The 56,362-nt window shown below is 69.5% G+C and carries 50 protein-coding genes (2 of these 50 cut by a window edge); 17 read left to right on the top strand and 33 right to left on the bottom strand.

The features are described from left to right. A protein-coding gene (locus BUB57_RS05625) for a RelA/SpoT family protein (RefSeq protein WP_073063430.1) crosses the window boundary here: on the top strand, positions 1-170 show its end. The gene continues 1,951 nt to the left of window position 1, outside the view; 170 of the gene's 2,121 nt are visible here — the last part of the coding sequence; the start codon falls outside the window, past its left edge; its stop codon occupies positions 168-170. A 121-nt stretch (positions 171-291) separates the two neighbouring features. Beyond that, complete coding sequence (locus BUB57_RS05620; RefSeq protein WP_073063714.1) at positions 292-927, top strand: DUF2062 domain-containing protein; 636 nt, start codon at positions 292-294, stop codon at positions 925-927. Here BUB57_RS05620 and BUB57_RS05615 read toward each other — a convergent pair. The 3 genes from BUB57_RS05615 to gltX form a co-directional block, all read right to left on the bottom strand. Beyond that, positions 924-2,234: an NAD(P)/FAD-dependent oxidoreductase gene (locus BUB57_RS05615; protein ID WP_073063427.1), complete on the bottom strand. Its 1,311-nt coding sequence runs from the start codon at positions 2,232-2,234 to the stop codon at positions 924-926. The two genes, BUB57_RS05620 and BUB57_RS05615, sit on opposite strands and share 4 nt — an antisense overlap. 293 nt (positions 2,235-2,527) lie before the next feature. Beyond that, complete coding sequence (locus tag BUB57_RS05610) at positions 2,528-3,820, bottom strand: citrate synthase (protein WP_073063424.1); 1,293 nt, start codon at positions 3,818-3,820, stop codon at positions 2,528-2,530. A 50-nt stretch (positions 3,821-3,870) separates the two neighbouring features. Then, positions 3,871-5,262 (bottom strand): glutamate--tRNA ligase, encoded by a 1,392-nt coding sequence (gene gltX / locus BUB57_RS05605; RefSeq protein ID WP_073063421.1) that lies wholly within the window; start codon positions 5,260-5,262, stop codon positions 3,871-3,873. Positions 5,263-5,381: 119 nt separating this feature from the next. Here gltX and BUB57_RS05600 point away from each other — a divergent pair, with 119 nt between their 5' ends. Continuing rightward, the gene (locus BUB57_RS05600) at positions 5,382-7,649 is read left to right on the top strand and encodes a ComEC/Rec2 family competence protein (RefSeq protein WP_234951989.1); all 2,268 of its coding nucleotides are present in this window, start codon (positions 5,382-5,384) and stop codon (positions 7,647-7,649) included. 424 nt (positions 7,650-8,073) lie between these two features. Here the strand turns inward: BUB57_RS05600 and BUB57_RS05595 are convergent, their stop codons facing one another. Genes BUB57_RS05595 through exbB form a run of 3 tightly spaced genes read right to left on the bottom strand, consistent with a single transcriptional unit; the run spans position 8,074 to position 10,173 of the window. After that, positions 8,074-8,946: a TonB C-terminal domain-containing protein gene (locus tag BUB57_RS05595; RefSeq protein ID WP_073063416.1), complete on the bottom strand. Its 873-nt coding sequence runs from the start codon at positions 8,944-8,946 to the stop codon at positions 8,074-8,076. Further along, positions 8,943-9,365 carry a TonB system transport protein ExbD gene (exbD, locus tag BUB57_RS05590; RefSeq protein WP_073063412.1) on the bottom strand — a complete coding sequence of 141 codons (423 nt, stop codon included), beginning with the start codon at positions 9,363-9,365 and terminating at the stop codon, positions 8,943-8,945. The genes BUB57_RS05595 and exbD overlap by 4 nt, the downstream gene beginning before the upstream one ends. 1 nt (position 9,366) lies before the next feature. Then, the gene (gene exbB / locus BUB57_RS05585) at positions 9,367-10,173 is read right to left on the bottom strand and encodes a tonB-system energizer ExbB (RefSeq protein WP_073063408.1); all 807 of its coding nucleotides are present in this window, start codon (positions 10,171-10,173) and stop codon (positions 9,367-9,369) included. Positions 10,174-10,546: 373 nt separating this feature from the next. Between exbB and BUB57_RS05580 the strand changes: the two genes are divergently transcribed. The 4 genes from BUB57_RS05580 (at position 10,547) to BUB57_RS05565 (ending at position 14,226) form a co-directional block, all read left to right on the top strand. Then, complete coding sequence (locus BUB57_RS05580; protein ID WP_073063405.1) at positions 10,547-11,443, top strand: siderophore ABC transporter substrate-binding protein; 897 nt, start codon at positions 10,547-10,549, stop codon at positions 11,441-11,443. Then, positions 11,440-12,405 carry an ABC transporter permease gene (locus BUB57_RS05575; protein ID WP_073063401.1) on the top strand — a complete coding sequence of 322 codons (966 nt, stop codon included), beginning with the start codon at positions 11,440-11,442 and terminating at the stop codon, positions 12,403-12,405. Before BUB57_RS05580 ends, BUB57_RS05575 begins: the two co-directional genes overlap by 4 nt. A gap of 139 nt (positions 12,406-12,544) precedes the next feature. Continuing rightward, positions 12,545-13,432 carry an iron chelate uptake ABC transporter family permease subunit gene (locus tag BUB57_RS05570; RefSeq protein ID WP_073063708.1) on the top strand — a complete coding sequence of 296 codons (888 nt, stop codon included), beginning with the start codon at positions 12,545-12,547 and terminating at the stop codon, positions 13,430-13,432. Next, entirely contained in the window at positions 13,429-14,226 is a 798-nt protein-coding gene (locus BUB57_RS05565; RefSeq protein WP_073063398.1) for an iron ABC transporter ATP-binding protein, read from the top strand. Before BUB57_RS05570 ends, BUB57_RS05565 begins: the two co-directional genes overlap by 4 nt. Before the next feature lie 33 nt (positions 14,227-14,259). Here the strand turns inward: BUB57_RS05565 and BUB57_RS05560 are convergent, their stop codons facing one another. From BUB57_RS05560 to BUB57_RS05550, 3 genes are read right to left on the bottom strand one after another with little or no spacing between them, the layout of a single operon-like run. Continuing rightward, positions 14,260-15,792, bottom strand: coding sequence for a UxaA family hydrolase (locus BUB57_RS05560; RefSeq protein WP_073063395.1), 1,533 nt, complete (start codon positions 15,790-15,792; stop codon positions 14,260-14,262). Continuing rightward, positions 15,789-16,889, bottom strand: coding sequence for a mannitol dehydrogenase family protein (locus BUB57_RS05555; RefSeq protein ID WP_073063392.1), 1,101 nt, complete (start codon positions 16,887-16,889; stop codon positions 15,789-15,791). Before BUB57_RS05555 ends, BUB57_RS05560 begins: the two co-directional genes overlap by 4 nt. Beyond that, complete coding sequence (locus BUB57_RS05550; protein WP_234951988.1) at positions 16,882-17,868, bottom strand: zinc-binding alcohol dehydrogenase family protein; 987 nt, start codon at positions 17,866-17,868, stop codon at positions 16,882-16,884. The genes BUB57_RS05555 and BUB57_RS05550 overlap by 8 nt, the downstream gene beginning before the upstream one ends. A gap of 87 nt (positions 17,869-17,955) precedes the next feature. Here BUB57_RS05550 and BUB57_RS05545 point away from each other — a divergent pair, with 87 nt between their 5' ends. Both BUB57_RS05545 and BUB57_RS05540 read left to right on the top strand, forming a co-directional pair. Continuing rightward, positions 17,956-18,885: a GntR family transcriptional regulator gene (locus BUB57_RS05545; RefSeq protein ID WP_073063388.1), complete on the top strand. Its 930-nt coding sequence runs from the start codon at positions 17,956-17,958 to the stop codon at positions 18,883-18,885. Between the two features lie 27 nt (positions 18,886-18,912). Then, positions 18,913-19,821, top strand: coding sequence for a sugar kinase (locus BUB57_RS05540; RefSeq protein WP_073063385.1), 909 nt, complete (start codon positions 18,913-18,915; stop codon positions 19,819-19,821). A 57-nt stretch (positions 19,822-19,878) separates the two neighbouring features. Here BUB57_RS05540 and BUB57_RS05535 read toward each other — a convergent pair whose 3' ends face one another. The 6 genes from BUB57_RS05535 to BUB57_RS05510 are packed head-to-tail and all read right to left on the bottom strand — an operon-like array spanning position 19,879 to position 25,618. Next, complete coding sequence (locus tag BUB57_RS05535) at positions 19,879-21,150, bottom strand: TRAP transporter large permease (protein WP_073063382.1); 1,272 nt, start codon at positions 21,148-21,150, stop codon at positions 19,879-19,881. After that, a complete protein-coding gene (locus BUB57_RS05530; RefSeq protein ID WP_073063378.1) occupies positions 21,147-21,638 on the bottom strand; it encodes a TRAP transporter small permease in 492 nt (163 codons plus the stop codon). The genes BUB57_RS05535 and BUB57_RS05530 overlap by 4 nt, the downstream gene beginning before the upstream one ends. Before the next feature lie 57 nt (positions 21,639-21,695). Next, complete coding sequence (locus BUB57_RS05525; RefSeq protein ID WP_084731978.1) at positions 21,696-22,676, bottom strand: C4-dicarboxylate TRAP transporter substrate-binding protein; 981 nt, start codon at positions 22,674-22,676, stop codon at positions 21,696-21,698. A gap of 26 nt (positions 22,677-22,702) precedes the next feature. Next, positions 22,703-23,980 carry an L-fuconate dehydratase gene (locus BUB57_RS05520; protein WP_073063370.1) on the bottom strand — a complete coding sequence of 426 codons (1,278 nt, stop codon included), beginning with the start codon at positions 23,978-23,980 and terminating at the stop codon, positions 22,703-22,705. Next, positions 23,977-24,819, bottom strand: coding sequence for an ureidoglycolate lyase (locus BUB57_RS05515; protein ID WP_073063367.1), 843 nt, complete (start codon positions 24,817-24,819; stop codon positions 23,977-23,979). Before BUB57_RS05515 ends, BUB57_RS05520 begins: the two co-directional genes overlap by 4 nt. 52 nt (positions 24,820-24,871) lie before the next feature. Next, positions 24,872-25,618, bottom strand: a complete 747-nt coding sequence (locus BUB57_RS05510; protein WP_073063364.1) for an SDR family oxidoreductase — start codon at positions 25,616-25,618, stop codon at positions 24,872-24,874. Between the two features lie 147 nt (positions 25,619-25,765). On the opposite strand from BUB57_RS05510, the gene BUB57_RS05505 reads away from it, so the two are divergent. After that, entirely contained in the window at positions 25,766-26,560 is a 795-nt protein-coding gene (locus tag BUB57_RS05505) for an IclR family transcriptional regulator (RefSeq protein WP_234951987.1), read from the top strand. 97 nt (positions 26,561-26,657) lie between these two features. Here BUB57_RS05505 and BUB57_RS05500 read toward each other — a convergent pair whose 3' ends face one another. The 12 genes from BUB57_RS05500 to torT all read right to left on the bottom strand — a co-directional run bounded on the left by BUB57_RS05500 (position 26,658) and on the right by torT (position 41,611). Continuing rightward, entirely contained in the window at positions 26,658-27,707 is a 1,050-nt protein-coding gene (locus tag BUB57_RS05500; protein WP_084731976.1) for a hypothetical protein, read from the bottom strand. A gap of 21 nt (positions 27,708-27,728) precedes the next feature. Beyond that, positions 27,729-28,841 (bottom strand): glycosyltransferase, encoded by a 1,113-nt coding sequence (locus tag BUB57_RS05495; protein WP_073063361.1) that lies wholly within the window; start codon positions 28,839-28,841, stop codon positions 27,729-27,731. Beyond that, positions 28,838-29,977 carry a glycosyltransferase family 2 protein gene (locus tag BUB57_RS05490; RefSeq protein WP_073063359.1) on the bottom strand — a complete coding sequence of 380 codons (1,140 nt, stop codon included), beginning with the start codon at positions 29,975-29,977 and terminating at the stop codon, positions 28,838-28,840. The genes BUB57_RS05495 and BUB57_RS05490 overlap by 4 nt, the downstream gene beginning before the upstream one ends. Further along, positions 29,974-31,194 (bottom strand): glycosyltransferase, encoded by a 1,221-nt coding sequence (locus BUB57_RS05485; protein ID WP_073063355.1) that lies wholly within the window; start codon positions 31,192-31,194, stop codon positions 29,974-29,976. Before BUB57_RS05485 ends, BUB57_RS05490 begins: the two co-directional genes overlap by 4 nt. Further along, complete coding sequence (locus tag BUB57_RS05480) at positions 31,191-32,585, bottom strand: O-antigen ligase family protein (RefSeq protein ID WP_073063352.1); 1,395 nt, start codon at positions 32,583-32,585, stop codon at positions 31,191-31,193. Before BUB57_RS05480 ends, BUB57_RS05485 begins: the two co-directional genes overlap by 4 nt. After that, positions 32,582-32,986 carry a polysaccharide deacetylase family protein gene (locus BUB57_RS05475; protein ID WP_073063347.1) on the bottom strand — a complete coding sequence of 135 codons (405 nt, stop codon included), beginning with the start codon at positions 32,984-32,986 and terminating at the stop codon, positions 32,582-32,584. Before BUB57_RS05475 ends, BUB57_RS05480 begins: the two co-directional genes overlap by 4 nt. After that, positions 32,983-34,608: a GumC domain-containing protein gene (locus BUB57_RS05470; protein WP_073063343.1), complete on the bottom strand. Its 1,626-nt coding sequence runs from the start codon at positions 34,606-34,608 to the stop codon at positions 32,983-32,985. Before BUB57_RS05470 ends, BUB57_RS05475 begins: the two co-directional genes overlap by 4 nt. 10 nt (positions 34,609-34,618) lie before the next feature. Beyond that, on the bottom strand, positions 34,619-36,007 hold the full coding sequence (locus tag BUB57_RS05465) for a hypothetical protein (RefSeq protein WP_073063340.1): 1,389 nt from the start codon (positions 36,005-36,007) through the stop codon (positions 34,619-34,621). Next, positions 36,004-37,233, bottom strand: coding sequence for a polysaccharide biosynthesis/export family protein (locus BUB57_RS05460; protein ID WP_073063704.1), 1,230 nt, complete (start codon positions 37,231-37,233; stop codon positions 36,004-36,006). The genes BUB57_RS05465 and BUB57_RS05460 overlap by 4 nt, the downstream gene beginning before the upstream one ends. Before the next feature lie 142 nt (positions 37,234-37,375). Beyond that, positions 37,376-38,869, bottom strand: coding sequence for a lipid II flippase MurJ (locus BUB57_RS05455; RefSeq protein ID WP_073063337.1), 1,494 nt, complete (start codon positions 38,867-38,869; stop codon positions 37,376-37,378). 129 nt (positions 38,870-38,998) lie between these two features. Beyond that, on the bottom strand, positions 38,999-40,195 hold the full coding sequence (locus tag BUB57_RS05450; RefSeq protein WP_073063334.1) for a sugar transferase: 1,197 nt from the start codon (positions 40,193-40,195) through the stop codon (positions 38,999-39,001). A 453-nt stretch (positions 40,196-40,648) separates the two neighbouring features. Next, positions 40,649-41,611, bottom strand: a complete 963-nt coding sequence (torT, locus tag BUB57_RS05445; protein ID WP_073063331.1) for a TMAO reductase system periplasmic protein TorT — start codon at positions 41,609-41,611, stop codon at positions 40,649-40,651. Here torT and BUB57_RS05440 point away from each other — a divergent pair. Beyond that, positions 41,610-44,408, top strand: coding sequence for an ATP-binding protein (locus BUB57_RS05440; protein WP_073063327.1), 2,799 nt, complete (start codon positions 41,610-41,612; stop codon positions 44,406-44,408). The genes torT and BUB57_RS05440 overlap by 2 nt on opposite strands. Here the strand turns inward: BUB57_RS05440 and BUB57_RS05435 are convergent. After that, complete coding sequence (locus BUB57_RS05435) at positions 44,360-45,082, bottom strand: response regulator (protein WP_073063325.1); 723 nt, start codon at positions 45,080-45,082, stop codon at positions 44,360-44,362. The two genes, BUB57_RS05440 and BUB57_RS05435, sit on opposite strands and share 49 nt — an antisense overlap. Positions 45,083-45,196: 114 nt before the next feature. Here BUB57_RS05435 and BUB57_RS05430 point away from each other — a divergent pair, with 114 nt between their 5' ends. Continuing rightward, positions 45,197-47,884: a molybdopterin-dependent oxidoreductase gene (locus BUB57_RS05430; RefSeq protein ID WP_073063322.1), complete on the top strand. Its 2,688-nt coding sequence runs from the start codon at positions 45,197-45,199 to the stop codon at positions 47,882-47,884. 181 nt (positions 47,885-48,065) lie between these two features. After that, positions 48,066-49,112, top strand: coding sequence for a GTP 3',8-cyclase MoaA (moaA, locus tag BUB57_RS05425; RefSeq protein ID WP_073063319.1), 1,047 nt, complete (start codon positions 48,066-48,068; stop codon positions 49,110-49,112). A gap of 216 nt (positions 49,113-49,328) precedes the next feature. On the opposite strand, the gene dctP is transcribed toward moaA, so the two are convergent. From dctP to BUB57_RS05400, 5 genes are all read right to left on the bottom strand, one after another. Continuing rightward, entirely contained in the window at positions 49,329-50,414 is a 1,086-nt protein-coding gene (dctP, locus tag BUB57_RS05420; RefSeq protein ID WP_073063316.1) for a TRAP transporter substrate-binding protein DctP, read from the bottom strand. A gap of 46 nt (positions 50,415-50,460) precedes the next feature. Continuing rightward, complete coding sequence (locus BUB57_RS05415; RefSeq protein WP_200796415.1) at positions 50,461-51,786, bottom strand: TRAP transporter large permease; 1,326 nt, start codon at positions 51,784-51,786, stop codon at positions 50,461-50,463. Next, positions 51,776-52,297, bottom strand: a complete 522-nt coding sequence (locus tag BUB57_RS05410) for a TRAP transporter small permease subunit (RefSeq protein ID WP_073063308.1) — start codon at positions 52,295-52,297, stop codon at positions 51,776-51,778. Before BUB57_RS05410 ends, BUB57_RS05415 begins: the two co-directional genes overlap by 11 nt. A 100-nt stretch (positions 52,298-52,397) precedes the next feature. Then, complete coding sequence (locus BUB57_RS05405; protein WP_073063305.1) at positions 52,398-53,168, bottom strand: enoyl-CoA hydratase-related protein; 771 nt, start codon at positions 53,166-53,168, stop codon at positions 52,398-52,400. Next, complete coding sequence (locus BUB57_RS05400; RefSeq protein ID WP_073063303.1) at positions 53,161-54,846, bottom strand: AMP-binding protein; 1,686 nt, start codon at positions 54,844-54,846, stop codon at positions 53,161-53,163. The genes BUB57_RS05405 and BUB57_RS05400 overlap by 8 nt, the downstream gene beginning before the upstream one ends. Positions 54,847-55,259: 413 nt before the next feature. Here BUB57_RS05400 and BUB57_RS17355 point away from each other — a divergent pair, with 413 nt between their 5' ends. From BUB57_RS17355 to BUB57_RS05395, 4 genes are all read left to right on the top strand, one after another. Next, positions 55,260-55,382: a TetR-type transcription factor C-terminal domain-containing protein gene (locus BUB57_RS17355; protein WP_407670320.1), complete on the top strand. Its 123-nt coding sequence runs from the start codon at positions 55,260-55,262 to the stop codon at positions 55,380-55,382. Positions 55,383-55,394: 12 nt separating this feature from the next. Then, positions 55,395-55,562, top strand: coding sequence for a hypothetical protein (locus tag BUB57_RS16745; RefSeq protein WP_159435559.1), 168 nt, complete (start codon positions 55,395-55,397; stop codon positions 55,560-55,562). 414 nt (positions 55,563-55,976) lie between these two features. Continuing rightward, on the top strand, positions 55,977-56,162 hold the full coding sequence (locus tag BUB57_RS16495) for a hypothetical protein (protein ID WP_143159624.1): 186 nt from the start codon (positions 55,977-55,979) through the stop codon (positions 56,160-56,162). Continuing rightward, positions 56,155-56,362: the 5' end (the start) of a hypothetical protein gene (locus BUB57_RS05395; protein ID WP_073063300.1), read on the top strand. Its footprint extends 359 nt past the window's final position; only the first 208 of its 567 coding nucleotides appear in the window; the start codon lies at positions 56,155-56,157; the stop codon falls past the right edge of the window. The genes BUB57_RS16495 and BUB57_RS05395 overlap by 8 nt, the downstream gene beginning before the upstream one ends.

The following is a 56,362-nucleotide window of genomic DNA, read 5'->3' as shown; positions in this document are numbered from 1 at the left end:
CCAATATCTCGGACCTCGAGTTCCTGGACCGCAAGCCCGATTTCTACCGGCTGCGCATCGACGTGGAACTGCGCGACCGCGAACATCTGCACGCGCTGCTGACCGCCTTGGACGCAGAGCCGGACGTGGCGCAGGTGGCGCGCATCCGCGACCCCTCGGCGCGGTTCTAGGCCGGGGCGGGGCAAGGCATCCTGCGCAGGTGGCGCGGGCCGATTTTCCCGGCTTTCCGGGTTGCAGCCGCGGGGTGCGGCTGGTTCATTGATCCGGGATTTTCCGAAAGGGGCGGGCCGGGTGTTCAAGCGCAAGCCACGCAGCTATTCGCAGCTCGCCAGCGATATCGTCTATCCGCGGGGCGGCTGGTCGCGGGCGGTGCGCTATATCGTGCACCGGGTCCGCCGCCTGCCCGACGAGCCCAGCCGGATCGGCCGCGGGGTGGCGGCGGGGGTGTTCATCAGCTTCACCCCGCTGTTCGGCGCGCATCTGCTGGGCGGGCTGGCGCTGGCCTGGCTGATGCGCGGCAATCTGATCGCCGCGGTGCTGGGCTCTCTGATCGGCAATCCGGTCACCATCCCCTTCATCGCTGTGATGTCGGTGGGGCTGGGGCGCTGGATGCTGGGGGTGCCGGGCAGCATGTCGCCCGGGGTGATCATGGCCGCCTTTACCGCCGCAAGCGGGCAGCTGTGGCATAATTTCATGTCGATCTTCGACGGGCGGGTGGCCGAGTGGGACCGGCTGCTGGCGTTCTTCAACGGCATCTTCCTGCCCTATCTGGTGGGCGGCCTCATCCCCGGGCTGATCGCGGCGACGGTGTTCCACTACCTGACCGTGCCGCTGGTGCGCACCTACCACCGCCGCAAGCTGCAGCGTATCGCCCGCCGCCACGCCTCTGCCCGCCCCGGGAGCGAGGACAGCGGCGAGGGCCGCTAGACCCCCAGCCGGTCGCGCAGCGAATACCAGCCCATGCCGGCGACCAGCAGCGGCCAGCGCAGCGCCGCGCCGCCGGGAAAGGCGGGCAGGGGCAGGGCGGCCATGGTCTCGAACCCCTCGGACTGGCCGATCACCGCCTGCGCCATCAGCTTGCCCGAAAGATTGGCCAGCGCCACCCCGTGCCCGGAAAACCCGCTGGCCGACAGGCAGTTCGGGGCGGGGCGCGCGAAATACGGCATCCGGTTCATGGTGATCGCCAGCGTGCCGCCCCAGCCATGGGTGATGCGCACCCCCTTCAGCTGCGGATAGACCTGTTCCAGCGGCCGGCGCACCTTGGCGGCGATGTCGCGCGGAAAGCGATAGCCGAGGCTCTCGCCGCCGCCGAACACCAGCCGCCGGTCCTCGCTCAGCCGCCAGTAGTTCACCACGAAGCGGGTGTCGTGGACGGCGATGTTTTCCCCCAGGATGTCGTCGGCGCGCGCGCCCAGCGGCTCGGTCGCGACCACGAAATTGTTGATCGGCATGACGCGGGCGGCGACGCCCATGTCCAGATGCCCCAGATAGCCGTTCGCGGCCAGGATGACGTGATCGCAGATCACCCGCCCGGCGCCGGTCTGAACGATCGTGGCCTCGCCCGCGCGCCGCGCGTGGCTTATGGCGTGGACATGGGCGCCCTCGTGGATGCGCACCCCCGCCGCTGCGGCTAGCCGCGCCAGCCCCAGCGCCAGCGCCAGCGGGTCCAGGTGGCCGGCGCCGCGGTCGAGATCGCCCCCCGCATACAGCGGCGATTTCACCAGCGCCCGCAGCCCGGCCGCATCCAGCGGCTCGATCAGCGCATAGCCGTAGTCGCGGGCCAGACGCTCGGCGTTTTCATGGGCATGGCGGACCTCGCGGGGATTGCGGGCGGCGTGGGCGATGCCGGGATGGACCGTCACCCCGCCCTCGGCCGCCAAGGCACGGGTCAGGGCCTTGGCCTCCTCGGCCATGTCCCACAGCCGCCGCGCCGCCGTGCGCCCGGCCATCCGTTCCAGCTCGTCAACCTCGAGCCGCTGCCCCGAGCCCATCTGCCCGCCATTGCGCCCCGAGGCGCCAAAGCCCACCCGCTGCGCCTCGAGCAGCACGACCGAGCGTCCCGCCCGCGCCAGCGTCAGCGCCGCGCTGAGCCCGGTGTAGCCCGCGCCCACCACCGCCACATCAGCCCGCGCATCCCCCCGCAGCGGCGGAAACGGCGGCAGCGCCGGGTTCTGCTCGGCGTACAGGCTGGGCGGATATTCCCCGCGGCGGTCATTGGCGAAAAGCAGGTTCATGCGCGCCCCCATATTCGACCCGCTTTACCACCCGCAACCCGGATAACGGAATGGCCGAGGGCCTCTGTCTTCATCAGTGAAATATCCCGGGGCTTCCGAGCGCCCGGAATAGCAGGCGGATCAGAAAGCAGCCCCCGAGGCTGTTTTCCCGCCGGATGGTCCGGTGGACTGATTTCAGCGAGGAAGGCCACGGCAGGGGCCCGGGGCAGCGCCCCGGTCCGACCGCGCAACCCGGCGCGCCAAAAGAAAAAGGGGACCGACCCGGCCCCCTTTCCCCAACAATTCCAGCAGCCTCAGCGCTTGGCCACATCCAGGTAATCGCGCCGGTCCGAGCCGATATACAGCTGCCGCGGGCGGCCGATCTTGCTGTCCGGGTCGCCCAGCATTTCCTTCCACTGCGAAATCCAGCCGACGGTGCGCGACAGCGCAAAGATCGGAGTGAACATCGAGGTCGGGAAGCCCATCGCCGACAGGATGATGCCCGAATAGAAATCGACGTTCGGGTAGAGCTTCTTCGAGACGAAATATTCGTCCTCGAGCGCGATCCGCTCCAGCTCCTTGGCGACCTGCAGGGTGGGGTTGTTCTCGATCCCGAGGATGTCCAGCACCTCGTCGGCCGATTCCTTCATGATCTTCGCGCGCGGGTCGAAGTTCTTGTAGACCCGGTGGCCGAAGCCCATCAGCCGGAACGGGTCGTCCTTGTCCTTGGCGCGCTTGATGTATTCGGGGATGCGGTCGACGGTGCCGATTTCCTGCAGCATCTCCAGCGCGGCTTGGTTGGCGCCGCCATGGGCGGGACCCCACAGGCAGGCGATGCCGGCCGCGATACAGGCAAAGGGGTTGGCCCCCGACGAGCCCGCCAGCCGCACCGTCGAGGTCGAGGCGTTCTGTTCGTGGTCCGCGTGCAGGGTGAAGATGCGGTCCATGGCGCGGGCCAGCGCCGGGTCGATGTGATAGGGCTCGGCCGGGACCGAGAAGCACATGTGCAGGAAGTTCGAGGCGTAATCGAGGTCGTTCTTCGGATAGACGAAGGGCTGGCCCAGCGAATATTTATACGCCATCGCCGCCAGCGTCGGCAGCTTGGCGATCAGCCGGATCGAGGCGACCTCGCGGTGGTGCGGGTCGTTGATGTCGAGGCTGTCGTGGTAGAAGGCCGACATCGCGCCGACCACGCCGACCAGCGTCGCCATCGGGTGGCTGTCGCGGCGGAATCCGCGGAAGAAGTAGTGCAGCTGCTCGTGCACCATGGTGTGGTGGGTGATCAGCCACTCGAACTTTTCCATCTGCTCGGCGCTCGGCAGCTCGCCGTTCAGCAGCAGGTAGCAGACTTCCAGATAATGGCTCTTCTCGGCCAGCTGCTCGATCGGGTAGCCGCGATACCACAGCTCGCCCACGTCGCCGTCGATATAGGTGATCGCGCTTTCGCAGGCCGCGGTCGAGGTGAAGCCGGGGTCGAAGGTGAAGACGTTGCCCTGCCCGTAAAGCTTGCGGATGTCGATACATTCCGCCCCGACGGTGGGGGTCAGGACCGGCAGCTCGAAATCCTTGTCGTTCAGCGAAATCCGGGCGGTTCTGGCTTCGGCCATCGCATATTCCTTTGCTCGAGGCCCATCCGGGCCGCTGCGTATGGGCGCTCTCACGCCGTGGCGTCTGCCAGGCGGGCGAGCGTTTCGTCGCGCCCGAGGGCCAGCATCATGTCGAATATGCTCGGGGTCGAGGTCCGCCCGGCGAGTGCCGCCCGCACCGGGGCCGCGATCTTGCCAAGGCCAAGTCCGTTCGACTCGGCTATCCGCTGTGCAATCGCCTCCAGGTCGTCTCGCGCCCAGATAACATTCTGCATCGCGGCGGTCAAATCCCCGAGTATACCTTTGGACACCGTATCCAGCGCCGCCGCGGCCTTGTCATCGGGCTGCACCGGGCGCTCGATCAGGGCAAAGCGGCCCTGTTCCAGCAGCTGCGGCAGGGTGCGGGATTTCTGCTTCAGCACCGCAAGCGCCGGGGTCAGCCGCGCCAGCTGCTGCGGGGTCAGCGGCGGCTGGCCCGTGGCGGCCAGGAACCCCGCCAGCTCGTCCAGCAGCGCCGCATCGCTCATGGCTGCGACATGATGCCCCGATACATGTTCGAGTTTCTTGAAGTCGAGCCGCGCCGGCGCCTTGCCGATTCCCGACAGGTCGAACCATGCGCGCGCCTGCGCGTCGTCGAACAGCTCGTCGTCGCCGTGGCTCCAGCCCAGCCGGGCCAGATAGTTGCGCATCGCTGCCGCCGGATAGCCCATGGCGGCATATTCATGCAGCCCGACCGCGCCGTGGCGCTTGGACAGTTTCTTGCCGTCGGCGCCGTGGATCAGCGGGATATGCGCGAACACCGGCAGCGCCCAGCCATTCGCCGCATAGACCTGCGCCTGGCGGGCGGCATTGGTCAGGTGGTCGTCGCCGCGGATGATATGGGTGATCCCCATGTCGTGGTCGTCCACAACCACCGCGTGCATATAGGTCGGAGTCCCGTCCGAACGCAGCAGCACCATGTCGTCCAGCTGGTCGTTGCGAAAGGTGACCTCGCCCTGCACCGCATCCTGGATCACCGTCACCCCCTCGCGCGGGGCCCGCAGCCGGATCGCATAGGGCGCGTCGGGCCTTGTCGCGGGGTCGGCGTCGCGCCAGGGGCTGACGAAGGGGCGGTTGGGATGTTCCGCGCGCCAGGCCTCGATCTCGGCCGGGGTGGTATAGCAGGGATAGGCGGTGCCGGCCGTCATCATCTGGCGCGCCACCTCGGCGTGGCGCTCGGCGCGGGCGAACTGGCTGACCGGCGCGCCGTCCCAGTCCAGCCCCAGCCAGCGCAGCCCCTGCAGGATCGCCTCGGTCGCCTCGGGGGTGGAGCGGGCGCGGTCGGTATCCTCGATCCGCAGCAGGAACTTGCCGCCGCGGCCGCGCGCGTAAAGCCAGTTGAACAGCGCCGTGCGCGCGCCGCCGATATGCAGATAGCCGGTGGGCGAGGGCGCGAAGCGCGTGACGACGGGGGGTGATTGCATGGTTGCGTCCTGCTTCGGTCGTTCGGGCGGCGGGTGGGCGACAGGCGTTAACCTTTTGCTAAGGACCGCCGGGTTAGGATCGGCGCAGGGATACGCGAGGATTCAGGGTAAGGACAAGCGTGACCGCAGCGGATGCAGCGAATGGCGGTATGGCGCCCCCGCGCGGGCGGGGGGTGCGGCTGCTGGCGGCGCTGACGGCGCCGGGGCGGGTGTCGGACCGCGCCGCCCGCTCGACGGCGGAACTGGCGCTGCGCGCGGGGCTGCTGATCCGCGTGCCGATCCTGGTGTCCTGCGGGATCGGGCTGTGGTTCAGCCTGCGGTTCGACCCGGGGCCGGGGCTATACGCCGCAGCCCTTGCGGCGATGCTGCTGGCGATATGGGCGGCTCGCCGGCTGCTGCTGCTGGCCGACGCCGGGCGCATTCCCTGGGACCGGGCCGAGGTCCTGCGGCTGGCGGCGCTGGCTGCGGCGCTGGCGCTGTCGGGGTTCCTTGCCGCCGGGCTGCGGCTGCACATGGTGGCGGCGCCGGTGATGGACTACCGCTATTACGGCCCGGTCGAGGGGCGGGTGGTGCAGATCGACCGCTCTGCCCGCGACCGGATGCGGGTGACGCTGGACCGGGTGGTGCTGCGCGACACCGCGACCGCGCCAGAGCGGACCCCGCGCCGGGTGCGGCTGTCGCTGCCCGAGGGGGCGGCGCTGCCCGCGACCTCGGCCCGGGTGATGCTGACCGCGCATCTCGGCCCGCCGCCGCCGCCGGCGGAACCCGGCGCCTTCGATTTCCGCCGCAACGCCTTCTTCGCCGGGCTCGGCGCGGTCGGCTATACCCGCACCCCGCTGCTGATCGTCGAGCCGCCGCCGCCGCGGCTGCTGGACGGCACCGCGATCCGGCTGCGGCTGTCGCAGGCCATGCAGGACCGGATCGGCGGGCAGGCGGGGGCGGTGGCCTCGGCGCTGGTCACCGGCGACCGCTCGGGCATCGCCGAGGCCACCAATCAGGTGATGCGCGATTCGAATCTCTATCACATCGTCTCGATCTCGGGGCTGCACATGACCATGCTGGCCGCCTTCGTCTATGCGGCGCTGCGGCTGGGGCTGGCGGCGGCGCAGGGGCTGGGGCCGGGCGTCCTCGGCGCGGCGCTCTCGGGCGCGCCGGTCCACAAGCTGGCGGCGCTGGCGGCGCTGGCGGCGGCGACGCTGTATCTGTGGGTTTCCGGCGGAGGGGTGCCGACGGAGCGCGCCTGGGTGATGGTGGCGGTGATGCTGGCGGCGGTGCTGCTGGACCGGCGCGCGATCTCGCTGCGCACGCTGGCGGTGGCGGCGCTGGCGATCCTGTATCTGGCCCCCGAGGCGCTGGTCACCCCCGGCTTCCAGATGAGCTTTGCCGCCACCGCCGCGCTGATCCTGCTGTTTCCCGCCTGGTCGCGCGGCGCGCAGCGCCTGCCCTGGGTGGTGCGGGGGGTGGCGCTGCTGGTGATTTCGTCGCTGATCGCGGGGCTGGCCACCGCGCCGCTGGCGGCGGCGCATTTCAACCGCTCGGCCCAATACGGGATCGTCGCCAACCTGCTGGTGGTGCCGGTGATGGGCAGCGTGGTGATGCCCGCGGGGGTGGTCGCGGCGCTGCTGGCGCCCCTGGGTCTGGCCGGGCCGGCGCTGTGGGTGATGGGGCTGGGCACGCGCTGGATGCTGTGGGTGGCTGAAGCTGTCGCGGGCTGGGGCGGCTCGGTCCTGGCGGCGCCGGCGCCGGACTGGCGGGTGCTGCCGCTGGCCGGGGCCGGGGCAGCGCTGTGGCTGTTTTCGCTGCAAGGCGGCGCGCTTGCGACGCGCTGGCTGGGGCGGCTGGCGGCGGTGCTGCTGCCCGGGGCGGCGGCGCTGCTGTGGGCTGCCAGCCCGCGCCCCGACATCCTGATTTCGCCCGACGCCGCGGCGGTGGGGATCCTCACCCCCGCCGGCCGCGCGCTCTCCAAGCCCGGTGCGGCCTTTGTCGCCGACAGCTGGCTGCGCGCCGACGGCGACACCGCCGCCGCGGCCGAAGCCGGCGCCCGCGAGGGCTGGAGCGGCCCGACCGGCGACCGCCGCGCCCGGCTGGGCGGGATCGCCGTGGCGCATCTGAGCGGCAAGGCCGCCGCCGCCCGGGCCGCGGCCGCCTGCGCCGAGGGCGGCGTCGTCATCCTTGCCGCAAGGGCGCCCCCCGAGGTCTCGGGCCCCTGCCTGCTGCTCGACCAGCCCGCCCTGGCCCGCAGCGGCGCCCGCGCCGGCTGGCTGCGCGACGGCACGCTGCACTGGCAGACCGACTCCGCCATGGTCGGAGAACGGCTCTGGTCCTCGCCCGCCGAGCGCCGGCGCTGGGGGCTGTCGGGGCGGGGGCAGTGGCGGGATCGGCGATGAGGAGGGCGAGAGCAGACTTATGGGACATAGAGGCGCGAAAACTGCGGCTGCCGGGCGCCGTCTGCCATGCGAAAAAACCCGCGCCTGTGGCTGGCGCGTCTGCGGTTGACAACAATGCAATGCTGCTGCTTCGGCTTGGTTGATGTGGAGGAGACTGTGCGAAGACTGAACTGTGTGAACTGCGGAAGGTTCCTCGCCGGATGTGATCCGTGCCGCAAGCGGGCGCGGCCTGCTGCGGGTGGGGCGAGCCTTGGGGCCGGCGCTGCTGTGCCGGGTTTGAGGAGCGGCGGGTGAGTTTGAGGTCCGGCGGCAGCCGAAGCCTGCTAGATCAAGGCTGCCAGCAGTATTCTTTGCCGTTACCCGTTACCCGTTACCCGCAGGCGCCCCCCCCCACACGGCTTCAGCCCGCCGCCGCTGCCGCCCTTCAGCGCGTGATGCGGAACGGGACCACCACGGATTTCGCCTGCCGGTCGGGCGGAGCGGGCATGCGGGGCAGGCGGCTGGCGTGGCGCATCAGCGCCGCGTCGACGCCGGGGTCGCCGCTGCCCTGGGCGAGCGAGGCCTGCACCCCGCCGCCGCCGTCGATGCGCACCAGCACGGTTGCGGCCAGCTGCCCGCGGGCGGTGACCCGGGCGCGGCTCATGTGCCGCGCGGTGGCCTGGCGCACCTTGTTTTCCCAGGACTGCACCGCTTGCCCCGAGACGCGCGCGGCCTGTCCGGCGCTGCCGGCCGCCGAGGGGGCGGGCTGCGTGCGGGCGGGGGCGGTCTGCGCCTGCCGGGGCTGTTCGCGGGGCTGTTCCTGGCGGCGCTCGCGCTGCGGTTCGGGTTTTTGCGGGGTCTCGCGCGGCTCGACGATGCGGCGCAGCGTCGGCGGGCGGGCGCGGGGGCGCACGGCGGCGATGGTCTCGATCGGCTCGACCACCGGCTCGACCACCGGCTCCGGCTCGGGTTCCGGCAGTGGTTCCGGTTCCGGCTCCGGTTCTGGCTGCGGCGGCTCGGGCTCAGGTTTCGGCTCGGGGGGCGGCGGTTCCGGCTCGGGCTCGGGTTCGGGCTCGGGGAACTCGGGCGGCTCCAGCTCGGCCAGCTGCGGCAGCGCCGGCAGGTTCTCGGCCAGCTCGGTCGGGGTTTCCGCGATGCCGGCCGCGGGTTCGGGCGACAGCAGCTCGACCACCGTGGCCTCGGGCGGCACCGGCACCGGCGCGGGGCGCCGCGCCAGCGTGGTGGCGCCGACCAGATGCGCGCCAAGCACCAGCACGGCGGCGGTGAACCACCAGCCCGGGCGGCCCGCGCGGGTCACGACGCCGGCACCGTTTCCAGGCCGACCAGCCCGATCCGGCCCCAGCCTGCGTCGCGGATGCGGTTCATCAGACCCATCAGCTCGCCATATTCGACGTTGCGGTCGGCGCGCAGGTAGATCCGCGCCTCGGGGTCGCCGCCGGTGGCGTTGTCCAGCGCCTCGGGCAGCGCCTCGACCCCGATCTCGCTGTTGGCCAGGGCGATGCTGCCGTCGGCCTGCAGGGTGACGTAGACCGGCTCGTCCGGGCGCGGCGCCGCCGCCGCGGTCGAGGCCGGCAAGTCCACGTTCACGTCCACCGTCGCCAGCGGCGCCGCCACCATGAAGATGATCAGCAGCACCAGCATCACGTCGATGAACGGGGTGACGTTGATTTCCGACAGCTCGTCGAGCTGCTCGCCGTCGTCGGGGCGCGAACCCATGTCAGAGCCTCCGCATGGCGTGGTCGAGCTCGCGGCTGACCAGCCGTTCGATCAATGCGCCGCTGTCGCGCAGCTGCGCGCGGTGGGATGCGATGGCCCGGGCGCACAGGTTGTAGACGATCACCGCCGGGATCGCCGCGACCAGCCCCAGCGCGGTGGCCAGCAGCGCCTCGGCGATGCCGGGGGCGACCACGGCCAGGTTGGTGGTCTGGGCGCGCGAGATGCCGACGAAGGCGTTCATGATGCCCCAGACCGTGCCGAACAGCCCGACAAAGGGCGCGGTCGCGCCGATGGTGGCCAGCAGCCCGGTGCCGTTGGCCAGCTGCCGCCCCGCCGCCGCCTCGATCCGGGCCAGGGTCGAGGCCACGCGTTCCTTGACCCCCTGCGCGGGCACGCCCGGCAGGTCGGGGCGGGCGGCGACCAGTTCGCGCCCCGCCGCGCGCAGCATCCGCGCCACCGGGTCGCGCCGCCCGCTCAGCCGCCCGGCCGCGGCGGCCAGCGCCCCGGCGGCGGCGATCCGCCCATGGCTGACGGTGGCGGCGCGCGCGGCGCCGGCGATCTCGATCAGCTTGAACAGCGCCACCGTCCAGGTCACCACCGAGGCCGCCGCCAGCCCGATCATCACCGCCTTGACCACGATATCGGCGGCCATGAACATCCCCCAGGGGGAAAGGTCGTGGGGCAGCGTGTCGGGCGGCAGCACGCCCGGGGCCTGCGCGAAGGCGGGCGAGGCCGCAACCACGGCGCAGGCGGCAAGGGCGGTGAGGCTGCGGTTCATCTTGGTCTCCGTGGCGCGTTTCTTGGACATTCTTTCCCCGGATCGGCTGGGAATCCGGCCGTCAGCCCCGGGCATGGTCGCGGGCCTTGCCGGGCGACGGTGAGGCCATCGGCAGGCCGCCGCGGGGCATGGAAGGATTCGGCATGATCTTCCCTTCGAAAAGGTCGCAGAACAGACACGCCGTGGCTGGCGGCCCGGTGTCCGATCGCTGCTGGTCGGGGCCGGGCCCTGCGATGCGGGGCGAAGGCGTCGTCGGCGGCTGGGTAGACGACCTTGTGATGCGGCGTCAATACCCGATTGTTTTGATCGCCATCTATGGACAGCTACCGCTTCCGCGGATAGCAGGGGGCAGATGCCAGCCCGACGCCAGCATGATAACCGATTTTTTCCGAAAGGACCTGACATGCGTGGATTCGTGCTCGCCCTTCTGATGTCGACGGCGCCGGTGGCGGCGATGGCGGCCGACATCACCATCCAGACCGCGCAGGGCGAGGCCCCCGTGCCGCAGGCACCCGAGCGGATCGCGGTGCTGGACCTGGGCGCGATCGACACGCTCAAGGCGCTGGGAATCACCCCGGCGGCGGTGCCGGACAATCTCTATCTGGATTATCTCAAGGATTTCGCGCCCGAGGCGGCGCGGGTCGGCACCGTGCTGGAACCCAATCTCGAGGCGCTGGCCGGGGCCGGTCCCGACCTGATCGTGGTCGCCAACCGCACCGCCCCGGCGCGGCAGACGGTGTCGCAGGTGGCGCCGGCCATCGACATGACCGTGGACGGCGGCAAGCTGGTCGAGCAGCTGAAAGAGCGGCTGAACGCCTATGCGCAGCTTTACGGCAAGGAGGCCGAGGCCGAGACCCTGATCGCCGCGCTGGACGAGAAACTGGCCGCGGTGGCCGAGGCCGGGCGCGACAAGGGCACGGCGCTGGTGGTGCTGACCAACGGGCCGAAGATGTCGGCCTATGGTCCCGGCTCGCGATTCGGCTGGCTGTATGATGTGACCGGGCTGCCGCCTGCGGTGGAAAAGCTGGACCCGACCGCGGGCCATGGCGACGCCATCAGCCATGAGTTCATCGCCCAGGCCAACCCCGACTGGCTGCTGGTGCTGGACCGCGGCGCGGCCATCGGCGCCGACACCCAGTCGGCCGAGGCCACGCTGTCGACCGAGCTGGTCAAGGGCACCAGGGCCTGGACCGACGACCATGTGGTCTATCTGCCGGCGGGTGACCTTTATCTGGCCGCCGGCGGCTATACCGCGATGATGAACCTGCTCGACAGCCTGCAGGAGGCGCTGGAGAAATGATCCTCGGCCGCCGCCCCGCCGCCGTGCTGGCGCTGTCGGCCCTGGTCGGGCTGATGGCGCTGAGCCTGGGGCTGGGCGCGGCCGAGATCGACCTGCGCAGCGCCCGTTCGGATGCGTGGACGGCGCTGGTGGTGATGGAATCGCGGCTGCCGCGGACGCTGGCGGTGGCGCTGTCGGGGGCGGCGCTGGCGGTGTCCGGCGCGCTGATCCAGGCGCTGGTGCGCAACCGCTTCGTCGGGCCCGACACCTCGGGCACCAGCGAGGGCGCGGCGCTGGGGCTGCTGGCGGTGACGCTGCTGGCGCCCGCCGCGCCGATCTGGGTCAAGATGCTGTGCGCAAGCGTGGCCGCCGTCGCCTCGACCGCGCTGTTCGTGGCGATCATCCGCCGCCTGCCGCGGCGCGAGGTGATGCTGGTCCCCATCGCCGGTCTGGTGCTGTCGGGGGTGCTGGGCTCGGTCGTGACCTGGATCGCCTGGCAGACCGACATGCTGCAATATATCGGCACCTGGCTGAGCGGCGAGTTTTCGGGCGTCACCGCCGGCCGCTATGAGCTGCTGTGGGTCGCGGGCGGGGCGGCGGCGCTGGCCTGGCTGGGCGCCGACCGTTTCGCCATCCTGTCGCTGGGCGACGAGATCGCCACCGGGCTGGGGCTGCGCGCCGCGGCGGTGATGCGGCTGGGGCTGGTGGTGGTGGCGGTGGTCTCGGCGCTGGTGGTCACCACGGTGGGGATGGTGCCCTTCGTCGGGCTGGTGGTGCCCAATATCGCGGCGCGGCTGGTCGGGGACGACCTGCGCGCCTCGCTGCCCATCGTGGCGGCGGGGGGCGCTGGGCTGCTGCTGGTCTGCGACATCATCGGGCGGGTGCTGATCGCGCCCTACGAGATTCCGGTCGGGATGATCCTGGGGATCCTCGGCGCCGCCATCTTCCTGGTGCTGCTCTATCGGAGCCCGGCGCATGGCTAGGCCGGGGATCCGGCCGCTGCCCGCCGGGGCGGCCGCGGGGGCGGCCACGGCCCCCGGGCCCGCGCGGCCATGGGGCCAGCTGCGGCCGGGGGTAGTCGCGCTGCTGGCGGCGGCCTTGGCGCTGTGTTCGCTGATCTGGATGTTCCAGGGCTTGGGCGGCGGCAACCGCAGCTTCATCCTGTGGCTGCGGGCGGTGAAACTGGCGGGGCTGATCACGGTCGGAGCCTCGGTCGCGGTGGCCACGGTGCTGTTCCAGACCGTCTCGGCCAACCGGGTGCTGACCCCCTCGATCATGGGGTTCGACGCGCTTTACGTGCTGTTGCAGACGCTGCTGGTCGCCAGCGCCGGGGTCACCGGCTTTGCCGCCATCGACCCGGCGGCGAAGTTCCTGGCCGAGGTCGCGGTGATGGTGCTGCTGGCCGGGCTGCTGTTCGGGGCGCTGCTGGGGCGCGGCGCCCGCGACATCCCGCGGATGATCCTGACCGGGGTGATCCTGGGGGTGATGTTCCGCTCGATCAGCGGCTTCATTGCCCGTATCCTGGACCCCAATTCCTATGCGGTGGTGCAAAGCGTCAGCTTCGCCAGCTTCGGCCGCATCGACGCCACGCTGCTGCTGCCGGGCGCCGCCATCGCGGCGGCGGCGATCGCGGCGGCGCTGGTGCTGGCCCCGCGGCTGGACGTGCTGGCGCTGGGGCGCACGGCGGCGGTGTCGCTGGGGCTGCGCTTTGACCGCATGGTGGTGATGTCGCTGGCGCTGGTGGCGGTGCTGGTGTCGGTCTCGACGGCGCTGGTCGGGCCGGTGGCGTTCTTCGGGCTGCTGGTCGCGGGCATGGCGCACGGTCTGGCGTCCAGCGACCGCCACGCGGTGCTGCTGCCCACCGCCGGGCTGATCGGGGCGCTGATCCTCGTCGCCGGCCAGACCCTGTTCGAGCGGGCGCTGGCCCAGCCCGCGACGCTTTCCGTCGTGGTCGAGTTCCTCGGCGGGCTGTTCTTCCTTTACCTGCTGCTCAGGGGGCGCATCAGATGATCCGCATCGAATCCGTCCAGCATCACATCGGCCCGGCGCCGATCCTGTCGGATATCTCGCTCGAGCTGCCCAAGGGCCGGCTGACGGCGCTGATCGGGCCGAACGGCGCCGGCAAGTCCACGCTGCTGCGGCTGGTGGCCCGGCTGGAGCGGTTGCAGGCAGGGCGCATCGCCGTCGACGGGCAGGACATCGCCCGCACCCCCACCGAGACGCTGGCCCGCAGCCTGGCGATCATGGGCCAGCACAACAACGTCGCCAGCCGCCTGCGGGTGTCCGAGCTGGTCGGCTTCGGCCGCTGGCCGCATCACCGCGGCCGCCCCCGCGCTGCCGACCACGCGGCGGTGGCCGCGGCGATCGAGGCGGTGGACCTGGGGCCGCTGGCGCATCGCTTTCTGGACGAGCTGTCGGGCGGGCAGGTGCAGCGCGCCTTCCTGGCGATGACCTTCGCGCAGGACACCCCCTGGGTGCTGCTGGACGAGCCGCTGAACAACCTCGACATGGCCCATGCCCGGGCGCTGATGGCGCGGCTGGCCGGGGTGGTGCGCGAGTCCGGGCGCAGCGTGGTCACCGTGGTCCACGAGGTGAACTATGCCGCCGCCTGGGCTGACCACATCGTCGCGATGAAGAACGGCCGCATCTTTGCGCAGGGCCCGGCCGAGCAGGTGCTGAACGAGGCGCTGCTGTCCGAGCTTTACGGCACCCCGATCGAGGTTTCCTCGCATGACGGACGGCCGCTGGTGCTGCACCACCATGCCCATAGCGAGGCCGAGCTGATGATCCGGGTGGCGTCCTGACCCCACCCGGCCGTTGCAACTGAAACGCTGCGGCTACAGCGTCGCGCCGATCTTCCACGGCACGAATTCGTGGTCGCCATAGCCGAACTCTTCGGACCGGCTTTTCCGGCCCGAGGCGGTGTCCAGCAGCAGCTCGTAGATGCGCTGGCCCATGTCCTCCAGGCTGACGCCCTCGTCCACCACCACGCCGCAGTTGATGTCCATGTCCTCGGGCATCCGCCGGAACAGCTCTCCGTTCGAGGCCAGCTTGATCGAGGGCGCGGGCTTGGCGCCGAAACACGACCCCCGCCCGGTGGTAAAGGCGATCAGGTTGGCGCCCGCCGCGACCTGGCCGGTGGCCGACACCGGGTCATAGCCGGGGCTGTCCATGTAGACGAGGCCGGGGGTGGTGATCCGCTCGGCATAGGCAAAGGCGCCCGCCACCGGCGCCTGCCCGGCCTTGGCCACCGCGCCCAGCGATTTTTCCAGGATCGTGGTCAGCCCGCCGCGCTTGTTCCCGGGCGAGGGGTTGTTGTCCAGCGAGGCGCCGTTGCGTTCGGCATAGTCGCACCACCAGTCGATCATCCCGCGGATCCTGGCCGCCGTCGACGCGTCCGAACGCGCGATCAGCAGATGCTCGGCCCCGAAGATTTCCGGGGTCTCGGACAGGATCGAGGTGCCGCCCGCCGCCACCAGCAGGTCCGAGGCCACTCCCAGCGCCGGGTTGGCGGTGATCCCGGAAAACCCGTCCGAGCCGCCGCATTGCATCCCCAGCACCAGCCCCGACACCGGCTGTTCGCTGCGCCGGTCGCGGTTGGCGGCCTCGCAGATCGGCTCCAGCAGCTCCAGCGCCCGGCGCACGGCGGAACCCGAGCCGCCGACCTCCTGGATGTTGAACACCCCGAAGCGTTCGCGGGTCCAGTCGTCGCGCTTGTAAAGCGTCAGCTGGTTGACCTCGCAGCCCAGCCCGACGATCAGCACGCCGCCGAAGTTCGGGTGGTCGCGATAGCCCTTGAGCACCCGCACCAGCGTGTCGAACCCCTCGCCCGAACCGGCCATGCCGCAGCCCTGGTCATGGACGATGGGGGCAAAGCCGTCGATGCCGGGAAACCGCGGCAGCAGCTCGCGTTCGGCCGCCCGTGCGATGGCGTGGCAGACGGTGGACGAGCAGTTGACCGAGGCCATGATGCCGATGAAGTTGCGGGTGCCGACGCGGCCGCTGTCGCGCGCATAGCCCATGAAGCTGCGCCGCAGGGGCGGTTCCCGCCGCTGCCCGGTCTGGACGGCGCGGTCGGAATGGCTGTCCGACATGGCGGCATTGTGGCTGTGGACATGCTCGCCCGGCGCGATCGGCGCGGTGGCCGCGGCCATGATCTGGCCGTATTTCACCACCGGCTGGCCCGCGGCGATGGCGGCGACGGCGAACTTGTGCCCCAGCGGGATGTCGGCGGCCAGCGTCACCCCCTGCACCTGCGACCCCGCGGCCAGCGGCTGCAGCGCCACCGCCACGTTGTCGGCCTGGTTCAGGTGGATGGCGGTGGGCCGTTCGGGGGCCGGGCTGTCCGGGGTGTGGCTGGCGTCTGTCATGCGCGTGCTCTTTCGACGATGGCGTGCAGTTGCGGGGTGGCCGGCCCGCCGGGGCCGATCCAGTCCAGAAAGGCGGCAATGCGGCGTTCGGCCTTTTGCGTGTGGTTCTGGGCGATATCCTCGATCCGGTGGTCCAGGAACGGGTTGCGCAGCCGGTCCAGCGTCGCGGCCAGATAGGCGCGCGCCTGCGGCTCGCGGCCCTTCTGGGCAAAGCCGGGGATCACCTCGGCGTCGTAAAGCGCCAGCAGCGCCGCGCCCTCGGGGGCGTCCATCAACTCGCGCACCAGCGCCCCGGGGCGGGCGCCCGAGCGGCGCCAGAAATCCACCAGCGCCGTGTGGCCAAGGTTCAGGATGTGCAGCTTGAGCCGCTCGATCTCCTCGAGATCGGGGACCATCTGCACAGCGGGGTGGTTGCAGGGGGCGATGATCCCCGGCGCGGCCTCGATCGCCCACAGCGCATAGGGCTCGGCGACCGCGCCCGCGGGTTCCAGCGGCTCGGAGACGATGCGGTCCACAAGGCTGTTGGCGAACCCCAGCCCCGCCACCCAATCCGCCACCGCCGCCGGCATCCCGTTGCCGCGCAGGATTTCCAGCACCCGGGCCTTGAGCACCCGGCCGTTTTCGGGGACCAGCTCCAGCGGCATCACCTGCAACGGCCTTGCGCCGGCGTGGAACCGCGCCGCCAGCAGATGCGCCAGCTTGGCCGGAAAGCTCATCCCCTGCGAGGGCGTGGGGTCGAGATCGGCCGGCTGCGGCTGATAGCCCGCGTCGGCGGTGTTCGAGATCACGATCTCCACCTGCTCGCAGAACAGCCGTTCCAGCGCCGGCCAGTCGCTGGCGGTCGACAGCGTGCGGCGCACGGAATCGACGCGCAGCTCCTGTTCGACGGCGCGGCCCCGGTCCAGCCCGCGGATGCGCACGGGATAGCCGCCGGGCGCGGCCAGCGCCGCCAGCCGCGCGGCGCGCGCGGCATCGCCCGAGCTTTGCACCACCGTCACCGCAAGCGGCGGCTCGGCCTGCGCAAAGAACAGGTCGGCATGGGCCTGAAGGAACCGCGAGGTGCCGAATTGCAGGATCGGGGTGCGCGGCTCAGACACGGATGATCGCCTTGATCAGCGTGCCGCGGTCGGCGGCCCACAGCGGCAGGTTGGTCACCGCCTCGTCAAAGCCGGTCTCGTGCGTGGCCAGACGCTCGATCGGGACAAGGCCGCGGCGGATGCAGTCCATCACATGCTCGAAATCGGCTTTCAGCGCGTTGCGGCTGGCCAGCAGCGTGGTCTCGCGCTTGTGGAACTCGGGGTCGGCGAAGGACAGATCGCCCTTGACCACCGACAGCAGCACATATGTGCCGCCATGCGCCAGCCAGCCCAGCCCCGCGTTCATCGCGTGGATGCTGCCGGTGGCGTCGAACACCGTGTCATAGGCCTGCGCGGCCTCTTCGCCCACCAGCTCCAGCCGGGCCTGCGGCAGTACCCCGGCGGCCAGTTGCAGCCGCGAGGCCGAGCTGTCGCGCAGCGTCACCCCGGCGCCGTCGATCCCGGCAAAGATCGCCGCCGCCAGCCCGATGGGACCGGCGCCCACCACCAGCACCGAGGACCCCGGCCGCAGCCGCGCCCGGCTGACCCCATGCGCGCCGATGGCCAGGAACTCGACCATCGCCGCGGCCCGCTCGTCCAGCCCCTCGGCCTTGTAGGCGTTCTGCTCGGGGACCAGCACCTCTTCGCACATGCCGCCGTCGCGGTGCACGCCCAGCACGCCGATATTCTCGCAGCAGTTCGGCTTGCCGATGGTGCAGGCGTGGCAGTGGCCGCAGGTCAGATAGGGGTTGATCACCACCAGATCGCCCACCGCGATGCGCCCGTCGGCGCTGGCATCCAGCGCCCGGCCCGACAGCTCGTGCCCCATCACCCGCGGATAGGACAGGAACGGCTGCTGGCCGCCATAGATGTGATAATCCGTGCCGCAGATGCCCACGTGGCCGATGCGGATGCGGATATGGCCCGGCTGCGGCTGCGGGCGGGGGCGGTCCGTGCGCTCGAACCGGCCCGGCTCGACGCAGACAAGGGCTTTCATCATCCGGGGCGTTCCTCGAAGCGATTTTTCTGCTGGTATGTTCTTTATTTAATAAATACCGTTCCGGTCAACTGCAAAGCCGGGGTGCGGATGGCGCGCGACAGGAACCTGTTCAAGAAGCTGGTGAATCGGCAGCTCGACCGGCTCGAGGGGCTGGCCCCAGGCGCCGAGCTGGGCCCCGAAGGGGCGCTGGCGGCCGAGCTGGGCGCCAGCCGCACCACGATTCGCGCGGTGCTGGCGCATCTGGAGGGCATCGGGGTGCTGTCCTGGGACGGGCGGCGCAAGCTGCTGCTGCGCGCGCCGCGCCCGGGCGATCGCTTCGACTTGGCCGAGACCCGGCCGCCGCTGGCCCAGATCGAAGAGCCGTTCCTGCAATGGATGCTGCAGGGCGAGCTGCCCCCCGGCGCCAGCTTCAACGAGGCCGAGCTGGCCCGCCGCTTTGGCGTGCCGCTGGGGGCGCTGCGCGAGTATCTGATCCGCTTCGAGCCGTTCGGCCTGATCGAAAAGCGCCGCAACCGGCATTGGGTGCTGAACGGCTTTACCCGCGACTTCGCCGCCGAGATGTTCACCGTGCGCGAGATGTTCGAGCGTCACGCCCTGCCGCTGCTGGTGGCGGCGGCGGGGCCGGGCGAGCGGCTGCGGCCCGAGGTCGCGGCGATGCGCGACGCCCATGCGGCGCTGGTGCAGGGGGACGACGCGGGGCTGGCCGCGTTTCCGGCGCTGGACGCGCAGTTCCACCGGCTGATCTGCGCGGCGGCCGAAAACCGCTTCATGCTGGATTTCAGCCGCACCATCGCGATCATCGTGCATTACCACTATCGCTGGAACAAGCGCGACGAGCAGCGCCGTAACCGCGCCGCCATCGCCGAGCATCTGGCGATCATCGCCGCGGTGCTGGACGGCGACGCCCCCGGCGCCGCGGCGGCGCTGGATGCGCATCTGGCGACGGCGCGGCGGACGCTGATGGACTCGGTGCTCTGGAACGGCGACGATGCGCCGGCCGGGGATGCCCGGGCCTAGGAACATTCGGAAAGCAAGGAAGAACGGATGCGGTTTCTCGCGGTCGGGGAATGCATGGTCGAGATGTCCCACGCGGGCGAGGGGCTGTGGCGGCAGGGGTTTGCAGGCGACACGCTGAACACCGCCTGGTACATGCGCGCGGGCCTGCCGGCGGATTGGGCGGTCGAGTATTTCACTGTGGTCGGCACCGACCCGCTGTCGGAGGCGATGCTGGGCTTCATGCAGGGCGCCGGGATCGGCACCGGCCGGATCGCCCGCCACCCCGAGCGGGCGCCGGGGCTTTACATGATCAGCCTCGAGAACGGCGAGCGCTCCTTCACCTACTGGCGCGACAATTCGGCGGCGCGGACGCTGGCCGCCGACCCGGCGCGGCTGGGGCAGGCGCTGGCCGGCGCTGCGATGATCTATGTCAGCGGCATCACCATGGCGGTGCTCGAGGGCGAAGGGCGCGCGGTGATGCTGGACCAGCTGGGCCGGGCGCGGGCGGCGGGCAGCCGGGTGGTCTTCGACCCGAACCTGCGGCCGCGGCTGTGGCGCGACGCGGCCAGCATGTGCGCGGCGATCGAGGCGACGGCGACGCTGGCCGATATCGTTCTGCCCAGCCACGACGACGAGGCGCGGCATTTCGGCGACGCCTCGCCCGAGGCCACGGCGCGGCGCTATGCGGCGCTGGGGGCGGGCGAGGTGCTGGTCAAGAACGGCGGCGGCCCGATGGCGCTGGCGCTGGAGCGGCAGGCCCCCGAGACGCTGCCGCCGCTGCCCTCGGTCACCCCGCTCGACACCACCGGCGCCGGCGACAGCTTCAACGCCGGCTATCTGGCGGCGCGGCTGGCGGGGCTGGACCCGCAGGCGGCGGCGCGGCGCGGGCATGATCTGGCCAGCCGGGTGGTGCAGCATTACGGGGCGCTGATGCCGATGGAAAAGGCGCGGGGCTGAGCCCCGCGCCCCGGCTGCGTCGCGTGCTGGCGGGGGTGGCCCCCCCCGCCGGCGGCCCTAGACCAGCACCAGCGACAGCGCCGGGATATAGGTGATCAGCAGCAGCGCAATCACCAGCGCGGCGACGAACATCCAGCCCTCGCGGAAGAACTCGCCGATGGTGGCCCGTGTCAGGTTGCAGACCAGTAACAGCACCGTTCCCACCGGTGGCGTCAGCGTGCCGATCGACAGGTTGACGATGATGACGATGCCGAAATGCACCGGGTCGATGCCGAACTGCGCCAGCACCGGCTTGAGCAGCGGCACCAGCACGATCATCAGGGCGGTGCCCTCGATGAACATGCCCAGGAACAGCAGCAGCACGTTCACCGCGGCCAGGAAGGCGTATTTGTTGGTGGTCAGCCCGGTGATCCACTCAGCCATGGCGATGCCGGCGCGCTCGTTGGAAAAGATCCAGGCCAGGCCCGAGCTGGTCATGATCACCAGCAGGATCGCCGCGGTCTGCCGGGCGGTGTCGCCAAGCGCGCGCCCGACGTCGGCGGGCTTCATGTCGCGGTAGATGAAGAAGCCGATGATCAGCGTCATCAGGATGGCGATGGCGCCGGCCTCGGTCGGGGTGAAGATGCCCATGCGGATACCGCCGACAATCACCACCACCAGCAGCAGCGCCGGCCAGGCCTGAAACAGCACGCTGCGGGTTTCCGACGCCGTGGGCCAGCTGTCGCGCGAGGGCGGGATGCCGCGGCGGCGGGCGTAGATGTAGACCGCGGTCAGCAGCAGCGCGCAGAGCAGCAGCCCCGGCACGATCCCGGCCATGAACATCGACCCGATCGAGACATCGGCCACCAGCCCGTAGATGATCAGCGCGATCCCCGGCGGGATGATCGGGGTGATCAGCGAGCCGCAGGCGGTGATCGCCGAGGCCGCGCCCCGCGAATAGCCCTGCCGGATCATCTGCGGCACGATCATCCGCGTCGCCATCGCCGCATCGGCGAGGTTCGAGGCCGAGATCCCGCCCATCAGCGTCGACAGCATGACGTTGGTGTGGCCCATGCCGCCGCGGATGCGCCCGACCAGCAGGTCGGCCAGCGCCAGCAGGCGCCGCGCCACCGCGGTGGCCCCCAGCAGCGTGCCCAGCAGGATGAAGAACGGGATCGCCAGAAGCGACGAGTTCTGCGTCGGCGCCACGATCCGCTGCACCGCGATGGCCAGCGGCAGGTTCGAGAAGAACAGGAAATAGACCAGGATCGCGGCGAACATCGCCAGATAGATCCGCATGTTCAGTGCAAACAGCACGAACATCAGAAGGATAGCGATCAGCCAGCTCATGCGTCGGCCTCAACATGGGCGGAAAGGACGGAAGGGGCCGAGACCGGCCGGTGCCCGGCCATGCGCAGCAGCGTGACCACGATCACCCCCAGCGCGCCCAGCGTCACCGGCAGGTAGATCCAGAACCACGAGATCCGCAGGATGTTGGTGCGCCGCATGGCGGACGCCTCGGCCAGCACCCAGCCGTACCAGGCGATCACCCCCAGCAGCCCGATGGAGAGCAGCCCGACCACGACGATCAGCGCCCGCCGCCCCTTCGGCGACAGGAACCCCTCGATGATGTCGATGGTCAGGTGCTCGCCCCGCGCCTCGGTGCCGATGGCCGAGATCATCACGATCCACACCATCAGCAGCCCGGCGGCCTCTTCGGTCCAGGCCAGCGGCTGGCCCATTACATAGCGGGCAAACACCGCGCTGGCCACGATGGTGACAAGCACGACAAGGCTCAATCCGCCTATCACCGAGGCGGTCCGGTCTATCCAGCGCATCGCTTGCTCCGTTGCAAAAGGGCCGGCACGGATGCCGGCCCGTAGGTCCTGTGGCGATTACTGCGCGGCGATTTCCGCCTGGATGCGGTCATAGAGCCCCGGGGTCCATTCGGGGAACTGCTCGTAGAAGGGCTTGGTCGCCTCTTTGAAGGCGGCCACGTCGGGGGTGGTGACCTCGACGCCCACCGCCTTCATCGCCTCGAGCGCGTCGGCCTCGTCCTGGGCGGCGACCTTCTGGCTTTCGACGCCGATCTCGTAGCCGGTGTCCTCGATCAGCTTGGCGACCTCGGGGTCGAGGGTCTGGAAATAGCTTTCCCCGCCCAGCCAGAACGCGGCCGAGGTGACATAGCCCACTATCGACAGCTGCTTGGCCTGTTCGTCCAGCTTCTGCCCGTGCAGCACGGTCAGCGGGTTTTCCACCCCGTCGATCACGCCCTGGGTCAGTGCCGGATAGACGTCGCCCAGCGGCATCGGCGTGGGGGTGCCGCCCATCAGCTCGATGGCCTTGATCTGCATGTTGTTGTTGGGGGTGCGGATCTTCAGCCCCACCATGTCGGCCGGGGTCTCGATCTTCTTCTTGGCCAGGATGTGGCGCGCGCCGTACATGTAGTTGGGGATCACGATGCGGATGCCCTGATCGCGCAGCTTGAGTTCCTTTTCCTTGAACCATTCGCCGTCATAGATGCGGAACAGCGATTCCGTGTCGTCGGCGAGATAGGGGCCGTAAAGCACGCCCATGTCGGGGTCATAGTCCACCAGGAAGCCGGCGTCGGCGATGGTGATGACGTTCACCCCCATCTTGGCCTGCTCGATGATGTCCTCTTTCGAGCCGAGCTGCGACGAGGGGTAAAGCTCGAACTCGACCTTGCCCTCGGAGCGTTCCTTCACCAGGTCGGCCCATTTCTGCATCATCAGGTCGACCGGCTCGCCGGGGTTGTTCTCATAGGCGATCTTGACCGTCACGTCGGCGGCCAGCGCCGGCAGCGCCAGCGTCAGCGCCAGCGCGGTTCCCAGCCCGATCTTTCTCATCAACGACATCTTGGGTCTCCTCCCTCGGGGATGTGTCAGCTTGGTTGAAAACGATAGGTTTCCAGGCTTTCCGGCCGCATCTCGATCGAAAAGCCCGGCATGGCCGGTGGCATGTAGGCTGCGTTCTCGATGCGCACCGGGTCAAGGAAATGTTCGTGCAGGTGGTCGACATATTCGATCACCCGGCCCTCGCGGGTGCCGCTGATGCACAGATAGTCGATCATCGACATGTGCTGCACATATTCGCACAGGCCGACGCCGCCGGCGTGCGGGCAGACCTTCAGCCCGTATTTCGCCGCCATCAGCATCACCGCCAGCACCTCGTTCAGCCCGCCCAGCCGGCAGCTGTCGATCTGCACCACGTCGATGGCGCCTTCCATGATGAACTGCTTGAACATGATGCGGTTCTGGCACATCTCGCCGGTGGCGACCTCGACCGGGGCCACGCCCTGGCGGATCTTGCGGTGGCCGGCGATATCGTCGGGGCTGGTGGGTTCCTCGATGAACCACGGGTTCACGAAGGCGAGCTTCTTCACCCAGTCGATGGCCTGATCGACCTCCCACACCTGGTTGGCGTCGATCATCAGCCGCACATCCGGGCCGACGGTCTCGCGCGCGATGGTCAGGCGGCGGATGTCGTCGTCCAGATCGCGGCCGACCTTCATCTTGATGTGGCTGAAGCCCGCGTCCACCGCCTCGCGGCACAGGCGGCGCAGCTTGTCGTCGTCATAGCCGAGCCAGCCGGCCGAGGTGGTGTAGCAGGGATAGCCCTCGCGCAGCAGCGTCTCGATGCGGGCCTGCTTGCCCTCGGCCTGCTTCGTCAGGAAATCCAGCGCCCATTCGGGGGTGATGCAGTCGGTCAGGTAGCGGAAGTCGATGCAGCGCACCAGCTCCGCGGGCGACATCTCGGCCACCAGCTGCCAGACCGGCTTGCCCGCGGCCTTGGCCCACAGGTCCCAGGCGGCGTTGACCACCGCGCCGGTGGCCAGGTGGATCGCGCCTTTGTCGGGGCCGATCCAGCGCAGTTGGCTGTCGCTGGTCACATGGCGCCAGAACCGGCCCATGTCGGCGGCGATCCAGTCCAGATCCAGCCCGACGACCAGCGGCCGCAGCGCCTCGATGGCGGCGATGCAGATCTCGTTGCCGCGGCCGATGGTGAAGGTCAGCCCGTGGCCCTGATGGGGGCCGTCGGTTTCCAGGATGACATAGGCCGCGGAATAATCCGGGTCGGGGTTCATCGCGTCCGAGCCGTCCAGCGCCTGGCTGGTCGGGAACCGCACGTCGATGCTGCGCAGGCCGGTGATGCGGGTCATGCCTGCACCACCTTCTGGGTCTGCTCGCCCAGGCCCTCGATCCCCAGCCGCATCACCTCGCCGCCCTTCAGGAACACCGGCGGCTTCTGCCCCAGCCCGACCCCGGGGGGCGTGCCGGTCGAGATCACGTCGCCCGGCTGCAGCGACAGGAAGCGGCTGACATAGGCGATGATCTCCGGCACCTTGAAGATCATGGTGGCGGTCGAGCCGTCCTGATAGCGCCGCCCGTCCACCTCCAGCCACATCTTCAGATCGTGCACGTCCCCGGCCTCGTCGGGGGTGACCAGCCAGGGGCCGATCGGGCCGTGGGTGTCGTGGCCCTTGCCCTTGTCCCAGCTGCCGCCGCGCTCCAGCTGCCATTCGCGCTCGGACACGTCGTTGATCACGCAATAGCCCGCGACATGGGACAGCGCCTCGGCCTCGTCGATGTAGCGGCCGCCCTTGCCGATCACCACGCCCAGCTCGACCTCCCAATCGGTCCTGGTCGAGCCGCGGGGGATTTCCACGTCGTCGTCGGGACCGCAGATGGCGCTGGTCCATTTGGCAAAGACGATGGGCTCATCCGGGATCGCGGCGCCGGTTTCGGCGGCGTGGTCGGCGTAGTTCAGGCCGATGCAGATGAACTTGCCGACGCGGCCGACGCACGGGCCGATGCGGGGTGCGCCCTCGGCCAGCGGCAGGGTTGCGGGGTCCAGCGCGGCGATGCGGGCCAGCCCCTCGGGGGTCAGCACCTCGCCGGCAAGGTCGTCGACATGGGCGGAGAGATCGCGGATGCGGCCCTCGGCGTCCAGGATTCCGGGGCGTTCCTGTCCGGGCGGTCCAAAGCGCAGCAGTTTCATCGGGTCCTCATGTTATGGCGGGCAGGGGGCAGGGCCGAGGCGGGGCGGCGGCTCAGATCGTCACGCCGCCGTCGACCAGCAGCGCCTGCCCGGAAACGAAGCGGCTTTCGTCCGACAGCAGATAGACCACCATCGGGGTGATATCGTCGACCGTGGCCAGCCGCCCCATGGGCTGGCGGGCGATGAAGTCCTTTTCCGCCTGCACCGGGTCGGCCGAGGCCGCGATCCGCCCGCGCAGGCTGGGGGTGTCGACCGTGCCCGGGCACAGCGCGTTGCAGCGGATGCCCTGGGCCACGAAATCGGCGGCGATGGCCTTGGTCAGCCCGATGACCGCCGCCTTGGTCGCGCCATAGGCGGTACGGTTGACGAAGCCCTTCACCGACGAGGCCATCGAGGCCATGTTCAGGATCGAGGCGGTGCCCGTTTCCGCGGCGCGCTCCAGCATCCCCGGCAGCAGCGCCCGGGTCAGCCGCACCATCGAGGTGACGTTCAGCGCGACGCTGCGGTCCCAGTCCTCGTCGCTCATCTGCAGCAGATTGCCGTTGGCGACCATGCCGGCGCAGTTGAACAGCCCGTCCAGCGCGCCGACGCGGGCGGCGATGTCGCGGATGGCGGCGGCGTCGGTCACGTCCAGCGCGGCGGTCTCGACCCCCGCGGTGCCGTCCAGCCCGCGCAGCAGCGCCGCATCGACGTCGGTGGCGATCACCCGCGCGCCCTCGGCCGCAAGCGCCACTGCGCTGGCGCGGCCGATTCCCTGGCCTGCCGCCGTCACCAGGATGGATTTTCCTTCCAGACGCATGTGACCCCTCCCGCCATCTGCTTGTTCGGATATGAACAGATTATTCATAGGTGAACAGTTGACGCAAGGTATTTTTTGCGCTGCAGTCGCCTGCGCGATGCCGTAAGAGAGCGTCGGCCTAGCCGACTGTCAGCCGGGGGAATGTTCTTGACCAGCCATTTCGATGCCGGGCCGGCCGCCGAGGACCGATCCGCCCCTGCCGACGCCGCCGACCGCTATCGCGCCCCGGCGCTGGACAAGGGGCTCGACATTCTCGAAGTCCTGGCCGAGCAGCCCCGCGGGCTGACGCGGGCGGAAATCGTCAAGCTGATGGGGGTCAGCCCTTCGCAGATCTACCGGATGCTGGAACGGCTGGTGGTGCGCGGCTATGTCTCGCGCGTCGAGGGCGGCGACCGCTATGCGCTGAGCATGAAGCTATTCAATCTGGGCACCCGCCATCCGCCGCTGCGCCGGCTGGTGGCGCAGGCGCAGCCGATGATGGACGAGTTCGCGATCGAGGTGCGGCAGTCCTGCCATCTGGTCGTCCCCGAACACGGCCACGGCATCATCATCGCCCAGGCCAGCCCGCAGGGGCATTGGGAGTTCAGGGGCCGGGTCGGCGGGCTGCTGGACCTGTTCGCCACCGGCTCGGGGCTGGCGCTGCTGGCGTTCCAGCACCCCGACCGCCTGGCCGAGACCCTGCGCCTGTGGGGCATCGCCGATGCCGGCGCCCGGCTGGCCGCCATCGCCGGACATCTGGCCGAGGTGCGCGAGCAGGGGGCGCGGGTGGCGCCCTCGGCGCAGTTCGTCGGCGTCACCGACATCAGCGTGCCGGTGCGCGGGCCGGGGGACGAGGCGGTGGCGGTGCTGACCTGCGCCCATATCGACCACCCCGGCGAGGGGGGCGAGGACAGCCGGGACCGGGCGCTGGCCCGGCTCCAGACGCTGGCGGCGAGCCTCTGAGCCGGGCGGGCGGCTGCCACGGGACAGTCGCGGCCGGGCCTTCGGTTCGGATGACGGCCCCGGGGCCTTCCGCCACCATGGCGGGGGTGGCCGACGCTCAGTAATCCTCGTCCTGGTCGGCGCGGGTCAGGTAGAGATGCGGCAGGATCCCGTCGATGCGCTGCATCTCGGCCGGGTCGCTGAAAAACACCTGCGCGGGCCGGGTGGGCTTGCTGCGGGAAAACCCGGCCAGCCGCGCGGCCTCGGTCAGCGCCGGGGTGGCGACGCAGCCAAAGGCCGCGACCTCGGCCCCCAGCGCGTGCAGCCGGCGCAGCGCCGCGCGCAGCAGCAGCGCCAGTTCGCGCGGGTCGTCGTCGATGGTCAGGATGTCGGTGACCTGTCCGGTGCCGCGGGCCGGGTCGATGGCATGGCCGACGGCGACATAGCCCCGCAGCTCGCCATCCCGGCGCAGCTGCAGCACGTCGTATCGCTGCAACGGCATCTCGCGGAACCGCCAGCGCATGAAGGCGGCGTCGCGGATCTGGAGGAAACGGTGGTTCGCCGCGGCCTGGCGCCAGAACGCGTCATGCTCGTCGCCGAAGGCACCGGCGTCGGCGATGCTCTCGCCGCGCGCCAGCCGGGGGCCGCGCTGGGCCGCGATGCCGCGCCAGGCCGACCAGAGCGCGTTGCCCAAGCCCGCCAGCGGCGCGGCGGCGGGGCGGCGCCGCGCCACCGCGCTGCCCGCCCGCAGCGGCGCGAACATCTGCACGCGGGCGGCGTTGCGGGCGCCGTATTTCTCGTTCACCCGCGCCAGCTGGTCGCCGATGGGAAGCCCGATGCCCGAATCCGCGTAGAACGCCCGGATCAGGCTGATGCCGAGGCCGCGGATCTTCGGGTCGATGTTGGTGCCGTAGGGTGGGCGCAGATACCGCTCTTGCCCGTCGATCCAATAGGCGGTGACGCCGTGGATGGCGCCGCCGGCCAGCTGGTCGCCATGCCAGGCGGACAGCACCTGCACCCGGGGGGCGTCGGGGCCCAGCGGCGGGTGGAACAGCCAGTCCCAGCAGCGGTCCTTGCGCGCCACCGCGGCCGCGTCGAAGGTCTCGGCCATCCTCGCAAGGAACTGCTGGCGGATCTCGGGGCCGCGGGGTTCGATCCTGACTGCCATTCCCGTCCCTTTCCCCCCCCTCTAGGCCGCTTCCGGCCGGCCGGCCAGAACCGCGGCGAACGCCTGCTCATAGGCGGCGACCGCCTGCGCCACCCCGAACCCCGCGGCGACCTGGCGTCCCGCCGCCGCATGGGCGCGCCGGGACGCGCGGTCCTCGGCCAGCTGCAGCATCGCTGCTGCCAGCGATGCGGCGTCGTCGGCCGCCACCAGCCGCCCCGCCTGCCCGCCGCGCAACAGCAGCCGCGGCCCGAACGGGCAATCGGTGCTGAGCACCGGCACCCCGGCCGCCATCGCCTCGACCATCGCATTGCCGAAGCCCTCGCGTTCCGAGGTGCAGACGAACAGGTCGCAGCCCGCCAGCCGCGTCGGCACATCCTCGACATAGCCCGCAAAGGCGACCGAAGTTCCCAGCCCCAGTCCGGCGGCCAGACGTTCCAGCGCCGGGCGTTCCGGGCCGTCGCCGAACAGGGTCAGCGTGGCGGCCGGATGGCGGGCGCGGAACGTGGCAAATGCAACGATCAGCAGGTCGAAGCGTTTGACCGCCGCCAGCCGCCCGACGCTGGCGATCCGCAAGGCCAGCGCCGGCTGGTCGCGCGGCGGCGCCAGCGCCGCGACCACCGGGTTCGGCAGGCAGCGGAACGGCGGTGCCGCGGGGCCCAGGAAGCGCGCGGCCTCGGCCCCGATCTCGGGAAGCGGCGCCACCATCAGATCGGCCAGCGGATAGGCCAGCCGCATCGCCCCGCGCCGCAGCGCCAGCCACTTGGCGCGGCTGAGGCTGAAGTCGAGCGGGGTGTGCTCGGCGATCACCACCCGGCTGCGCCCGCGCGCCAGCCGGGCGGCGGTTGCGGCGTAAAGATTGGTGGCGTTGGTGGCGCTGTGGATCAGCGCGATCCGCTCGCGCCGCAGCGTCCGGGCCAGCGCGATCACGCAGCCGGGCGGGCGAGGGTGGCGCAGCGCGATCACCGGCACGTCCGGCGGCAGCAGCGCCAGGTAATCGCCGTCGCGGCGTTGCAGGATCAGCAGCGGCTGGAACCGCCCCCGGTCGAGATGGCGCAGCAATTCCAGCACCACCCGCTCGGCGCCGCCGTGGCGCAGATGCGGCATGACAAAGCCGATGCGCGCCGGGGCGGTCATTCCCGCACCGGCCGCCAGGTCACGCTTTTATAGCCGCGGTAATAGCGCAGGATGCCGCGCAGCATCGCCGCATGGGTAAAGATGAAGAACGCCGCCAGCCCGGCCGGCTTGAACCGCCGCACCGCCGGCAAGGCGATGGCCGCCAGCCCCAGCCCGTAGAACAGCAGCTGCGCCGCCGCGGTCAGCGCGTAGAACCAGCCGTGCCCGACTAGCGCCAGATTGGACAGCAAGAGCGCGATCAGGAACAGCGGGTTCAGCCGCCGCACCAGCTTGTGCGAGAACAGCTGCCAGCCGTACCAGCCGGTGCGCAGCGGGTTCATCAGCGCCCGGTGGACCATCAGCGCCCGCCAGCCGCGCTCGGTCGAGCGTGTCCGTCGCCCCATCTCGCGGCCCAGCTTTTCGCTGACCGGTTCGGCGGTGGTGGCGCGCGGCTCGAACACCAGCCGGTGCCCGGCCGCCACCGCGTTGACCGACATCAGGAAATCATCGGCGCAGCCCGGGATCAGCGGCCGCGTCAGCCCGCGCCTTAGCGCATAGATCGAGCCCTGCGCCGACACCGTGCCCCCCAGCCGCGATTCCGCCGCCTTGATCGCCTGGTCATAGCGCCAGTACAGCCCCTCGGCCTGCCCGTTCGCCCCGGAACGCTTCGCCGGAACGGTGATCCGCCCGCAGACGCCGCCCACCTGCGGGTCGCCGAAATGCTGCGCCATCGCCAGAAGCGAGCCGGGCCGCAGCAGGCTGTTGGCGTCCGAGAACACCACCACCTCGCCCCGGCAATGCTGCAGCCCCAGGTTGATCGCGGCGGCCTTTCCCTGATGGCCGGGCAGCTCGAACACCTGCACGCGCGGGTCGGCGACGCGGCGGGCCAGCGCGGCGGTGCCGTCGGTCGAGCCGTCCGAGACCACGATCACCTCGACCGCGTGGGGGCCGGCGTCCTGCGCCAGCGTGTCGCGGATCTTGGCCCCGATATGCGCGGCCTCGTTATGGGCGGCGATCAGGAAGCTGAAGCGCAGCGGCTGCGCCGGCGGCACCGGCGGCCGCGGCGGCGCCAGCCGCGCCAGCGCCATCACCAGCAGCCCATAGCCCGCGATGCTGTAGGCCAGCGCCGCCGCCGACAGCCAGAAAACCCAGGTCATGCCGCCCCCTCCTCCTGCATCGCGCGCAGCAGGGCTGCGGCGTTGTCTTCGATCAGATAGCGGGCGCGCACCCGCTCGCGCCCGGCCTGCGCGATGGCGGCGGCGCGCGGCCAGTCGGCGCGGATCGCGGCCAGCGCCCCGGCGATGGCGGCGGCGTCGCCGGGCTCGGTCAGCCAGCCGGTGACCCCATGCTCGACCAGCTCGGGGATGCCCGACAGGCGCGAGGCGACCACGGGCCGCGCATGGGCCAGCGCCTCCATCGCCACCACGGGGATGCCCTCGGCGCGCCCGCCGCGGCCGACGACCGAGGGCACCACCACCACATGCGCCCAGCGATAGGCGGCGCGCACGCCCTCGGCGTCCTGCGGCCCGTCGAAGCTGACGGTTTCGCCCAGACCGGCCGCGGCCGCCGCCTGCCGCAGCGCCGGTTCCAGTTCGCCCCGGCCGATGATCCGGGCGCGCAGCGGCACCCCGGGGGCCAGCCGGGCCAGCGCCGCGATCAGATGCGCCACGCCCTTTTTCTCGATCAGCGAGCCGACATAGAGCACGTTCAGCGGGCCGTCGCCGACCGGCGGCGGGCCGGGCGCATCCAGCAATTCGCGCGGCACGCCGCAGGGGATCAGCCGCAGCCGCTCCATCGGGAAACCGGGCACGTTGCGGCGCAGCCAGTCGATGTTGTGGCGGCTGATGGTGCGCACGAAACGCGCCTCGGCGGCCTTGTGGGCCAGCATCGCCTGCGAGACGAAGATGTCGTTGGCATGGGCGGAAAAGCTGAACGGGATGCCCGAGGCCCTTGCCGCGATCATCGCCACGGTGGCGGGGAAACCGGCGAACTCGGCGTGGATATGGTCGATCCCTTGCGCGCGGCACCAGTGCCCCAGCGCCACCGCCTTGGGCAGCACCGCAAAGCTGCGCAGGCCGCGGCGGGGTTCGGCGCGGTGGGCGCGGGCGATCTGCGCCCACAGCCGCGCCTGCGCGCCCGGGCGGCGCAGCGTCTCGGCCGCCAGCGCGCCCAGGCTGCGCGGCGCGGCGAAGCCGAAGGTAAAGGCGCTGCGGGCGGTGTCGCGGGCGAAATCGTGGACCAGCTCGCCCGCAAAGAACGCCTTGGCGTAGAACAGCGTCACCTGATGCCCGGCGCGGCGGTATTCCGCGATGTTGCGATAGACGAAGGTCTCGGTCAGCTTGGGGAACTCGCTGACGACGACAAGGATCCTCATCGCGCAAGCTCCTGCCGGTTCACCCGCGCCAGCGCGGCGGCAAGCCCGCTCAGCACCCAGGTGTATTTGGTGTATTCGTTGGGCAGGAACAGGCTGGCGATCAGATAGGCGACGAGCCCCAGCCCCAGCGCCCCCGCCCAGACCCGCATCGCGGGGTTGGCGGGGGCGCGCCGGACCCGGCGCAGCGCCGCCAGCGCCGCGCCCAGCATCCCGCAGAACGCCGCCGCCCCGGCCAGCCCGTACTGGGCCAGCACCGACAGATACATGTTGTGCAGCTCGCGCCCCAGCAGGGTGCGGCCGGGGAAATAGCGGAACTCGGGGTCGGCGAAGCGTTCGGCGAAATTGCCCGGGCCGATGCCGAACAGCGGGCTTTCGGCGAACAGCCGCATCCCGATCAGGTTGTAGCTGAGCCGCCGCCCCAGCGTCCAGTCGCCGCCCGCCCCGAAGATCGTGCCCAGCCGTTTCCAGTATTCGGCCGGGACGAAGGGCAGGGCGGCAAGCCCCGCGACCAGGATGCCGAACCCCGCCAGCGGCGCCATGCGCGCATTGCGGTGCCGCCAGCCCAGCCACGGCGCCGCCACCGCATAGGCAATGGCGGCCGAGCGGGCAAAGGACATCACCAGCGCCGCCGTTCCCAGCGCCGCCGCCGCCAGCATCGCCAGCCGCAGCCGCGGGGTTTCCACCGCGTGCACCAGCGCCATCACCACCCCCACCAGCAGCATCGAGGCCGCGGTGGTCGGGTTCTGGTCCGAGGCGCCGGAGGAGCGTACGAAGCCCTCGGACGATTGCGCGGTGGTCGCGGCCTCGGAGGTGGCCAGCAGATGCGTACCCAGCAGGATGTCTGCGATCAGGATCAGCGCCGAGACCAGCGAGCTGGCGATCAGGATCCACATCATCGCCGCCAGCCGCCGCGGGGTGTCGACCAGCGCCACCACCAGCAGCAGCAGGGTGATCAGGCTGGCCAGCTTGCGCATCTCGGACAGCGCCACGGCGCGTTCGTCGGCCAGCAGAAAGGACACCGTGCCCAGCAGCCCGAACAGCAGCGCGCAGGTGACCACCGGGTCGCGCAGCGCGCCCGCGATCCAGTCGCGCCGCCGCGCCGCGGTCAGCAGCGCCGCCGCCAGCGTCGCCGCGGTCAGCGCCTTGAACCCCGACAGCGGCAGGAACCCGAACAGCAGCTTTTCGATGCTGTCGAGATGGCCCAGGAACACCAGCGCCGCGATGCCCAGGAACGGCTGCGCCAGCAGCACCACCGCCCCGACCAGCGCCAGCGGCACCCCCAGCGCCAGCACCGGCGAGGCCGCCAGCGCCGCCGCCAGCGTCGCCAGCCCTGCCGCAGCCGCCGCCCCCGCGACGGCCAGCGCCTGACCCGGATGCCGCGCCCCGGTCATTCATGCCCCCCCGGCGCGGCAGAGCGGCACCGCGGCGGCAGCGCGTCCGCCATCAGCCCCGGCGTCCGGTAGAGGTTCCCGCTCATCGCCCCCAGCCGGGCGCGGAATCGCGGCGTCTCGAGCCACAGCGGCCCGCCGCCGCAGGCGCGGTCGTGGACATGCACCCGGCTGAGCATGTCCGGGTCCTCGTCCCGGCGGCTCTTTCCGCGGCCGCCGGTGAAGCGCTGGAATCCCGCGGCCTCGGCGGGGTGGCGCGCGGCCGGGGTCCGGCGGTCAAAGGGCCAGCAGGGGAAGTGCACCTCGTGGCCCAGCAGCGCGCCCCGCCGCCCCCGCCGCCGGTCGCGGGCGGGTGGCAAGGTGGTCGGCGGGGCAGCCGGCAGGTGGGGCCGGGGGGCGGTCACAGGACCACCAGATAATACGGTTCGGGGCGCTGCCCCCGGGCCGCGGTTTCCTGCATCGAGGCCAGCTCGCTGCGCCCCAGCTCGCCCGAGCGCAGCGCCACCAGCAGCGGCTGGTCGGGCAGCGCCGTCCAGTCCTCGATCGCGGTCAGGGGCAGCAGCGGCACCGCCTGGATCGGCGTGCCGTCGCTTCCCGCGGCGCCGTCCAGCACCCGCGCCAGCCGGTGGATGTCGTCCTGAGGCAGGAAGCCGGTGACCAGCAGCACCCGGTCGTGCCAGCCGCCGCGGTCGGCGGCGATGCGGCGCACCAGCCGGTCGACCTCGCCCGGCCCCAGCCGGCGGCCGCGCGCGATCCGGCGCCGCGACAGCGAGGGCAGCGCGCGCGCGCCCAGCTGCTCGACATCCAGCGCCGTGCGCAATTGCGAGCCGAGCGCGTCGCGCGCCAGCACCGGTACCAGCGCCAGGATCGCCCCCACCAGCACCGCGACCACGGTGTTGACCGCGACCTTGGGAAAGCGCGGATACAGCGGCACCGTGGCGGGATTGATGATCATCACCTGCGACAGCCGCGCCCGCGACGACAGTTCCGAGGCCACCCGCAGCGCCTGCAGCTGCGCCAGGTCGGTTTCCACCCCGGCGATCTGTTCGTCGAGCGCGCTCAGCCGGGTCTGCGCCTCGTCCAGCCCGGCCAGCGAGCCCGCGAGCTCGGCCAGCCCTTGCTGGCGCTGCGCGCGCAGCTCGGTCAGCCGGTCCAGCCCGGCCTGGCCGGTGGCCAGCGATTCGCGGATGCCGCGCGCGATCTCACCATCGGCCTGGGTCGCCAGCGACTGCCGCAGCGTCGCCAGCCGGCGTTCCTCGCCTGACAGCTCGGCCTCGGCGGTGCGCAGGGCGGCGCGGGCATCCTCGCGCGCCTGCAGCAGGATCGCGCGCTCGGCCACCGGGTCGGCGACGCCCAGCTCGGTTGCCAGCGCCTGCCGCTGCTGACGGTGTTCGGACAGGCGGCGCTGCGCCTCATCCTCGGCGGTGGCGATGGTGGCGGCGATCTCGGCCGCGTCGCGGCGGAACCCGTCCCGTGCCTCTTCCACATAGGCCCGGGCCAGCGCGTTCGCCGCTTGTGCGGCGATGGCGGCATTGTCGTAGCTGACGGCGATGTTGAGGATATACGAACCCTCGACGATCTCGACCGAAATCGCGTTCTGCAGGTCGGCCAGCATTTGCTGCTGGTCGTCGAGCTGCACGGAATAGCCGTAGTTCAGCGTGTTCCATACCTGCCAGACCCGGGTGCTGAGCGCCGACAGCAGCGAGGGCGGCTTGGCCGGGATCTGCCCCAGCTCGGCGGTCAGCAGCTCCAGCGCGCGTTCCGCCACCGGCCGGCTCAGCAGCCGCTCGATATGGGACTGGGCGATGATGGTGGCGGGGTTGAACTGGCTGACCCCCATGAAGCTGCGGTTGAAGCGCAGCTCTTCCTCGGAGGGCTCCATCGAGACGGTGACGCTGGCCTCGTAAAGCGGGCGCGCGTTCAGCAGAAGCACGCTGAGAACCAGCGCCACCAGCCCCGCCGCCGCCGCGCTGGCAAGGATCATGCGATGGCTGGCCCGCAGCAGCTCAAGGAAATGTCTCAGCATCCGGCCACCATCATGGATCGGGGGAAAGCAGTTGGGCGACATCGCGCCCGGCAATGACGAAGCCGCCCGCCGGGCAGCCGCCCGCGGCCGGCGACAGCAGCCCGGCGGGGGCGTCGGTCAGGCACCAGGCGGGCACGCCCTGCTGCGCGGCCCAGCCCAGCACGGCGTCCGCGCCCGCGTCCCAGCCCAGCCGCAAGGGCGCGCCGCTGCCGCGCAGCTCGAACCCGTCGCCGCCCAGCGGGTAGGGCTCCACCCCCGGGCGCAGCAGCCGCGCCAGCATGCGGAACGCCCAGACCCCGGGCTTGGGGCGGGCGTCGTTGGTGTAAAGCGCGGTGAAGCGGTTGCCCCAGGTGGTGCGGTCGTCCTCGCCCAGCCGGAACCACAGGCAGAACGCCCCGCCCGCGGCCAGCACGCCCAGGTTGCGGTGCACCGCGGCGATGAAATGCCCCTGCGGCGTGTACTCGCCCCCGTAGTCGCGCGAGGGCCCGCCGCATTCCGCCGACAGCACCGGCCGCCCGCTGAGTTCCGCCAGCAGCGCCAGCCGCGCGGGGTCGCGGGCCTCGGGGCCGTAAAGATGCGCATCCGCCATGTCGTAGCGCGCGTCCCGCAGCACCGGCAGCACCCGTTCGTGGATCAGGGCGGCGATCTCGGGGCTTTTGATGCGGGCGCGGTCGAACACCGTGGCCGAGCGCGCGCTCCAGCGTTGCTGGACCCGGAAATCGGCGCGGTCGAGCGCGACCAGCAGCACGTCCATGTTGAACGAGGCGATGCCGCCCAGCACATGCACCGCGTCGGCGTCGGCGGCCTTGATCGCGTCATGGGTGGCGTCGATCAGTGCGATCAGTTCCGCGCCCGAGCCGATCCACCCGCCCGAGGGGTTCTCGGGGCTCTCCCATTCGTTCGCGGCCTGATAGTAGCGCACCCGCCCGGCCAGCCCCGGCATGTCGTCGCGGCCGTCGCCGTCATAGCGTTCGACCACGCTTGCGACGAAGCGGCGCCAGTCCTCGAGCTCGACGGGGGCGCCGTTCTTGACCGCGCGCGTGTCCGGGCGGGTGCCCCAGTCCGACTGCGATTCAAAGGTCAGGAACGGCTGGATCCCCAGCCGCAGCAGGCTGCCCACCCGCTCGTCCAGCCCGCGCCAGTTGTAGCGGCCGCGCTGGGGCTCGATCAGCCCCCAGGTGACGGCGATGCGGGCGACGCCGATGCCGGCGTCGGCCATATAGGGGTAATAGCGGACCTGAGAGCCGGGGAAGGACAGGCCCAGCCGGGGGTTGGGCTGCACCGACAGCCGGGACAGGTCGATGGGCTGCGCCGGTGCCGCGACCGCCCCCGCCGCAAGCGCCAGACAGGCCGCAAGCGCGGCCCACAGGCGCCGGCACGGGTGCGGCCGTCCCGTCATGGGGCGGCGTCCGGCGCCAGCGGTACCACCTCGAGCGTGTCGCCGGGTTGCAGCAGCGACAGCGGCGTCGCGTCGAACAGCTGCGCGGCGCCGTCGATGCGCCGTGTGACCAGATAGCGCGGCGGCGTCGCCGCATCCGCCAGCCCGGTGCCGCCGCCGAACTCGGCCAGGATCTCGCGGCTGGCCGCCATGGTGGCGCGCGTCTCCGCGATCTCCTGCCGGAGCTGCGCCAGCCGCCCGGTGATCTCTTCCTCGCGCTGGCTGACCAGGGCGCGGCCCATGCTGGCGGCGGCGCTGGCGCTTTGCCGTGCGGCGGCCTCGAAGGCCGCGGCCTCCAGCTCGGCGCTGCGATACTGGTCGACCGCGAGGTTCACCTGCAACACGCGCGAGGCAACGCTGAGCCCCTGTTCCTGCAGCCGCAGCTGGTTGTCCAGGTCGCGCTCGGTCACCTCGACCTGGCGCTGCGACAGGGCGCGGCGGTCGGCATAGGACTGTGCCTCGGTCAGGGCGAGCTGGCGGCGCTCCTCCTCTCCGGCTGTGCGGATCTCGTGCAGCCGGGCGCGCAGCGCCAGCAGCCGCTGCTGTTCGTTGGCCATGGCGGCGGCGGGCCCGGCCCCGACCAACTGCGCGGCCTCGGGCGGGACCGGCACCGCGGTTTCGCCGGCGCGTTCCTGCAACAGGCGGGATTCCTCGGTCAGCAGCGCCGCCAGCCGCGATTTCAACGCCTGATAGCGCCCGGCCTCTTCGGTGACGCGCAGGGCCAGGGTCACCGGCGCATCCGCCGCCAGCCGCGCCGCGCCCCCGGCCAGCGCCACCGCCCGGGTCACGTCCAGACCGCTGCTGAAATCGTACAGCCCGGGCTGCGCCACCGCCCCCAGCACCGCCACCGGCCGCCAGCGCGCCACCGCCACCGTGGCCGAGACCGGCGCGGGGATGATCGGCGCCAGCCGCTCGCGCAGCGCGTTTTCGAACTCTGCCGGGGTCAGGCCGGCGGCGGGAATCGCGCCGATCAGATGCAGCGCCAGCGAGCCGTCCTCGCGCACCGGATACTGCCCCGACAGCGCCTCATTCGCGAAGACCGAGACCTCGACCATATCGCCCGGCGCCAGCTGGAAGCGGGGCGCGGGCAGCTCCTGCGCCGCCAGCGCCGATCCCAGCAGCGCCAGCGCGGCGGCAAGGCCCGGCACCCTGGACCAGAGCGTCCTTGCCAAGGTCGGGGTGCTCATCCGGCGCTCCTCATGGTTCACGGTTTTTCCCGGAGATAAATTGCAGTCTAGCAAATCGCGCCCCGCCGGGGAACGAGGCTGTTCCGGCAGTGCGGCCCGCCGTTCCGGCGCGCGCGGGCGGCCGCGGAAGGGCCCGGCCGGATCAATGCAGGGCGACGGAAACACGCAGCACCTTTGCAGTGACCAGGAACAGCACGCCGCCCAGCAGCCCCGATGCTGCCAGCATGGCAAGATCGCCGCGCATTGACGGGGCAACGCCGGAAAACGGCAGCGCGCCAAGCGCAAATCCGGCGATGCTTGCGGCGGCGGCGATGGCCAGCCCGGCCTCGCGCCCCAGACGCACCGGCCCGGCCAGCAGCCCGCTGCCCCGCAGCAGCGCCGCCATCAGCAGCACCGTCGCCACCGGAGAGATCGCCTGCGCCGTCACGATCCCGACCACGCCGAAGCCGGGGGTCAGCAGCTGGAACAGCAGCGCCTTCAACAACGTGTCGAAGCCGATGCCGATCGCGATCAGCCGCACCACCGGCAAGCCCGGGTCCGCCAGCACCCGCACCAGCACCATGCGCAGCACAAAGGCGCTGAGCGGGGCCAGCGTCATCCAGCGCAGGCTGTGGGCGACGCTGTCGACCGCCGCGGCATCGAAGCGGCCGTGGCCCAGCAGGAACCCGACCAGCGCCTGGCTGTGCAGCGCCACATAGACCTGGACCGGCAGCAGCGCCGCCAGCCCGACGAAGATGTTGCGCCAGAAGTCCGAGGCACTGGGCCGCTGCCCCGCCGCCGCCCGCCGCGACCAGGCGGTGAAGACCACGAGCGACAGCGCCGCGACCAGCGTGTTGCCCGGCAGCGTGCCCAGCCGCTGGGTCAGCTCCAGCCGGGTGACCCCGCCGGGGCCGACCTGCGCGGCAAAGCCGGTTTCGAGCCAGGTGCTGGCCAGCGCCGCCACCATCAGCAGCACCGCGGAGATCCCCGCGGCCAGCGGGCGTACCGGCGCCGCGGGGGCAGGGGGGGCGGCCGCTTCCGCCTGCCAGTCGCGGGCGATGCGCAGGCATTGCAGCAGCATCAGCCCGGCCACCGCGAACCACGCCACCGCAAAGCCCCCCGCGCCCCGGATCGCGATGTCGGTCCCCGCCAGCGCCAGCACCGCCGCCACCGCCGCCCGCGGCAGCTGCCGGATCGCCGAGGGCATCCCGAACCGCCCCGTCACGTTCAGGCAGGCGGCAAACACGATGCAGCCCATGGTCGCGGGCAGCGCCGCCCCGAACAGCGTCAGCGCCTGTCCGGCCAGCACCGCGGCGCCGCCCTCGAACCCCGGCGCCAGCAGCCGCACCATCGGCGCTGCGCCCCAGGCGATCAGCAGGCTCAGCCCCAGCCCCAGCGCCGCGGCGATGGCGGCATGGCGCAGCGTGGCGCGCAGGAACCCGCCGCCCGCGCGCGCGGCATGGGCCGCGACCAGCGGGATGTAGAACACCGCCATGATCTGGCTGAGCGTCTCGATCAGGCTGGTGGCGATGCGGCGGCCAAAGAAGAAGGCGTCGGCCTCGGCCCCCATCCCCAGCCGCCGCGCGATCAGATGCGAGACCAGCAGCGCCAGCAGGATCCCCAGCAGCTGGCCGCCGAAATGCGATACCGCCGCCATGAGCGAGGAAAGCCGCCGCCCGCCCGCCCCCCGTACGGGCTGCGCGCCCGCGGGCCGCGCGGGCGGCGCGGCAGCCCCGGCCGGGGCGGGAAGGCTGGCGTCCGGGGCCTGCACCTGCGCGCGCCGCCGTCAGCCCAGACCGGCGTGCGACCGCTGGTCGCCGTCGCGCCGCCGGGTCGGGCCAAGCACGGTCAGGCCCAGCAGATAGCGTTCGACGACATGCTCCGATGCCGCCGAACTCGCGGTGTAGAAGTAATGCCCCGGCCGGCCCTGCGGGCGCAGCACCACCCGCGCCCGGCGCACCCCGCCCCGGGGCAGCTTGACGACCAGCGTCACCGGGCAGCTGCCGCTGGCGGCGGCCGACAGCGGCAGCTCGGGCAGGGCCGGGATCTCGAGCACCAGCCCGGAATGCACCCGCACCTTTTGCAGCGCGGGCATGCCGGGCAGCCGCACCTCGACCATCCGCTCGGGCTCGATCCCCAGCAACAGGTCGGCCATGCGGTGGCCCCAGGCCCGCGCCCGCCGCCACTGCCGCCGCAGCATCCGGGCCAGCCGGGAATACAGCTCGGTCGCGCTGCGGCGCGCCACCGCCCAGCCGATCGCGGCCAGCAGGCGGATTTCAGAGGCCATCGACACCGGGCGGCGGCTGGCGGTGTTGTTGAACATGGCGCGGATCCGCTTCGAGGTGCCGTGGCTCATCAGCGCCTGCGACGGACCGACCAGCCCCGGCTTGACGGCAAAGCGCGTCGCATAGCCGGGGATGCGGGCGCTTTCGATGGCGGCGATCTCGGGGCGCACCGGGCGCGGGCCGCACAGGTTCATGTCGCCGCGCAGCACGTTGAAGATCTGGGGCAACTCGTCCAGCCGCGTGTCGCGCAGGAACTTGCCCAGCGGGGTTTCCAGCCCGCTGTTCTGCGGCAGGGTGCGGTCCCGGGTCATCTGCGCCGCGGCCGCGGTGTTCAGGGTGCGGAACTTGTAGATCTGGAAGACCCTGGAATCCTTGCCCAGCCGCGGGCCGCGATAGAAGATCTCGCGTCCCTGGGTGGCCAGCAGCGCCAGCGAGATCGCCACCAGCGTCGGCCAGGCGGCGATCAGGATCAGGAGGGCGGCGGCGATGTTATAGGCCCGGTAAAGCCGCGGATATCGCGGCTGGAACCCGATCTGCCGCCGCAGCCGCCGCCGGCTGGGGGCAGGGACCGGAGGCAGCCCGGCCGGGCTGCCGTCGCCCGGGGACGCCTTGCGCCGGCCGCCCGGCGCGCGGGCCGGGGCGGTGGTTTCCGAGAGCCGTCCCGCCGGCGGTGACTCCGCGCCTGCCATTTTCGTCATGCCACGCAGCCCCACCGATAAAAAATACTGAATTACAGGCGGCTGACCGGAACACAGCCGAACGCAGGCGCCTGTCGGCGCGCAATATTCCAGAAGATCCGTAAGATTTTTTGTAATTTAACGATCGGCTTCTGTCAACTTTTGACGCCCCCAAAGAGAGAGAATCCAAGGCGTTTTCGCGTTCCGGATGAGTGAATTGCGGCGTGGTCGCGCGGGGGTAAAATCGGTGCTGTCATTCCGCCGATAGGGAATGCAAATACCGCCCGCCGCTTTGCAACTGCGGCAATCGGACCGCAATCGGCGGAAATAAGATTCCGGCCAAATTAACAACGAGATATTGTCGAGAGTTGATTTCGCCGTCGCAGGATCGTTGCCGCCGGCGCCCCGGCGCCAGCCCGCAGCGGGTGATTCGGCCGCGTTTCCGCCACCGGACCCCCGGCGCCGGACGCCCGGTCAGTCGAGGCTGGGGAAGTAGTCGGCCGGGGAAAGCTCGATCCTGTCCGGGCTGATGCCCGTGCCGTAGATGACGATCTGCGTGCTCACCCGCCCCGGCGGCGGGTTGCCTTCCATGGTCGCCACGGCCGCATCGACGGCGGCGCGCCCCTGCTGGATCGGGTTGTCGAACGGCGCGGCGAGGATCTGGCGCCCCACCAGCCCCCGCGCCACGCTGTGGCTGACATAGGTCGCGGCAAGGGCGGGGCGATCCGGGCGGCCCGCGAACAGGCCCATGGCGGCCTCGATGGCGGGGGCGCTGCCGATCATCAGCTCGATGCCGGGATGTGCTGCCCAGGCCATCTCCACCAGCCGCAGCTGCTGCGAGGTGCCGGTATCCGCGCCATAGGTCGCGACGATCGCCACCGAAGAGCCCTCGATCCCCCGGTGCAGCCCCTGTTCCAGCGGCGCCACCCAGCCGGAGGCGGGCGGGCCGGACAGCAGCACCGCCTCATGCACCTCGCCGCCGGCGGGAAAGCGGGCGGCCAGATCGCGGCCCAGCACCAGCCCCATGTCGAACCAGTCGACGCCGACGCGCGCCGCCAGCGCATCGGAATGCAGCTCGTTCACCAGCCCAATTACCGGCTGGATCTCGGCCGCCTCCTGCACCGCCGCCAGCAGCCCGGGCGCGTCGGACGACACGGCACCGATCAGGATCGCCCCCGGTTCCAGATCCGTACAGGCCCCGATCTGCTCGATCTGGTTTGCCAGCGCGTTGTAGCCCCCGGCCTCGAAGAAGCGCACGGACAGCCCCTGTTCGGCCGAGCGCTGTTCGAGCCCGTGCGCGACGCTGAGCCAGTATTCATCCTTGAAATGCGGCACCAGCACGCAAAGAAGCTGCTGGTCGGCCCGCGCCGGTGCGCCCGCGATCCCGCACAGGGCGACGATTGCCGCGCCGGCGATCCGGCGATAAGCAGCCTTCATGCGCTCTCGACGGTTCGACAAGCAGCTGCAATCCGTCTTCATGGTCCTCTCCGGGCTGATGGTGGTTGTCGGCCTGGCCTCGTTCGGCGTCAACCGCTTCCTCGCCCAGACGCAGAAACGGGTGCTGTCGGAAAGCATCGCGATCATAGAGCGGACCGAGCGGGTTGCACAGGACGCGGATTTCGCGGCCTCGCTTGCCGGGCGGTTGGCCGAGGCGCGCACCGTCACCCAGGTCGCCGAAACCACGCAGGCGCTGGACGGGCGGGTGGACAGCATCGCCGCCGATCTGGACGCGATGCGGCTGTTCCTGGGCGGCCGGACCGATCCGGGCTCGGCCGATGCGGTCAGGCGGCTGGTGGGGCGGATGCGGCAGAGCGTCGACCTGCTGGTCGGCGTCGAGGCGGCGTTGCAGGCGGACCGGGCGCTGCTGGTCGAGGCGGGGTCGCGGCTGGCGATGATCATTTCAACCGAAACCGATCTGGCGCGGCTGCGGGTCACCGCCGGCATCTGGGAGCTTTACGCACAGCCCCGCGGGGCCGATTCCCGGCCCGGCCTGGACCGGCTGGCCGATGTGAACTTCTTTGCCTATGAGCGGCTGGCCGAGATGGCCGAGGCCAATGCGGCGCTGGAGCGTCTGGTCGCCCGCATCCCCGGCATCCGGGAACCGGCCGGGCTGGCCGGGCTGGAGGCCGAGTTCGAGACCGCCCTGAACCTGGCGCGGGACCGCTCGCAGTTCATGCTGTCCGAGACCTCGCGCCGCGAGGCGGGGCTGCAGTTGCAGCGCCTGTCCGCCGGGCTGGGGCCCGAGGGGCTGGTCGCGCGGCGCAAGGCGGCGCTTTCGGCGCAGCGGGATCTGGGCCGGCTGGCCGCGCAGCTCGACCGCGAGCTGGACCTGCTGATTGCCGAGGCGCGGCTGGGCCGCGACGAGACCCGCGCGCGGATGAAGCAGGGGGTCGCCTCGGCCGGGGGACAGGCGGCGCTGCTGTCCGCGGCGCTGGCCGCCGTCATCGTGCTGGCGCTGCTGGCCGGCTATCTGCTGTGGACCCGCACCCGCCGCAAGGTGGTGCTGCGGCTGGAAGAGGTGGCCGAGCGCATGGTGGCGGTCGCCGGCGGCGATATCGGCCAGCCGATGCAGATCAGCGGCCAGGACGAGATCGGCAAGCTGGAAGAGGCGCTGAACATCCTGCGCTGCCGGACCGAAGAGGCTGCCGAGTTGCGCAACCGGCTGGAGGCGGCGGTCCTGGCCCGCACCGCCGACGTGGTGGCCGAGATGCAGTCCGCCAACGCCGCGCGGGCGGATGCCGAGGAACAGAGCCGCGCCAAGATGCATTTCCTGGCCCGGATGAGCCACGAGATCCGCACCCCGCTGAACGGGCTGATCGGGATCCTGGACCTGCTGGCGTCCGAAGAGAGGGATGCGACGCGGCGGGCGCGGCTGGACGTCGCCCTGACCTCGGCCCGCGACCTGCAAAGCATGACCGAGGACATCCTGACCTTTTCCGTGGGCGAGGAGGGGCGCGAGCGCAGCCGCAGCGAGGCCTTCGACCCCGCCGCCCTGGCGCGGGGCCTGGGCGAATATCTGCGGGTCATGGCGGCGGCCAAGGGGCTTGCCACCACGGTCGAGATCTCGACCGGGCTGCCGGCCGCCGTCATGGGCGAGCCGACCAAGATCCGGCAGGTGGTGACCAACCTGCTGTCGAATGCGGTGAAATACACCGCGCAGGGGCGGGTCGGCCTTGCGGTCACCGCGCGCTCGGCCGGGGCGGGCCGGCACGAGATCGGCTTTGCGGTGCGCGACACCGGCCCGGGGATGACCGCGGAAGAGACCCGGCAGGCGTTCGACATCTACGGCCGCAGCGTCACCGCACGGCGCAGCGGCATCCGCGGCGTCGGGCTGGGGCTGGCGATCGTGCGGCAGCTGACCGACGCGATGGGCGGCGAGCTGCGCGTGTCCACGGCGCCGGGGCAGGGCAGCAGCTTCACGCTGGTGCTGCGCCTGCCGCAGGTGGACGCCGCGCAGATCGCGCCGCCGCCGGCGCTGGCGGTGCAGGGCGGGTCCCGGCGGGTGCTGGTGGTCGACGACCACCCGGTGAACCGGCTGGTGGCGCGCGGGTATCTGGAGCGGATGGGCTGCGAGGTGACCGAGGCGGCGACCGGGGCCGAGGCGCTGGACGCCGCCGCCCGCGGGCGCTTCGACGCGATCTTCGTCGATCTCGGCCTGCCGGATCTGGCAGGCGAGGAAGTCGTGGCCCGGATCCGGCGCGACGGCGCGCTGGTGGCGGTGCTGACCGCCGAGCTGGTGCAGGACGACGCTGCGACGCGGGCCCGGTTCGGCGTCGACAGAGTGCTGACCAAGCCGGTCTCGCCCCGCGCGCTGGCCGCGTTCCTGTTTGCAGAGGAGGCTTCGGTGGCCCCGATCCAGGATCCTGCGGCGTCCGAGGTGGACGCCGCCGTCAGGGAAGATGTCGCCAGCCTGGGCGCCGCGCAGGCGACAGAGATCGTGGCGGCGCTGCTGGACGATCTGGCGGTCGCCGTGCCGCGGCTGCGCGCCGCCACCGACCCCGAGGCGCGGCGCAAGCTGGCGCATCGGCTGAAGGGGGCGGCATCGAACTTCCGCCTCTCGGCCCTCTGCGCGCTGCTGCGCCGCATCGAGGCGGGGGATTCGGCCGCGGTGGACAGGCTGGAACCGATCGCGGCCGAGGCCGCCCGCAGTCTGGTCGCCGCGGCCGAGGCGGCGGGGCTGCGGGTTCAGGCCGGCTGGTCGGGCCCGGGAGATACGGGCGCGGCGAAGCAGTAACCCTCGCCCATCCGGGTCAGGATGAATGCGGGGTGGGCCGGGTCGGTCTCGATCTTCTTGCGCAGCCGACCGATCAGCACGTCGATGGTGCGGTCGCCCGGGCGCAGCTCGCCGCGGCCGACGATCTCGCTCAGCCGCGGCCGGCCGAAGGTGACGCCGGGGTTGCGGGTCAGCACGTCCAGCAGGTCGAACTCCTGCCCGCTGAGCGTCTCGACCCGCGCGGCCGAGACCAGGCGGCGGCGGATGCGGTCGAAATGCCAAGGGCCGAAATTCTCGACCGCGCCGGGTGCGGGGGCGCTGCGCCCGATGTCGGTGATGCGGAACAGCAGGTTCTTGATCCGCGCCGCCAGCTCGCGCCGGTCGAAGGGCTTGGTCACATAGTCGTCGGCGCCCATCTCCAGCCCGACGATGCGGTCCACCTGTTCGTCGCGCGAGGTCAGCAGGATGATCCCCACCCGCGACTGGGCCCGCTGTTCGCGGGTGATGGTCAGCCCGTCCTTGCCCTCGAGCCCGATGTCGAGCAGCAGGATCTCGGGCGGGTCGGTGTCGATCACCGCCTGCATGTCCTCGGCATCCTCGACCTCGGTGATGCGATAGCCGAGGCTGCGCAGATACCCCCCCAGCCGCATCCGGGTCACGCGATCGTCTTCGACGATGAGGATATGCGCGGTCATGGGGCAGGGCCTTCACATCTCTTTACATCTCTTCACCGGAAGTGCTGACGGCTGTCAAGGCCGCGGCCGGGGCGATCCGCCACATTTTGGGCACACAGCAGACGGAGATGCACCATGACGATGCTCAATCCGACCAGACGCGGCTTTCTCATGGGCGGTGCCGCCCTGATGGGGACCACCTGGCTCATGAACTCGACCGCGCTGGCGGCCGTTGACCCCAACTCATTCGCCGGCCGCGTGTTCAGCGCCAGCCACTACGGCCCGTTCGAGGCGGTGGTGCGCGACGGCAAGATCGTCGGCATCTCGGCCATGACCGAGCTGGACCAGCGTCCCACCGAGATGCTGATGTACGGGATGCTGGACCGCGTCTACGACAAGAGCCGCATCGACTATCCGATGGTGCGCAAGTCCTATCTTGAGAACTGGAAGTCGGGCGACGTGAAGCCCGAGCTGCGCGGGCGCGAGGAATATGTCCGCGTCGACTGGGATACCGCGCTGAAGCTGACCGCCAAGGCGATCACCGACACCATCGTCGAACACGGCAACCAGGCGATCCTGTCGACCTCGTACGGCGGCTGGAGCCATGCCGGGATCATGCGGCCGAACGTGCTGCAGGGCAAGTTCTTCAACATGATCGGCGGCTGCACCAACACCGTGGGCGACTGGTCCGGCGGCGCCAGCCAGATCTCGCTGCCGCATGTGATCGGCGACATGGAGGTCTATTCCGCCCAGACCGCCTGGGAGGTGATCCGCGACAACACCGAGGTGTTCGTGCTGGTCGGCTGCGACCCGGTCAAGAACAACCGCGTGGAATACACCGTCGCCGACCACGGCATGTACACGCCCTGGGAACAGATCCGCGACGCCGGCTGCAAGTTCGTCTCGATCAACCCGCAGCGCACGGCATCCGACGCGGTGCTGGACGCCGAATGGATCCGCATCGTCCCGAACACCGACGTGGCGCTGTTCCTGGGCATGGCCCATCACGTGCTGGAACAGGGGCTGGACGACAAGGAATATCTGGCGAAATACACCACCGGCGCCGACAAGTGGATCGCCTATGTGAAGGGCGAGGGCGAGGACGGCACGCCGAAGACCCCGGAATGGGCCGCCGCCATCACCGGCATCGACGCCGCCAAGATCCGCGAGCTGGCCGAGCTGCTGGCGAAGTCGCGGACCGAGATCGCCGGCGCCTGGTCGCTGCAGCGCGCCCACCACGGGGAGATGACCCACTGGGCGATCGTCAACTTCGCCGCGCTGACCGGCAAGATCGGCAAGCCCGGCGAGGGCGTGGGCTTCTCGTGGCACTACGGCAGCGGCGGGATGCCGCAATCGGGCCAGGCGACGCCGGCCGGGCTCAGCCAGGGCAAGAACTTCGTCACCGAATATATCGTGCCCGCCTCGCGCCTGACCGACGCGCTGGAAAACCCCGGCGCCGAGGTGGTCTATAACGGCAACGTCCGCAAATACCCGGACGTGCACATGATCTACAACGCTGGCAACAACTTCATGTCCCACCAGCAGGACACGAACCGGCTGATCAAGGCGCTGCAGAAGGTCAGGACCATCGTCAGCCAGGACGTGTGGTGGACGGCGGCGACTCGCTGGGCCGACATCGTGCTGCCCGCCTCCTCGCCCTTGGAACGCGACGACATCTCGGTCGGCGGCACCTATTCCAACGACCGCATCTACGCGATGAAGAAGGTGATCGAGCCGATCGGCGAAAGCCGCAGCGATTTCGACATCTTCGCGGCGCTGTCGGACCTATTCTATCGCGAGTCCCAGTTCATCGAGGACGCGGCCTATCCCGAATACATGGACATCCTGAAAAAGGCCTATGACGGCACCGGCGCCGCCAAGACCACGCCTTTCGAAGAGTTCTGGGAACGTGGCTACGCCTTCCAGCCGGCCCCGCCCGAGGCGCGGTCCTGGGTCCGCCACGGCGATTTCTACACCGACCCCGAGGCGAACCCGCTGCACACCCGTTCCGGCAAGATCGAGATGTTCTGCGAGACCATCGCCGAGATGAAGCTGGACGACTGCCCCGGGATGCCGATGTGGCTCGAGCCCGCCGAATACCTGGGCAACGCCAGGGACGGCCAGCTGCACGTGGTCAGCCCGCACCCCTGGCACCGGCTGCACAGCCAGATGGACCAGTCCGCGACGCTGCGCGAGCTTTACAAGGTGCAGGGCCGCGAGCCGGTCAGGATCAACACCGAGGACGCCGCCGCCCGCGGCATCGCCGACGGCGACCTGGTGGAGATCTACAACGACCGCGGCAGCGTGATCGCCGGGGCGGTGGTCTCGGACGAGATCATGCCGGGCGTCATCTCGATCTACGAGGGCTGCTGGCCCAGCCTCGACAGCAAGGGGCGCTGCAACTCGGGTCTGGTGAACTTCCTGACCTCGACGCAGCGGTCCTCGGGGCTCAGCCAGGCGACCACCGCCAACACCTGCCTGGCGTCGGTGCGGAAATGCGAGGACCCCGAGGGGCCGAACATGGCCTATGAAAAGCCGCCGATCATCGAGGGGATGGAAATCGCCGCGATCGACGACGACGAGCTGGGGCTGGACCGTCTGGACGAGGTGATCGAGTCGATCTACGCCGAGATGGGTCCGGGCGAGCAGATGTACTACGAACGCTGCACCGTCTGCCACGGTCCGCGCGACGTCGCCGCCTTTACCCAGCTGCAGTGGAAGGCGATCACGCCCTCGATGTTCCCGCGCGCCGGGCTCGACGATGCCGAGGCGGCGATGGTCATGGAGTTCCTGATGGCGAACGCCTCGGACGCCGTGAAGTGACGCCACACGCCGGCGGCTGGTTTCCCCGGCCGCCGGCGGTCCATTGACGGGGCCGGACCCGCGCCCGCCTGTTCCGGCATCCTGCGGCCGCGCCGCAAGGCGCCGGCCCGGCCCCACTCCACGGGGTACTGCCGCCGGCGGAATGACCGGCCGGCATCCCTTCCGGCCCGAGGCCCGAGTCATGCTTGAAAAACCTGCCGCCTTCCGAAACCCCGTCATGCCGGTCTGCGCGCCGCTGATCGACGGGTTCTGCCGCTCGATCCGCTACCTGCGGGTCTCGGTCACCGACCGCTGCGATTTCCGCTGCACCTATTGCATGGCCGAGCGCGTGCAGTTCCTGCCCCGCAAGGAGCTGCTGAGCCTGGAAGAGCTGGACCGGCTCTGTTCCGCCTTTGTCGGGATGGGGGTGAGCAAGCTGCGCATCACCGGCGGCGAGCCGCTGGTGCGCCGCGACATCATGGATTTCTTCCGCGCCATGTCGCGGCATCTGCATGGCGGCGCGCTGCGCGAACTGACCCTGACCACCAACGGCAGCCAGCTGTCCCGCCACGCCGAGGCGCTGGCGTCCTGCGGCGTGCGCCGGGTGAACGTCTCGCTCGACACGCTGGACCCGGGGCGCTTTGCGGCACTGACCCGCCGCGGGCAGCTTGCCCCCGTGCTCGACGGCATCGCCGCCGCCCGCGCGGCCGGGCTGCGGGTCAAGATCAACACCGTGGCGCTGAAGGGATTCACCGAGGACGAGCTGGTCCCGCTGGTCGACTGGTGCGCCGCCGAGGGCCACGACCTGACCTTCATCGAGCTGATGCCGATGGGCGAGGAAGGCGCCGAGAAACGGATCGCGCAATATCTGCCGCTGTCGGAATTGCGCGCGCGGCTCGAACGGCGCTTCACCCTGCAGCCGCTGGCCGAGACCACCGGCGGCCCGGCCCGCTATGTGCGGCTGGCGGAAACCGGGCAGAAGATCGGCTTCATCACGCCGCTGAGCCATAATTTCTGCGAAAGCTGCAACCGCGTGCGGCTGACCTGCACCGGCGAGCTTTACACCTGCCTGGGGCAGGAGGGATCAACGGACCTGCGCCCGGTCCTGCGCGGCGCGCCGGGCGACGCCGCCCTGGAACAGGCCATCCGCGCCGCCATCGCCCGAAAGCCGCGCGGCCACGACTTCGACTATTCCCGCGGCGTCCCCCGGGGAGTGGTCTCGCGCGGGATGAACCATACCGGGGGCTGAGCCGGGCGGGAGCCGGGTGGTGGGCAAGGATGAGTGGCGGTGTAGGGATGCGGGCGCCTCTCTCTCTCTCTCTCTCTCTCTCTCTCTCTCTCGCGCGCGCGCGGATGGCGTAAGCCAAGGGTTCTAGCAGGCGGTGGTTTTTCCGACCCAGTCGGCCAGGGTCGAGCGATCCAGATGAAAACACCCGGGACCTTGGATCCCGGGTGTAGTCTCATGTTATTGTGCGCAAGCTTCGATCTTGGCCAGTTCAGGACCATTCGGAGTGCGCCCCAAGTTGAAGGGCGCCGACGCATCACGCCAGCTGGCGTAATCCGCCAGATATCTTAGCTGGCTGGCATAGACCTTGGCCGAAAGCGGGTTCTGGCAGGCGACTTCCTCGATGGTTTCATTGGCCATCTTCTGCACTTGCTCAAGGGCGGCGTCATCAAGACGGGTTATTTCGGTCCCGGCTTCTTTGAACTTAGCATAGGCCTCGGTAGCACGCTTTTCGGTGTTGGCCAGGCTCCACAGCAGGTTCGCGTGGGCTGCGATCTTCAATTTTTCCTGGGTATCCTCGTCCAGCGCATCCCATGAGGCCTTATTGATCATCACCCCAAAGACGGAGGATGACTGATGCCAGCCGGGAGTCGACCAATATTTCGTCACCTCGTGGAAACCCCCCGAAAAATCGACATTCGGGGTTGAGAATTCGGCCCCGTCAATCACGCCACGCTCGAGCGATTGGTAAATTTCTCCGCCAGCCATGCTGACCTGATTGCCGCCCAGTTTTTTCAGCAGCTTGCCCTGCTCAAGCCCAGAAAGACGCAGGCGCAGTCCCTTGAGGTCGTCCAGGGTTGCTACGGGTTTGCTGACCGTGCGAAAGCCGGATTCGTTGTTGGTCACGCCATAGGGCAGATAGACCATGCCGAATTTGCCATAGACCTCATTATAGAGTTCAGCTCCCCCCCACTCCTGAATCCAATTCACATAATCCACAGCGTTGAACAGGCTGGCCGTGGTCGAAAGCGGAGAGAAGGCGCTGTCACGGCCCGCCCAATAGCCAGCCCAGTCGCCGCCGGCCTGAATCGTGCCCGACTCAACCGCGCCGAACACCTCGCCCGCGGGAACAAGGCTGCCGCCGTCATAGAATTCGATGGTAAGTTTGTCGTCATCTACCAGTTTGTTAACCAACTCGACCCAATGTTTGTCGATCTCGATCAACTCGAGACTGGACGGCCATGTCGAGGTCATGGTCCAGGTGTCGGCCTTCGCGGCGGTTGTGCAAAGCAGAGCCAGCGCCGTTGCGCTCAGCAAAAATTTCATATCAGTTCCTCCTCGTTGGATGGTGTTCGGACGGCCGAGAAGGCCGTCAGGCGGCATAAAGCTTGTGCGGAAGCCAAGTCACCAAGCCGGGGAACAGGACCACCAGAAGGCAGACCAGCACGATCAGCAGGATGAAAGGCACAGCACCACGGATGATGTCGCCAGTTTTAAGGTCCGGCGGTGCGATGGCCCGCATGTAGAATAACGCGTAGCCGAAGGGCGGAGACAGGAAGCTGGTCTGCAAAACGACGGCCATCAGGACGACGAACCAAAGCGGGTCGATACCCATCTCGCTGACCAGCGGCAAAAAGATCGGGAACGACAGCAGCACGATCCCGGTCCAGTCGAGGAACATCCCAAGAATGAATACCGAGACCAACATCACCCAGACCAGCGTATGCGGATCGTCGGCCAGCCCGCGCATCAAATCTTGACTGGCGCGCAACCCACCGGTGATGTTGAAGACCCCGGTAAAGGCAGTTGCTCCGACCACGATGAACAGGATCATCGCGCTGGTCCGCCCGGTTTCCAGCAGTGCCGAATAGAAGGTATCCCATTTGAACCGGCCGCGCAGGATGACGATGAGCAGCGCAAGAATGGCGCCAATGGCACTGGCCTCGGTGGCCGTGGCGATACCGGCCAGAAGCGATCCCAGAATACCCAGGATCAGCACCAGTGGCGGCACAGCCTCGATCGCCAGCATCCGCCACATCTCACCACGGCCGATCTGCTCCTCTTCGTTGATCGAGGGGGCCCACTCGGGCTTCACCCAAGCGATGACAGCCACATAGACGGCGTAAAGCAGCCCTAGCAGAAGGCCCGGTATCATTGCACCTGCAAAAAGCTGGCCGACTGACAGGCCGGGCGCATAAGAAGCCATCAAGATCAGCATGATCGACGGCGGTATAAGGATGCCGAGGCAGCCCGATGCCGCGATCAGTCCGGTCGCCAGCCGTTTGTCATAACCGTACTGCAGCATCGGGCGCAGCGCCATCATCCCCATGACCGTGATCGAGGCGCCGATGATTCCGGTCGTCGCGGCCAGCAAGATCGAGATGAAGACAACCGCCAGGCCAAGGCCGCCAGTAACGCGCGCCGTAAGGTGGCGCAGCGCTTCGAACATCTTATCGGTCACGCCACTGTCGGACAGGAAGCGCGCCATAAGCACAAAAAGCGGAATGGCAATCAGGACGTAATTGTCCAGGACGTCGCCGAAGATGCGGTTGATGACGATGCCCAGCACCATCGGTTTCCCGGCGATTAGCGCGCCGAGAACGGCAGTGCTACCCAGAACGAACGCCAGCGGATGCCCCATGAACAGGCCCAGAACCAACAGGCCCGACATGATCAGCGCAATAGATTCACCGGACATCTAGAGGCTCCATTGGTTGAAGGTCGTCAGCCTTGTGTAACAATAGCTTCGACACCTCTGAGATACCCTGAATCATCAACAGCACAGCAGCGACAAACATCGCCATTTTCAGCGGATAGACCGGCATCTGAACGGCGCCATAGGTCACTTCCCCCTGTTTCCACGAAGTTATCGCAAAGTTCCAACTGCGGCGGGCAAAGACCCATGCGAAAGGAAAAAAGAAGATGACATATCCGGCGATTTCGATCCAGCGCCGTAGGGCGGGGCTCAGCCTCGAGGTGACCAGGTCAACACGAACATGCGACTGATGGCGCAACGCATAGCCGCCCAACATAATGAAATAGAAGCCGTAAAGCTGCTTGGTAAGGTCGAAAGCCCAGCGGGTTGGTTCGCCGACGAAATAGCGCATTACCACGTCATAAATGATGATGGCCGCAAAAACGATGGCGACGATTGACACGATGCGGCCGACTGTCTCGTTCAAGCCATCAATCACGCGGATGATTGGCACTGTTTTATCTCCCCCTCACATGCAAGGCGGCTCGCCTTGCCTCGTTTGCTGTTCCGCATCGGTCCTCCACGTTGAAACGCAACGGTTCGCCAAAACGGTGTTAGCGTCCTTGCCAGTTCGGCTGGCGCCGCAGGGTGAAGGCCTCTGCGCCTTCCTTCGCATCCTCAGATGTGACCACGCCGGTGAACAATCGATCGTTTTCGGTCCATAGGGCGGCTTCCGTCACGGCGGAGGCGGCGCGAGACAGCGCCAAGGTTGCGGCCACCGCCAAAGGTGCGTTGCCGTCGATTTCGCGAGCAAGGCTCAGCGCCGCCTCGCGCGGGTCGGTATCCTCGGTGCATCGACTGATGAGACTAAGGGACACGGCCTCGTCGCGGTTGATCATCCGCCCAGTTAGTAGAATTTCGGTAGCAACGGCAGGCGGCACCCGTGCGGCCAGCCGGAAAACGCCACCCGCGCCGGCTATTAGCCCAACCTTAGGCTCGGGCAGGCCAAAGCGCGCACCAGGCGCAGCCACGACCAGATCCGAAGCCAAAACAATTTCGAAGCCCCCGGCGAGGGCCGGACCGCCGACGGCGGCGATCAGGGGCTTGCGCCGATGCCTGCGCACCAGGCCGCCAAAGCCGCCTCGACCGTTCAGGATAGTATCGGTCTCACCTGCAGAAAATGCGCGGAGATCCATTCCCGCGCAGAAAGCGGGGCCATTGCCGCAGAGCACCGCCAGTCGGATATCATCACAGTCCTCTACCCAGTCCAGCGCCGCCCGCAACTGGTCCGTCAGAGCTGCGTTCATGGCATTGCGCGCATCGGGCCTGTTCATTGTCAGAACGGCGATCCCATTGAGGTTTTCGCGCACCAGAATGTCATTCATGGGAGTTCTCGGATTGTCTGGAAAATTCCTCGGCGCGCTTGCGTAGCTCTGCCCGGATGATCTTTCCGGTCGTTGTCATCGGCATTTCCTCGATGAAATGCACTGCGCGCGGATATTCATAGGCAGCGAGACGGTCGCGCACGTGGCGTGAAATTTCATCTGCCAATGCAGGGCCGGGCGTAAAGCCTTCGGCCAACGTCACGAAGGCTGTCACGATATGGCCGCGTAGCGGGTCGGGCTGGCCCACCACGCCCGCGAGATGAACAGCCGGATGCTTCAGCAGGCAATCTTCGATTTCGGCAGGGCCGATGCGATAGCCGGCCGATGAGATCACATCATCGTCGCGCCCCAGGAAAGAAAGTCGGCCATCGGTATGCAGCACCCCGCGATCCCCGGTCAACAGCCAGCGACCACGCGGCCCTTCGACAAATTTTGCTGCTGTGGCCTCGGGGTTGTTCCAATAGCCAAGAAACATCACCGGATCGGGTGTCAGGACCGCTATTTCCCCCTCAACCATCGGGGCCAGTTCCGTGCCAGTGTCGTGGTCGATCACCGCGACCTTGTGACCAGGTGCCGGCCGACCCATGGTCCCTGGCTGCGGTTCTTCGATCGCTGAGCAGCTGGAAACGATCATGTTGCATTCGGTCTGGCCATAGAATTCATTGATGGTGGTGCCAAAGACACGCTGCCCCCATTCCAGCAACTCAGCGCCCAAAGGTTCGCCTCCGCTGGCGACCGAACGCAGCTTCAGCGCCCAGCTTTCGGCTCCAGGCTCCAGCCGCATCAGTTTCAGCGCCGTAGGGGGCAGGAACGCATTCTGGATGCCGCAATCGCGGATCAGATCGAAGGCGGCGCGGGCAGTGAACTTATGAAACCGGCAGGCGACCACGGTGACCCCGTGATAAAGACCTGGCATCAGCACATCGAGCAATCCGCCAATCCATGCCCAGTCTGCCGGGGTCCACAACCGGTCTCCGGGCTGGGGCAGAAGGTTGTGGCTGACCTCGACACCCGGCAGGTGGCCTAGGAGTACCTGGTGGGCATGCAGCGCACCCTTGGGATTTCCGGTTGTGCCCGAGGTATAGATCAGGATCGCAGGATCTGCCGGGCTGGTGTCACACGCCGGAAAGCTCTCGGGCTGAACGGACAACGCCGCGTCGTAATCCACAACCTCGATGCCGGCGAAGCGTGCCTCGGCGCCTTCAGGCATGTGCTTGCACATGATCAGGCGCAGGTCAGGAAGTTCGCCTGCGATCTCGGTCAGGACGTCCAAGCTGGCTGCCTGCGTAATCAGTGCGCAGGCACCGGAATCTCGCAATCTGTGAGCCAGCGCCTCGGGACCGAACAAGGTGAACAGCGGCAGCGAAACACAGCCCATGCGCGTTGCCGCTAGATGTGCCGTGGCAGTTTCCACCGATTGTGGCAAGAGCACGCCAATGCGCGGCCCGATCCCGCCCCTGTTCGGGCGAACACCCCGCGCGGCCAGTGCATGAGAGAGTCGTGACGCAGACTCTGCAAGGTCGCGGTAGCTGTGCTCGCGAACACGGCCATCCTCATCCACTTCGACAAGTGCAACGCGTTCGGGGTCGCAGGCAGCCCAGTGATCACAAATTGCAGTTCCGATATTGAAGCGCTCGGGCATGCTCCAACGGAAATCGCCGAGCTGCTCTGGCATCATTGCATAACCCTGCAAGCCGGCCCTCCTCGCACAGCTGACCGATCTCTCTTCGCCCGATCGCTCGTTCGCAGGTAGCTAGACACGGCGGGTGATGCCTGTCAATAATCACCTTCGGAGAAGGAAAAACCCAGAAATTTACGATCGAATGATCGGAATGCTGGGACACGGCAGCAGACGTAGGCTCCGGTACGCTCGGCGGGGCTGCTTCCTGTCCATGAGCGCGCCGGTATCAGGCAAAGCACAATATACGGCATTATACCAATAAATAGGAACTACTAGTGATCTGATCTGCCTGCAGATGGAAGAATTGCTTTCAGCATGCGCAACTCGGTGCCGGCGGAGAGTTCAGCTTTTTTCGCTTTCTGGCATTTCTACGCTTTCACCTGACCTACTACATGCGCCCACGCCCATAGGTGTTCATCTGCTATTATAAAATGCGCAGCCTGGGACCGGAAAACTATGCCCGCTTGACCGCATTGCGGCGGGTCTACGAGGAGAGGTTGATCGGGATTATCTCGGACGGAATCTCAACTTGAGTGATGCGTTAGATGAATCCGCGAGTGGTAGCTTATGGCATTCTGGCAATGCTCGCTGGCGTCACGCACTGGGTCGAACAACAACACCCGCTGACCAAGGAAGATGTTTGGCGGAAATATACGCGACTGGCAGTTGGTGCGATCGTTGACCCGCAGGAAGAGGCTTTGGCATTGGCTTGAGGCCGATGAGGGGCTTCAGTGCGAGTGCCCGCGGGACCAAGGCCCATGACCTTGCCGTAATCTGACTGCTTGTAGTCGCCACGAAGAAGATCGGCGACCGGCCAGAGGAAGGCGGACAAGACTGCTGGTTCACGGCAGGATTTCCCATAAGTTCCTCCGTTTGAGCAAGTTGGGTCGAGGAAGGCAACGGGGAAGGGGCACCCTCGCCGCACACGAAGGTGTATCCCATTGGGCAATCTCCATGCGGATGACCGGTAAGGGAGACCTCTTCGGTCGCCTCAAGAGAGGGGGCGATGTCAGGACCGCTACCTATGAGGGCCTGATGCAGGACTTTTGGGCGGCTTGGCCTAACGACCTAGAATGGCCCCGGGATGTCCCTCGACCGCACCCTCAGAAGACCAAGAAGGAAGCGGCATGACCCGGGCCGAGTTGGACCGTCGGATGCTGGGCCTGCTGACGCGCGCCGACGAGCTTGCCGCCGGATTTCTTGCTCTGGATTCCGATCTGCGGGCTTTGGCCCGCGATCTCTTCCGCGACCTCGCCGATACCCGGGATCCGGGCGAACAGCTTCTTCAACCCGAGGACGCCGCCGATGTGTGACGCAGCTCGTATCGACGTTTCGACCCTGTCCGAGCCCGAACTGATCGCGCTGCGCGACCTGCTGGACCAGCTGATCCCCGTGGCGGATGCGGCCGAACGTGCGGGGGGGGGGGGATATCTCGTTGTCTTTTGCCCGCGGCACAGCGTCGGCCTCCATCACCCTTTCAACCGAGGTTCAATCATGATGCGTGACATTCCAG

The organism is Paracoccus solventivorans, from assembly GCF_900142875.1.
In the GTDB taxonomy this organism is placed as follows: domain Bacteria; phylum Pseudomonadota; class Alphaproteobacteria; order Rhodobacterales; family Rhodobacteraceae; genus Paracoccus; species Paracoccus solventivorans.
This window is presented reverse-complemented; position numbering and strand designations above follow the sequence as displayed.

Excerpts from the sequence above, each read along its gene's own strand:
- BUB57_RS05615 (WP_073063427.1), bottom strand. The coding sequence starts at position 2,234 with ATGAACCTGCTTTTCGCCAATGACCGCCGCGGGGAATATCCGCCCAGC.
- BUB57_RS05610 (WP_073063424.1), bottom strand. The coding sequence starts at position 3,820 with ATGGCCGAAGCCAGAACCGCCCGGATTTCGCTGAACGACAAGGATTTC.
- gltX (WP_073063421.1), bottom strand. The coding sequence starts at position 5,262 with ATGCAATCACCCCCCGTCGTCACGCGCTTCGCGCCCTCGCCCACCGGC.
- exbD (WP_073063412.1), bottom strand. The coding sequence starts at position 9,365 with ATGGGTTCGCGCCCCGACGACGGCGAGCAGCTCGACGAGCTGTCGGAA.
- exbB (WP_073063408.1), bottom strand. The coding sequence starts at position 10,173 with ATGTCCAAGAAACGCGCCACGGAGACCAAGATGAACCGCAGCCTCACC.
- BUB57_RS05580 (WP_073063405.1), top strand. The coding sequence starts at position 10,547 with ATGCGTGGATTCGTGCTCGCCCTTCTGATGTCGACGGCGCCGGTGGCG.
- BUB57_RS05575 (WP_073063401.1), top strand. The coding sequence starts at position 11,440 with ATGATCCTCGGCCGCCGCCCCGCCGCCGTGCTGGCGCTGTCGGCCCTG.
- BUB57_RS05570 (WP_073063708.1), top strand. The coding sequence starts at position 12,545 with ATGTTCCAGGGCTTGGGCGGCGGCAACCGCAGCTTCATCCTGTGGCTG.
- BUB57_RS05565 (WP_073063398.1), top strand. The coding sequence starts at position 13,429 with ATGATCCGCATCGAATCCGTCCAGCATCACATCGGCCCGGCGCCGATC.
- BUB57_RS05560 (WP_073063395.1), bottom strand. The coding sequence starts at position 15,792 with ATGACAGACGCCAGCCACACCCCGGACAGCCCGGCCCCCGAACGGCCC.
- BUB57_RS05550 (WP_234951988.1), bottom strand. The coding sequence starts at position 17,868 with ATGATGAAAGCCCTTGTCTGCGTCGAGCCGGGCCGGTTCGAGCGCACG.
- BUB57_RS05545 (WP_073063388.1), top strand. The coding sequence starts at position 17,956 with ATGGCGCGCGACAGGAACCTGTTCAAGAAGCTGGTGAATCGGCAGCTC.
- BUB57_RS05540 (WP_073063385.1), top strand. The coding sequence starts at position 18,913 with ATGCGGTTTCTCGCGGTCGGGGAATGCATGGTCGAGATGTCCCACGCG.
- BUB57_RS05535 (WP_073063382.1), bottom strand. The coding sequence starts at position 21,150 with ATGAGCTGGCTGATCGCTATCCTTCTGATGTTCGTGCTGTTTGCACTG.
- BUB57_RS05530 (WP_073063378.1), bottom strand. The coding sequence starts at position 21,638 with ATGCGCTGGATAGACCGGACCGCCTCGGTGATAGGCGGATTGAGCCTT.
- BUB57_RS05525 (WP_084731978.1), bottom strand. The coding sequence starts at position 22,676 with ATGTCGTTGATGAGAAAGATCGGGCTGGGAACCGCGCTGGCGCTGACG.
- BUB57_RS05520 (WP_073063370.1), bottom strand. The coding sequence starts at position 23,980 with ATGACCCGCATCACCGGCCTGCGCAGCATCGACGTGCGGTTCCCGACC.
- BUB57_RS05515 (WP_073063367.1), bottom strand. The coding sequence starts at position 24,819 with ATGAAACTGCTGCGCTTTGGACCGCCCGGACAGGAACGCCCCGGAATC.
- BUB57_RS05510 (WP_073063364.1), bottom strand. The coding sequence starts at position 25,618 with ATGCGTCTGGAAGGAAAATCCATCCTGGTGACGGCGGCAGGCCAGGGA.
- BUB57_RS05500 (WP_084731976.1), bottom strand. The coding sequence starts at position 27,707 with ATGGCAGTCAGGATCGAACCCCGCGGCCCCGAGATCCGCCAGCAGTTC.
- BUB57_RS05495 (WP_073063361.1), bottom strand. The coding sequence starts at position 28,841 with ATGACCGCCCCGGCGCGCATCGGCTTTGTCATGCCGCATCTGCGCCAC.
- BUB57_RS05490 (WP_073063359.1), bottom strand. The coding sequence starts at position 29,977 with ATGACCTGGGTTTTCTGGCTGTCGGCGGCGGCGCTGGCCTACAGCATC.
- BUB57_RS05485 (WP_073063355.1), bottom strand. The coding sequence starts at position 31,194 with ATGAGGATCCTTGTCGTCGTCAGCGAGTTCCCCAAGCTGACCGAGACC.
- BUB57_RS05480 (WP_073063352.1), bottom strand. The coding sequence starts at position 32,585 with ATGACCGGGGCGCGGCATCCGGGTCAGGCGCTGGCCGTCGCGGGGGCG.
- BUB57_RS05470 (WP_073063343.1), bottom strand. The coding sequence starts at position 34,608 with ATGCTGAGACATTTCCTTGAGCTGCTGCGGGCCAGCCATCGCATGATC.
- BUB57_RS05465 (WP_073063340.1), bottom strand. The coding sequence starts at position 36,007 with ATGACGGGACGGCCGCACCCGTGCCGGCGCCTGTGGGCCGCGCTTGCG.
- BUB57_RS05460 (WP_073063704.1), bottom strand. The coding sequence starts at position 37,233 with ATGAGCACCCCGACCTTGGCAAGGACGCTCTGGTCCAGGGTGCCGGGC.
- BUB57_RS05455 (WP_073063337.1), bottom strand. The coding sequence starts at position 38,869 with ATGGCGGCGGTATCGCATTTCGGCGGCCAGCTGCTGGGGATCCTGCTG.
- BUB57_RS05450 (WP_073063334.1), bottom strand. The coding sequence starts at position 40,195 with ATGACGAAAATGGCAGGCGCGGAGTCACCGCCGGCGGGACGGCTCTCG.
- BUB57_RS05440 (WP_073063327.1), top strand. The coding sequence starts at position 41,610 with ATGCGCTCTCGACGGTTCGACAAGCAGCTGCAATCCGTCTTCATGGTC.
- torT (WP_073063331.1), bottom strand. The coding sequence starts at position 41,611 with ATGAAGGCTGCTTATCGCCGGATCGCCGGCGCGGCAATCGTCGCCCTG.
- BUB57_RS05435 (WP_073063325.1), bottom strand. The coding sequence starts at position 45,082 with ATGACCGCGCATATCCTCATCGTCGAAGACGATCGCGTGACCCGGATG.
- BUB57_RS05430 (WP_073063322.1), top strand. The coding sequence starts at position 45,197 with ATGACGATGCTCAATCCGACCAGACGCGGCTTTCTCATGGGCGGTGCC.
- moaA (WP_073063319.1), top strand. The coding sequence starts at position 48,066 with ATGCTTGAAAAACCTGCCGCCTTCCGAAACCCCGTCATGCCGGTCTGC.
- dctP (WP_073063316.1), bottom strand. The coding sequence starts at position 50,414 with ATGAAATTTTTGCTGAGCGCAACGGCGCTGGCTCTGCTTTGCACAACC.
- BUB57_RS05415 (WP_200796415.1), bottom strand. The coding sequence starts at position 51,786 with ATGTCCGGTGAATCTATTGCGCTGATCATGTCGGGCCTGTTGGTTCTG.
- BUB57_RS05405 (WP_073063305.1), bottom strand. The coding sequence starts at position 53,168 with ATGAATGACATTCTGGTGCGCGAAAACCTCAATGGGATCGCCGTTCTG.
- BUB57_RS05400 (WP_073063303.1), bottom strand. The coding sequence starts at position 54,846 with ATGATGCCAGAGCAGCTCGGCGATTTCCGTTGGAGCATGCCCGAGCGC.
- BUB57_RS16745 (WP_159435559.1), top strand. The coding sequence starts at position 55,395 with ATGAATCCGCGAGTGGTAGCTTATGGCATTCTGGCAATGCTCGCTGGC.
- BUB57_RS16495 (WP_143159624.1), top strand. The coding sequence starts at position 55,977 with ATGACCCGGGCCGAGTTGGACCGTCGGATGCTGGGCCTGCTGACGCGC.